The following is a 45,271-nucleotide window of genomic DNA, read 5'->3' as shown; positions in this document are numbered from 1 at the left end:
TGGGTTGGGGGGGGGGGGGGGGGGGGCGGGTGGCCTGCTCACCCCCCCCCCCCCCCCCCCACGGCCGGTGAGCGCTCGACAGACGTCACAGGCTCCGCTTGAAGCCGATGTGCGAGGGCTCGAAGCCGAGGCGCTCGTAGAAGCGATGGGCGTCGGTGCGGCTGACGTCGGAGGTCAGCTGAAGGGTGCCGACGACCCGGCCCGCGCGTTCGGCGACGACCAGATGCTGGTGGGGATCTCCGGCCAGCCGGTCGAACGCGGTCGTGTACGGCGTGAGGTCGTCGGGTGACTCGCGCTGGGCGCCCAGCGGGTCGTCGGCGAGCATGGCGACGATGGCGGGCAGGTCGTCCCGTCGGGCGGGCCGGATCTCAAGATCGCTCATGAGGGCAGGGTAGGGGCTGCCCGCGGGACTCAGGCGGGAACGCTGAGGCCTTCGACGACCCGCACGAACGGGGCCAGCTCCGGGTTCAGGGCGGCGGCGTCCAGGGCCTCGCGCAGTGCGGTGTCGTTGGTGGGGCGGGCCTCGTCGAGGAGCTTCTGGCCGGCCTCGGTGACATCGGTGTAGATCCCGCGCCGGTCGGTGGCACACAGATAGCGGGTCAGCAGACCGCGGTCCTCAAGGCGGGTGACGAGCCGGGTGGTCGCGCTCTGGCTGAGCACCACGGCGTCGGCGACCTGCTTCATCTGGAGGTGTCCGCCGGGGCCGTCGTGCTGGCGGCTGAGGACGTCGAGGAGCGAGTACTCGCGGACGCTCAGACCGTGCCCGGCCTCCAGGGCGCGCTCGATGTGCGACTCGATCCGGCCGTGCAGCAGGGAAAGCGCGCACCAGCCCTGGGAGAGGGCCGTCAGGGCGGGGTCCGTCGCGGTCATGTGCGCTCCTCGCTTCCTCGGTCGGACACGGCCGGGGCCCAGCAGGTCTCCGGCTCCTTACCAGGGTAGACGATGAAACGCAAAAAGCCGCGTGTGCAATCAATCTCGCCCTGCGGGCCCCTGCTCAGCCCGCCGCGACGGTCAGCGGGGCGAAGCGGCGGTTCCAGTCGCCCGGCAGGTCGGGGCGCGAGCGGATCATGATGGCCGTGGTGGTGAGCTGCTCCAGGCCATTGGCCTTCAGCCAGGTCACCAGACCGGTGTGGCCGGTGTCGATGTCCGTGCGCAGCGGGCGGTCGGTGGTGGCGGCCAGGGAGGCGATCAGGGCCTGGGCGGTGGCCGGGTCGCGGGCGATCAGCGGGCCGACGACATGGGTGTCCATGTTGGGCCAGAGCGCGGCGAAGCCGGTGATCTCCCCGTCCTGCTCCGCGATCCGCAGCTGGTCGGCGAAGGCCGGCAGCCGGGTGATGAGGTGGGTGCGGTCGAGGCCGAAGATCTCGTGGTCGAGGCGCAGCACGTGCTGGAGGTCCTCGGCGGTGGCGGGGCGGACGGCGCGCTCGGGTGCGGGCTCGCTCCCGGTGAAGCGGCCCAGGAGCATCTCCGACCGGCCGACCTCGGTGAAGCCCAGCTCCTCGTAGAGCGGCTGTCCGTTGCGCGTGGCGTACAGGCTGAGTGGGGTGTCGCCGGCCTCCGCGAGGACATGGCGCATCAGACGCCGCCCGACGCCCTGGCGGGCGTACCGTTCGGCGACCAGGACCATGCCGATCGCGGCGAGCCCGGGGCCGTACGAGGTGACCACGCAGCCGGCGAGCAGCCCCTCGCCGGACGGGTCGTCGATGCCGTACCCCACCCCGGCCGCGAGCAGCAGTCCCCACTTGTGCTCCTCCCGGGCCCACCCCCGGTTCTCCGAGAGGTCGGCGCACGCGAGGAGGTCGTCGGGGCCGAGGTGGCGGATCGGAAGCTGGTCGAGCGAGGGAAGAGAGAGGGGCATGGTGATCAGGCTGTCCGACCCGGCGACGGCCCGTCCACCGCTTTATGAGAACCCGCCGTACGGGCCGCTGGAGTTGTTTCACGTGAAACACGGTGCCGAACGACGGCGAGGTCCCGTGTCTGCCCGTGGGAGTGAGCCGGCGTACTAGCCTCGGCGTACATGACGACCCCGCGCGGCCGGCGGCTGCATCTCTTCGATCTGGACGGCACGCTGATCCGTGGCTCGGCAGCCGCGGTGGAGATCTCCCGGCAGCTCGGGCTGAGCCGGGAGATCGAGCAGCTGGAGCAGGACTTCCTGCTGCGGGGGATGGCCCCGGACGAGTTCGCCGTCCAGGCCCGGGCGCTCTGGGCGGAGCTCACCCCGGAACAGGTGACCGCGGCCTTCGAACAGGCGCCGTGGCTGACCGGCATCCGGGAGGTCTGGGCCGAGATCCGCGACGAGGGCGGCCACTGCGCGGTCATCTCGCTCTCGCCCGACTTCTTCGTCGAACGCCTCCTCGCGTGGGGCCTCGACGCGGCCCATGGCTCCCGCTGGCCCGCCGTGCCCTTCACCGAGCCGGTCGACCGCCCCGGCATCCTCAACGCCTCGGCGAAGGTGCGGATCGCCGGGGAGCTCTGTGCCCGCTTCGGCGTCGAGCCGGCCGACTGTGTGGCCTACGGCGACTCGATGTCCGACGCCGAGCTGTTCGCGATCGTGCCCGAGACCGTGGCCGTGAACGCCGACCATCACCTCGCCGGGCTGGCCCGGCATCGCTATACGGGTGGCGATCTGCGCGAGGCCTACGCATTGGTGCGAAAGGGTGCAGCCTAGTCCTCCGCGCGGGGCGAATCACCGGGAATCCCACTTTCTGTCCGCCCTCCCCACCGGACTGCCATTCTGCGAACACAGCGGCCGACTGCGGAGAGGCAAGGACATGACGGATGTTCCGGCTGCGGCCACGGGTGCACCGCCCCGCATGGCAGCCGTGCCACCGGCACCTGCTGAAACGTTCAACGAGGTCTCGGCCCGGGCCGAGACCACGGCTGAGATCTCGGCCGGGACCTCGGCCGACGCGGTTGTCGTCCGGCGCACGCTCGCTGAGATCGAGCCGATGGCGGACCGGGTCACCTCGTACTTCTACGCGCTGCTCTTCACCCGGCTCCCCGATCTGCGCGCGATGTTCCCCGCCGCCATGGACGCCCAGCGGGACCGGCTCCTCAAGGCCCTGCTCACGGCGGCCGAGCACCTCGACAACACCCCGGTGCTCACCGAATACCTGCGCGGCCTCGGGCGCGGGCACCGGAAGTACGGCACGCGGGCCGAGCACTACCCGGCCGTCGGCGAGGCCCTGATCGGTGCCCTGGAGCGCTATGCGGGCAGCGGCTGGGACAAGGACACCGAGGCCGCGTGGGTGCGTACGTACACGACGATCTCGCAGATCATGATCGACGCCGCCGCCGAGAACGAGAGCCATGCGCCGCCCTGGTGGCAGGCCGAGGTGGTCACCCACGATCTGCGGACCCCCGACGTCGCCGTGATCACGCTCCGGCCCGACCTGCCCTACCCGTTCCTGGCCGGGCAGTACACGACGCTGGAGACACCCTGGTGGCCCCGGGTCTGGCGGCACTACTCCTTCGCCTCCGCGCCCCGGCCCGACGGGCTGCTCTCTCTGCATGTGAAGGCGGTGCCGGCGGGTTGGGTGTCCAACGCGCTGGTGCACCGGGCCCGCCCCGGGGACGTGCTGCGGCTCGGCCCGCCCGCGGGCTCGATGACCGTCGACCACTCCCGCGACAACGGGCTGCTCTGCCTCGGTGGCGGCACCGGGATCGCGCCGATCAAGGCGCTGGTCGAGGATGTCGCCGAGCACGGGGACCGGCGCCCGGTCGAGGTCTTCTACGGCGCCCGCAGCGGCCACGACCTCTACGACATCGACACGATGATGCGGCTCCAGCGGACCTTCCCCTGGCTCGCCGTCCGTCCGGTCACCGAGGCGGAGGGACGGCTGACGGACGCGGTGCGCCGCTACGGGCCGTGGGCCGAGTACGACGCCTATCTCTCGGGGCCGCTCGGCATGATCCGCAGCGGGGTGGACGCCCTGAAGGGCGCCGGCATCCCCTCCGACCGGATCCGCCACGACTACCTGGGCGAGTTCGCCCACGCGTCCTAGCCGCGTGCTTCCCGGCCGCGGGCTTCCGAGCGCGGACCCGGCGGAGCGGACCCGGCGGAGCGGATCCGGCGGAGGGGCACAGGAGGAGACGAGGAGGAGTCGAGGAGACTCAGCCCAGGTCGGGCGCGTGCATCGCCCGGACACCCTCGATGTTGCCGTCCAGATAGTGGCGCAGCGAGAGCGGGACGAGATGGACGGCGGCGATGCCGACGCGGCTGAAGGGCACGCGGACGATCTCGTACTCGCCCAGCGGTTCGTCGATCTCCGGACCGTGCCGCTGCGAGGTGTCCATGGACTCCAGGCGGCACACGAAGAAGTGCTGGACCTTCACCCCGGAGACCCCGCCGTCCACGATGTGCTCGACGGTGTCGACGAAGCAGGGGACCACATCGGTGATCTTGGCGCCGAGCTCCTCGTGGACCTCTCGGTGCAGGGCCTCGACGACGGTCGAGTCGGTGGGCTCGACCCCGCCACCGGGCGTCACCCAGTACGGGTCCACTCCCGGCTTGGTGCGCTTGATGAGGATCAGGTCGTCCCCGTCGAGCAGGATGGCGCGTGCGGTGCGCTTGACCACGGGTCGTTCGGTCATGGGAAGAAAATGGCCCGTCCCCGCTGTCCTGAAACGCCCGCCCCGAAACTCACCGGTCCCCACTCACCGGTCCTTCCCCGCTCACCAGTCCCCCGCGGCACTCAGCAGCCGCTCATGGGCGCGCGCGAGGTGCGGCAGGGCGAGCGTGCCGGTGCGGATGACGAGGAAATAGGTGCGCAGCGGAGGCACCGGAGGGTCGAGCAGCGCGACCAGCCGCCCGCTCGCCAGCTCCTCCTCGCACAGATAGCGGGGCAGCACCGCCAGGCCCGCGCCCGAGACGGCGGAATCCCGTACGGCCCGCAGATCGGGCGCGATCACGGTGGCGGCGGCGGCCGGCTTGGACTCGAAGACGGCCGCCCAGTAGCGGGCGACGAACGGCAGCGACTCGTGCACCTCGACCACCGGCAGCTGCTCCAGGACGACGGCGCCGCTGCGCGGCAGCACCCCGGGGGAGAGCCGGGCGGCCCAGCGCGGGGCCGCGACGAGCACATGCTCCTCGTCGCAGAGCGGGGTGGCGGTGAAGAGACCGCCCCGGGGCCGGGCGGTGGCGACGGCCAGATCGTGGTGGCCGGCGGCGAGGCCGTCCAGGATCTCCTCCGTGCTGCCCAGGAGGGAGGAGCGGACCGCGAGTCCCCGGACGACCAGCGGAGTCAGGGCGGGCAGCACCCGGGCCGAGACGAACTCGGGCGGACCGGCCACATGCAGGGTGCGGACCCCGGTCCGCTCGTCCAGGCCGGACTCGGTGATCTCGACCAGGGCGTCGAGGTGCGGGGCGGCGCGGTGGGCGAGCTCGTCGCCGACGGTGGTGGGGGTGACCCCACGGGCCTGTCTGAGGAACAGCGGCCGGCCGAGCTGGCGTTCCAGGCTGCGGATCTGGCTGGTGACGGCCGGCTGGGAGAGGCCGAGGAGCGCGGCGGCGCGGGTGAAGGAACCGGCCCGGTGCACCATGACGAACGTGCGCAGCAGGGTCAGATCCATGTCCGCACCCTCCCGGCACCTGTGTCCGTTCGACTGAACCGTCCAACTATAAATAAGTCGATAGCTTCCTGTCGCTACCGTGATTGGACACTGACACAGAGTCAATTAGCCTTGTCCGGGCGGATGTCCGAAAAGGAAACCGCCGGGAACAGGGGCGTTCCGAGCCACGAGGGGGGAGGCTCGGAGCGCCCCTGTGGCGTCAGCCGAGCGTCTTGGCCGTCTCGTCGAGGGCCCGCAGCACGTCCGCGATGAGGTCCTCCGGGTCCTCCGCGCCGACGGAGAAGCGGATGAAGCCCTCCGGCACCGCGTCGCCGCCCCAGCGGCCGCGCCGCTCGGCGGTGGACCGCACGCCGCCGAAGCTGGTCGCCTCCTCGACCAGGCGCAGCGCGCCCAGGAAGTGCTCGGCCCACGCGCGGTCCGGCAGCTCGAAGGAGATGACGGAGCCGAAGCGCCGCATCTGGCGGGCGGCCACCTCGTGCGAGGGGTCGTCGGGCAGCCCCGGGTAGCGCAGTCCGGTCACGTGCCGATGCCCGGAGAGGGCCTCGGCGAGGGTGAGCGCGGTGCCGCACTGCCGGTCGATCCGCAGCTGGAGGGTGGCCAGAGAGCGGTGCGCCAGCCAGGCCTCCATGGGGCCCGGGATGGCGCCGACGATCTTGCGCCAGCGCCGCACCTCGGCGGCCCGCTCGGGGTCGCGGCAGGCGACGTGGCCGAGCAGGAGGTCGCCGTGCCCGGACATGCCCTTGGTGTCGCTGGCCACGGAGAAGTCGGCGCCCAGCTGGAGCGGCCGCTGGCCGAGCGGGGTGGACAGGGTGTTGTCGACGGCGACCAGCGCCCCGGCCTCGTGCGCGGCGGCGACCATGCGCCGCAGGTCGCACACGTCGAGCCCGGGGTTGGACGGCGTCTCGATCCACAGCAGCTTCGCCCCGGCCAGGACGGACAGCTGGGCGTCGCCGCCGGTCGGCGCGGAGCGCACCTCGACGCCGTACGCCCGCAGCTGCTCGTGTGCCAGCGGCAGGGCCTGGTAGCCGTCGGAGGGGACGACGACCACGTCGCCCGCCTTCAGCTGGGAGAACAGGACGGCGGAGATGGCGGCCATGCCGGACGCGAAGACCAGCGTCTCGACGCCGCTCTCCCCGGGTGCCTCCAGCTCGCCGATGGCGCGTTCCAGATGGGTCCAGGTCGGGTTCTCGTCCCGGCCGTAGGTGTACGGGCCGGTCGGCTCGCCGGGCAGGTGGAAGTGGGCCGCGAAGACCGGGCCGGGCAGGGTGGGCTCGTACTTCACGGGCTCGGGCAGCCCCGCCCGTACCGCCCGGGTGCCGTCGCCGATTCCGCCACCGGTCCGGTCATCGGTCAGGCAGTCGATTCCGTCGCCGGTCCGGTCGCCCGCACCGCGGGTCGCGTCGCCGCTCATGCCGTCCGCTCCTTCACTTCCTCGCGCACGGCGGCGAGCAGACCCTCACTCGCCGCCTCCACCATCTCCAGGCACTCCTCGAAGCCGCCCAGATCACCGTAATAGGGGTCCGGTACGTCGAGATCGGCGCCCCCTGCGGAGGCGAGCCCGGGGTCGTAGGAGCGCAGCAGCCGCACCTTGGCGGCGTCCTCGGGCGTGGGCGCGAGCCGTCGCAGCTCCCGCGCGTGCCCCTCGTCGAGGGCTATGACCAGGTCGAGCGCGGGGAACCAGGAGGCGCGGAACTGCCGGGCGGTGTGCTCGGAGCCGTAACCGTTCTCCCGGAGGACGGAGACGGTACGGGGATCGGCGCCGTCGCCCTCGTGCCAGCCCCCGGTGCCGGCGCTGTCCACCTCCACCGCGCCGTCCAGGCCGGCCTCGGCCACCCGGGCGCGGAAGACGTGCTCGGCCATCGGGGAGCGGCAGATGTTGCCCGTGCAGACGAAACACACGCGGTACGTCATGGCGGGCCTCAGTCGCCGTCGGGGAGCACGACGTTGAGCGCCCAGGAGACCACGGAGATGATCAGGCCGCCGAGCACGGCGGTCCAGAAGCCCTCCACATGGAAGCTGAGGTCGAACTGGTCGGCGAGCCAGGAGGTCAGGAGCAGCATGAGCGCGTTGACGACCAGGGTGATCAGACCGAGGGTCAGGATGAAGAGCGGAAACGTGAGCAGCTTCACGATCGGCTTGACCAGGAAGTTCACCAGGCCGAAGACCAGGGCGACCAGGATGAGGGTCCAGGCCTTCTTGGCGGTGCTGTCACCGGTCAGTGTGATGTCTTCCAGCAGCCAGATGGCCACGGCGAGCGCGCCCGCGTTCGCGAGCGTCTTGACGACGAAATTCTTCATGTGTCAGATCGTGGCAGACACGATCCGGCCGACGGCAGGGGCTGACGAGCGATGAAAGCATTCCGACTCGACGAGTTGGAGGCGGAGCGCGCCGCCAACGACGGCGCATATCTCCAGTTCCTGCGCGAACGGAACATGTCGGTGGGCCTGTACGCGCTCGACGCCGGGCAGCTCGACCCGCAGCAGCCGCACGGCCAGGACGAGGTGTACTTCGTGGTGAGCGGCCGGGCGGCGATCACGGTGGGGACGGAGACGACCCAGGTGGCGCGGGGCAGTGTGGTCTATGTGCCGGCGGGGGTGCCGCACAAGTTCCACCACATCACCGAGGACCTGCGGGTCATGGTGGTCTTCTCGCCCCCGGAGGCCTGAGCCCGGAGTCCTGAGGCCGGAGGCTTGAGCCCGGAGTCCCGAGGCGCCGGAACGCCCGCATCCCTTAGGGGGCGGATCAGGGAAGAGCGGGGGCCGGGAGGGCCCCGCGGGCTCGGTGCCCGGCCCTAGCATCGAGGTGTCGGGTGCAGGGAGCGCCCACGGACCCGGTGGCCGAGCCTTCGGGCTCGCACTCTTCGGAGATGAGGTAAGCGCAATGGCGGTGAAGGAGATTCTCGCGGGGATGCCGTGGTGGGTGAAGTGGGTCGCCATACCCGTCATCGCTCTGGTCGTCTTCGGCGGACTGATCACCAGCGTCCTGACCTTCGTGGTCGGCCTGCTGTTCAAGCTGTTGATCTTCGTGGCGCTGGTCGGCGGACTGATCTACCTCGTGCGCAGGTTCACGTCCTCCTCGAACTCGCGCGGTGACTGGTAGAACGAGTTACCCGACGGTATGAAAGCCCGGCCGGGTATTAGCCCGGCCGGGGGAACGCGCAGGTGGAAACCCGGTGGGCCCCCGAAGCCTGCCATTAGAGTGGAATTCCTCTGCCGCCCCGGGAACCACAGGCGCGGGCCTCCGCACCGACCAGCGTGATCGCGTCTGTTCCCGGACGGGTCCGCGACCGGACCCCACCGGTCCCAGGCCGCGGCGGGCGCGCGGGGGCGGCCCCCGCGGGCGGGTGCGACGCACTCGTCGACACGCCTGGGGGTGACCTTTGGCCACTGCTTCGCAGCCCGCTCCGCCCACACTGATCGGTTCGGTACAGCGGGCGCTGAGACTTCTGGAGGCCGTGGGCTCCCACGAGGACGGGGCCCCCGCCAAACAGCTCGCGCGCGAGGCGGGGCTTCCGCTGCCCACCGCGTACCACCTGCTCCGCACCCTGACGCACGAGGGCTATCTGCGCCGCGAGAAGGGTGTGTTCCTCTTCGGAGAGGCCGCCGGCCGGCTGATCGGCGGCGTGGTTCTGCAGAATCGTCGCACCACGATCGAAGACTCTCTCGCCCACTGGCGGGACTCCATCGGGGCCCCCGTCTACTTCGCCATCTACCGCGAGGGCGAGATCGAGCTCGTCTCCGTCGCCGACACCCCCGCCATCCCCGCCGTGGAGGAGTGGGCGGACTTCCGGGAGACCGGTCACGCGCACGCCATCGGGCAGTGCCTGCTCAGTCAACTGGACCTGAGGAGTCGTCAAGACCACCTCGACCGGCACCCGGTGGAAGCCATCACTCCCTATACGGTGCGTAATCGGCATGCCCTTTTGGACCGTTTGGGCGCTATTGGGCGAATGGAGCCCCTGGTGGAGCGTCAGGAATATGCGCTCGGCACAGTCTGTGCGGCTATCCCCATCACCGCGGGGTCCACGGCGGCCGCGATGGCGATTTCCCTCCCGCTTCACCAGGAAGAACGGTTGCTACCTGCTATCGCGCGGCTACAGAATGAGATCGGAAGGCTCTTCAGTTCCCTTGCGTTCTCTATCAGTATCTGAAAAATCACTCCTTGTGATCTGCTAGCGCTTACAGCACGATTGCGTCAAGAGGGCCATGGGGGATCATTCCTGGCCGTTTCGACCACAGCTTTCAGCAGCGCGTTTACACAACTGCTCATCAACTGCGGGGTACATGATGCGAGAGACGGTTCAGGCCGAGGTCTTGATGAGCTTCCTCGTCTCCGAGGAGCTCTCCTTCAGGATCCCGGTGGAACTGCGATACGAGACCCGCGATCCCTACGCGGTGCGGATGACGTTCCACCTTCCCGGAGACGCGCCGGTGACCTGGGCGTTCGGCCGGGAGCTGCTGCTCGACGGGATCAACCGGCCGAGCGGGGACGGCGATGTGCACATCTCCCCGACCGAGCCCGAGGGCCTCTCCGACGTGATGATCCGTCTCCAGGTCGGCGGCGACCGCGCCCTGTTCCGCGCGAGCGCGCCGCCGCTGGTCGCCTTCCTCGACCGTACGGACAAACTCGTCCCGCTCGGTCAGGAACGGACACTGGGCGACTTCGAGGACCACCTCGAGGCCGCGCTCGGCCGGATCCTCGCGGAGGAGAACGCGGGCTGACGGCAGGGCTGTTCAGCCCCCCCGCTCCCCGCCGTCACCTGGCGCGCCGCCGGCGCCCGCCGCGCCCGGCACCACGTCCGCCCCGACGGCCCCCGCCCGCCGGCTCGGCCTCCGTCCCCGGCCGGTCCGCCGAGACGACGAGCGCCGCGAGAGCGGTGGTGATCGGCACCGAGGCGACCAGGCCGATCGAACCGACGAGTGTCCGGACGATCTCCTCCGCCACCAGCTCGCTGTTGGCGACCGTCCCCACGCTGCTCTGCGCGATCGAGAACAGCAGCAGCAGCGGCAGCGCCGCGCCCGCGTAGGCCAGGACCAGGGTGTTCACCACCGAGGCGATGTGGTCGCGACCGATCCGGATCGCCGCGCGGTAGAGCCTGCGCGGCCCCATGTCCGGGTCGGCCTGGTGCAGTTCCCAGACCGCGGAGGTCTGGGTCACCGTCACGTCGTCGAGCACACCGAGCGAGCCGATGATGATCCCGGCGAGCAGCAGACCGGACATGTCGATCTCCGGGTAGAGCCCGTGGATGAGGCCGGTGTTGTCGTCCGTGTTGCCGCTGAGCGCGGCCCAGTCGATGAACACCGAGCCGAGCAACCCGATCAGCAGCAGCGAGACCAGGGTGCCGAGCACGGCGACCGAGGTGCGGGCGGAGAGGCCGTGGCACATGTAGAGCGCGATGAGCATGATCGCGCTCGACCCGACGATGGCGACCAGGAGCGGATTCGAGCCCTGGATGATCGCCGGCAGGATGAAGAGCGTCAGCACCAGGAAGCTGATGGCGAGCGCGATCAGCGCCATCACGCCGCGCATCCGGCCGACGATCACGACGGCGAGCGCGAAGATGCCGGCGAGCACCGCGATGGGCACCTTCCGGTTCACGTCGGTGACGGAGTACTGCAGGTCGCGCGGGGCGTCGGGCGCGTACGCCACCACCACGCCCTGCCCCTCGTGGAGTTGGCGTGGCGCGTCCGGCTGCACGATCTCGGTGAACTTCCGGCCCTTGTCGGGGCCGGTGGTCACCTCGACCGTCGCCTTCGCGCACTGCCCCTGCTGCCCGTTGACCGCCTCGCGGCCCTGCGGGGTGGAGGTGTCGCCGGTCGGCGGGACCTGGGCGGCGTTCACGTCCTTGCAGTCGACGTGCTCGACGGCGACGACCGTGCCCTGCTCGGTCTGCCGGTCGAAGCCGACGCCGGTGCGCTGGTGGCCGGGCGTGCCGCCCGGCCACAGGACGAGGAGCCCGACGGCGACGGCGGTGGCGAAGGGGATGAGGATCGCCGCGATGACCTTGCGCAGATGGCGGGAGACGGGTGCGGCGGGACCGTGGCCGTGGGAGTGGCCGTGGGGATGCCCGTGGGAGTCCCCGTGTCCGTCGTGGCCGTGGGGTTCGGGGGTCTGCTGTGTCGACGTCACCGGCCGATCATCGCAAGAACGTCTCGGGCCCCACTGTTCAGCACGCCAGGAAGGGCGCTAGCGTGGTGGCGACTTTGCACACGCGGGAGCTCGGAGCACCGGGCTGAGAGGGCGCTGAAGATCGCTGCGCCGACCGCCGAACCTGTTACCGGGTAATGCCGGCGTAGGGAGATTCGGTCACATGACCATTCGCGATGCACGCACGCCTGCCTCCGACCAGAACGACGGCCAGAACACCCCGCGAAGCGAGGGACAGGGCCAGAGCCAGGGCGGGCGTACGCCGGGCTGGCACAAGGGCTACGTCGAGGGGTCGCGCCCCGACCTGCGGGTGCCCGTCCGCCAGGTGCACCTCACCAACGGCAAGGACGTGACGCTGTACGACACGTCCGGTCCGTACACCGACCCCACCGTCGACACCGATGTGCGCCGCGGCCTGGCGCCGCTCCGCGAGAACTGGATCATCGCGCGCGGCGACACCGAGGAGTACCCGGGCCGTCCGGTCCGGCCGGAGGACGACGGCATCAAGCACACCTCGCCGCGCGGCGGCGGGCTGAAGAACCTCGACGCGGTCTTCCCCGGCCGCCCGCGGCTGCCCCGCCGCGGGCGTGCCGGCCAGGCGGTGACGCAGCTCGCGTACGCCCGCCGGGGCGAGATCACCCCGGAGATGGAGTACGTCGCGATCCGCGAGAACGTCTCCCCCGAGGTCGTACGGGAGGAGATCGCGGCGGGCCGCGCGGTGCTGCCGGCCAACGTCAACCACCCGGAGATCGAGCCGATGATCATCGGCAAGCGGTTCCTGGTGAAGGTCAACGCCAACATCGGCAACTCCGCGGTGACCTCCTCCATCGAGGAGGAGGTGGAGAAGATGACCTGGGCGACCAAGTGGGGCGCCGACACGGTCATGGACCTCTCCACCGGCCGCAACATCCACACCACCCGCGAGTGGGTGCTGCGCAACTCCCCCGTGCCGATCGGCACCGTGCCGCTCTACCAGGCCCTGGAGAAGGTCGACGGCAAGGCCGAGGAGCTGACCTGGGAGATCTACAAGGACACGGTCGTCGAGCAGGCCGAGCAGGGCGTCGACTACATGACGGTGCACGCGGGCGTGCTGCTGCCGTACGTGCCGCTCACCGCGCGCCGCAAGACCGGCATCGTCTCGCGCGGCGGCTCGATCATGGCCGCCTGGTGTCTCGCGCACCACAAGGAGAACTTCCTCTACACGAACTTCGAGGAGCTCTGCGAGATCCTCGCGGCGTACGACGTCACGTACTCGCTCGGCGACGGCCTGCGCCCCGGCTCGATCGCGGACGCCAACGACGAGGCGCAGTTCGCGGAGCTGCGCACGCTCGGCGAGCTGAACACGATCGCCAAGCGCCACAACGTGCAGACGATGATCGAGGGCCCGGGCCATGTCCCGATGCACAAGATCAAGGAGAACATCGACCTCCAGCAGGAGATCTGCGAGGAGGCGCCGTTCTACACGCTCGGCCCGCTGACCACGGACGTCGCCCCGGCGTACGACCACATCACCTCGGGCATCGGCGCGGCGATGATCGCCTGGTGGGGCACCGCGATGCTCTGCTACGTCACGCCCAAGGAGCACCTCGGCCTGCCGAACAAGGACGACGTTAAGACCGGCGTCATCACCTACAAGATCGCGGCCCACGCGGCGGACCTCGCGAAGGGCCACCCGGGTGCGCAGGAGTGGGACGACGCCCTGTCGGACGCGCGCTTCGAGTTCCGCTGGGAGGACCAGTTCAATCTGGCCATGGACCCGGTCACGGCCCGTGAGTTCCACGACGAGACGCTGCCGGCGGAGCCCGCGAAGACGGCGCACTTCTGCTCGATGTGCGGCCCGAAGTTCTGCTCGATGAAGATCAGCAGAAGCATCACAGAGCAGTTCGGCGGCGACGACCCTCTGACCAGCGACGATGAGGCTCGTGCGGGGATGCTGGCCAAGTCGGCCGAGTTCGCTGCTCAGGGGAACCGGCTCTACCTGCCGATTGCGGACTGATCTTCTGACGTCTCAGTGTCCCCCGGCATACGTCCGGGGGACTCGCGTCTCCATATTCGTCAGGGTGACGTGAATCTCTCCCAACCCGGCCATCGGGAAGACCTGCTCTGCGATGCTAGGGGTTGATCGAGAGGGGCAGCAGCGATGCAGTGGAAGATCCACGGGGAACGTCCGATCTATGAGAACCAGTGGGTCAACCTGTGGTTGACCGATGTGGAACAGCCGGACGGGCGCCGGTGGGAGTACCACGTCGTCAAGCTCCGGCACCTGGCCGTGGCCGCCGTGATCAACGACAAGCAAGAGATCCTGATGATGTGGCGGCACCGCTTCATCACGGACTCGTGGGCGTGGGAACTGCCCATGGGCCTGGTCGAGGACGGGGAGAGCCCTGCCGACGCTGCCGCCCGTGAGGTCCTGGAGGAGACGGGCTGGCGGCCTGGACCGATGAAGCCGCTGATCTACGCGGAGCCGGCCAACGGGATCACGGACTCTCAGCACCACGTGTTCCGTGCTGACGGGGCTGCCTACGACGGTCCGCCCACCGAGAAGAACGAATCCGACCGGATCGAGTGGATCCCGCTGGCTGACATCCGGGGCATGATCGACCGCCGCGAGATCGTCAGCAGTGGCTCGCTCGTCGGCCTCCTGTACGTCCTCATGGACGAGGCGATCCGCTGACCTGAGCGGGGAGGAGATCCCGTAGCCGTGACTCGAAGGCCAGGGCTACGGGCTCCCGCCGATACGGGGCCAACTCGTCATAGAACTCGCGCAGGTGCCCGGCCACGCGCTCTGAGGCGACCGAGGAAGCGGGTTCCAACGCGTCCGTCGCCGTCTGGCACGCCTGGTCCAGCTTGCCCAGGCTGAGTTGTGTACGGGCGAGCCAGAACGCGTGGAATGCGCGTCCTCGCTGATTGGCGCTGTTCTCCCGCCTCAAGGCGTCGGCGATCAGGGGTTCGGCGGTCGCTGCCTCGCCGAGTCGGCCGTGTGCGATGCCGGTGTCGACGATGAGCTTGGTCTCGTCGAAGTAGGTCACCCACGCGGGGTCGGGGTCGCTGTCCTTGATCCGTTCGAACTGGCGGTGCGCCTCGCTGATGGCCGCGTGGGTGGCGGTGTGGCTGCCCAGTGTGGCGTGGGCGAATGCCTCCCGCAGTGACAGCATCGACAGCACGCGTGGGGTGGTGACGGCGGCTGTGCGGGCTTCGTCCTGGGCTGCGTTGACGAACGCCAACGCGTCTCCGGGCCTGTCCTGGTACGTCGCCTGCAAGCTCATGCAGGCCAGCACGTTGGCCATGAACTCCCGGTCGTCGATCTCCCGGGCGAACTGCAACGCCTCGGTGAAGTACGACCGGGCCTGGTTGTACTGGCGCGCGTCGAAATGCGTCCAGCCCGTGAGGCGCGCGAGCTCGGCGGCCACGCCGTACAGGCCGTGCTGGATGGGGGCGGGGCGGTTCGCCTTCAGCAGCTCGACGACGTAGCGGAGCTGCCCGACCACTGCCGGCCGCAGTGCCTCGCCTCCGTGCTGGTCGTCCCGTCGCCAGTAGTCCTCGATGGAGGAACGCAGCGCGTGCAGCGTGGACGGGTTCGGGTTCGCCCGAGAGGTGAGGGCAAGGATGCTGTCCACGTCCGAGCCCGGCAGTGAGATCGGAGTCGACGGTGCTGGTGAGGCAGGGTGAGGCGGTTCCCTGTCCGCGACCCGGAGCCCAATGGGCGTTTCCCACTCCCGCCGCGCGAGTCCGAGCATGTGGCCAGGGATCCGCAATCCGTCGGCGATGCGCTCGATGACGTCCATGTGGAGCAACTGGCGTCGTCCCGCCATGACTTCGCCGACACGGCTCGGCGTCAGGTCGCAACGTCGCGCGATCATCGACGGATAGATGCCCGCACGGGTCTTCACCAGCTTGAAGACCGCCGCGAAGTCGCGGACGCGGCATGCCTTGATCATCTCGGGATGGGTGAGAAGCCCGGCAGGCAACTCCGGCGGGCGGGATGGCTCGGGCATCGGGCAACCTCCCACAGGTGAGGGCCACACAACGTCGCTGAATCTCTACCTACCGCGAGTTTACCCAAGTTGGGTAATCAGTCTGACCTTCTGTCAACAGCCTACGGTTCGCGAACCTGATGCACATGGCGAGCAAACAGCAGGCCGGCCCCGGAATCGGTGAACTGGCCAAGGACCAGAAGACCGGACGCATCGGCATCGTCATGGGTGAGATCGGTGGCCGCGTACAGATGCGGCCGGTCGGCGGTGGCATCGAGTGGGAGGCCATGCCCGGCGACGTGCTGGCACCCGGGGCGCGGGAGGAACTGAGCGCGCGCCTGGCCGTGAAGAACAACAACAGCCGGGTCGGCCTGTGATTCGCGTCATCGGCCGGTACGCCGGCGTCCTCTTCATCATCTGCATCAGCGCTTCGTGCGGATTCGTGATCGGGGTCGCCCTCAGCACCGGCACCTAGACCAGTCCGCCCTGGACGGCTGCCGAATCCGCGGCTCCCCGTCCGTGAATGTCGCGGCAGGGAACCAAGACGTACGCATGGAGGCGCAATGAACGGTTCGACGAGTCAGATCGTCACGACGATCGGTGACGGCGTCCGTCTCGGAGACGTGGTCACGATCGGCGGCAACCTGCACACCGTGACGAACGTGCGGCGGGTCGCGGGAGGGCGAAGGGTCCTGGAGTTCGCCGACGGCAACGTCTACGTCCTGGGCGCCGCGCTGCCCATCCAGGTCATGCGGACGTCGCACACGCGAGTGCGGCTCGTGGCTGGACGAGACGGACTCGCCCGCATGGCCTTGTCCTGACCCCCCTTTCTTGTGCACGGAGGTTCCCCGCGTGGCAGCTACCCCATCCACCTTGACCCGGCGCCTTCACCCTCCTCGCGACGAGAGCTGCGGGGACTGCGGTGGCAGCGGTGCCGACTCGTCCGGCAAGAGCTGCGGCACCTGCAACGGGCTCGGCGAGATCTACTGCCGTGTCGCCGACCGCCAGGGCGTACGCGTGCATTCGCGCTTCTCGATCCGGAAGGAGCACCACTGATGGCCCACGCTCTGATCGCCTCCCCGTTCCTTGACGGGCACCTGCTCCTCAAGCCCGGTGCCAGGGCTGGGGCGCGCATCCCCGCTGACCACTTCGAGGCCCTGCGGCGGGCCGCCACCGACGAAAGCGCGCTTCCCGCCTGGGCGGCGCAGACCGCCGCCGACACGTGGGACATCGACCTGCACGGCCGACCGACGCAGGGGACAGTGCTGGTACGCGAGCCCTCTCCGTATGGCTACTGCCGTGCCTCCTGGGAGATCAACCTTGGCTGCAACTTCGGCTGCAAGCACTGCTATCTCCCGGAACGCCCCTTCTCGGGCCTCGACTGGGAGGACAAGGTGCGGCTGCTGGACATCATGCGTGAGGCGGGCGTCCTCTGGCTCCAGATCACCGGTGGTGAGCCCACCCTGGACGCGGACTTCCACGACGCCTACCTGTACGCCTGGCATGCCGGAATGATGCTCACCATCTCCACCAACGGCTCCCGGCTATGGCACCCGGATCTCCTCGAACTCTTCCGGGACTACCCGCCCTACCGGCTGGTCGTCAGCATGTACGGGGCGAGTGAGGACGCCTTCGACACCCTGACCCAGCGCCGCGGGGCGTGGAACGGTTTCCGGCGCGGTATGGACGCGGCGCGTGAGGCGGGTCTGCCGCTGCGGATCAACGTCGTGGTGACCCAGGACAACGCCGCCGAGGCCGACGCCATGGCCGCCCTCGCCGAGGAGTGGAACGTCGAGCACCACTCGTACACGAACATGACGCCCACGATCTCCGGGGGCGGTGAACCGCTGCTCGCCCAGTCCGCCGCCCACCTGCGGCAGCGCAAGCCGTTCGCCGGCTGCAACGCCGGACACACCTTCTTCCACGCCGACCCGCACGCCAAGGTCTCGATCTGCAAGGTCGGCCGCGACGACCAGATCGACCTGATGGCCGAAGGCATCGACGGCCTCACCCGGCTCGGCGCCATCGCCGACCGCCTGATGCTTCGCACTGGAGGGTGCGGAGGCTGCGCCCTGTCCGGCACCTGCCGGGTCTGCCGCCCCCTGGCCAAGCACTACCAGGAGGCGAAGGCGCCGCTGCACAGCTACTGCCAACACGGAGACAAGGAGAACGGATCATGACCCCGCCCGTACTGGTCGATCTTCTGCCCGGCCCGCCGGCCTCGGCTCGCCGCGCGGCCCCGCCCGTCGCCGCCGCTGCGGTGATCGCCGTCCAGGACCTGGACGTGATCGTGGAGAGCGCTGAGTGCTCCTGCGACGCCGGCGACGACAACCCCCACTGACCGACAGATCAGGTCGGTTCCGTTCAGGCCCTGGCGTGTTCGCGTCGGGGCCTGAACCCTGGCCGACCGACCATTAAGGTGCCGCTCATGTTCTTCCGCTGGGACTGGCTACGGCCCGTGCTGACAGCGCCGATCGTGCCGACTCTCGGCCCCGTCCACCCCCACGTCCTCACCGTGGATCTCTTCGAGGACACGCTGCGAGCAGCCGTCTTTGACCGCTCCTTCCTGCACTACGACAAGGACCGGCGTTGGAGCAGCGAGAAGGACGAGACGATCCTTCGTGGCGACGTGGTCCACCAGTCCGATCACACCCTCATCCCCACCCTGACCCGGCGTGGACGCGGCACCGTCAAGGTCTTCGCCTACGGGCACCGTGACAGCGTCGTGGACGAAGCGGCCGAACTGTCCGCGAAGCTCGCCGTCGTGCATGACGCGGTCAACGCGAGGGTCGTGCGCCCGCTCGGTCCCGAAACCGGCTTCCCGCGTGGCACCCGCATCCAGCTCCAGGACTTCGCTGCCAGACCCTGCCCCGACCCCGGCGGCCCGGTCCGCCCCGTCACTGACTGGCCGGCCGCTGTGCAAGAGACCTTCGCCCCGTTCGCCTCGGCCATGGCCGCCGACGGCCTGGCCTTCCTCCACGGGCAGATGCAGGCCGGCCGGTGCGGCCCCGTCCTCGCTGCCGCCGTGGACGGTCGCATCGTGGGCGCGATCGGTCCGATGGAAGTACGCCCCGACGCGATCGGCAGCCCCCAGCTCATGCCCCAGTACTTCGCCGTCCTGCCCGATGCCCGAGGGCAGGGCCTCGGGCGTGTTCTGTGGCGGGCCGCGATGCGCTGGGGCCAGTCCCATGGCGCCGCTTACCAGCTCCTACAGACCGAGGTCGGCGGCCCCTCGGACAGGCTCTGTCAGGCTGAAGGACTGACCTCTCTCGGCTTCAGCCACACCACACGGGCGTAGTGGGGTCGCGGCCTGACCTACGACAACGAAAAACCGGACCACCCCTTGGCCTGGACAGCATCCGGGGTGGTCCGGTCGCGGAATCCCTGATCAGGACCCCGGTGCCGATGGTACCGGGGTGGTCGTCGTGTCCGGCGACGGGCTGATCCCAACCCCGCTTTCGGCTTGTCGAGTTGGAGAGGAGCACGCGGCGTGCGGTTCGGGCGGTCTGGTTGTCCTGGTGAGGGTGATGGGTGGTGCGCGTGACATCGCGTCCGGCTGGAGCGGCTTTGGCCGGTGGCCTGCCCGGTCTGGGGTCGGGCATGTTCAGGGGGCCGTACGCTGGCCCGGCAACTCGGGCAGGCTTTGCCCCTGCCCGGAATTTGAACGAGTGGCCCCCTGGACTTGCCCGACGCGGGACCCGGACCGGGGAGGTGGGTAAAGCCGCGGAAGCCGGTCACCCCAGCCACAGAGCCTCGGCCACGTACCGCGCCTCTGTGAACGTCGGAGGTATCGGCTCGTCGGGGCTGGCGTGTCGGTGTGCCAGTACGCGGACATCCGCCGGGTGCTTCGTGGGGCGCTGCCTGGCGGTGCGACTGCGGGCGGTTCGGTTGCTTCCTGACTCATCCGGCTCGCTTTCGGGCTCTTGCGGCGCGAGTGGGCCGGCCGTCGGGGCGGTGGCGGAGACAAGGAGCGTCGGCGGCCTGGGGCCGCCGCGCCGCGCGGCCCGCCGTGGCGGGCCGCCTTGATCCAGTAAAGAAACTCTTAACAGCCCTGCTGCCGTGCGGGCTTGGCCGCGTTCTGGCGAAACGATTCGGCGCAATCTCCGCGATCCTGATCAATCTCAACCCTGCATGTCCTGGTGATGGCGATTCGTGCCTGTTTGTTCTTCGGATCGGCGGACTTTATCCACAGGCTCGGGATTACAGGATCGTCTTGGTAAGAGGGCTCGGACTCACCACGGCCTGGTCGTGACCGTCTCGTGCCCTGCGGGAGGCGCTTTCGGCAAGCGCGGTGGTGAGTGGGGGCTGCTGAGGTGGATTCGTTGGCCGCAGGTGTCACACGGGACCCGTTTTTCGCACCTGTAGCAGGTGAAGGGCGCAGTGCCCTACGGGACGAGGTGCGGGGGTTGAGCGCGTGAGGCAGGGGCAACGCCAGGGCTGCCTTCTCGGAGGCAAAACGGCGAAACATAGCCGACGATCGCCGGTTAGCCAAACCGGGGATTCTCCGGAACATGGACGTCCGGAAGCGAAAGGAGGTCGGGAGTCTTGATGCAGCTCGGCGACGCGTGTGACTACTTCCCGGTGGCGTGGCCAGAGTGGAGCCGCGACATCGGCAGGTCCCGCTTGTGCCTGTGTGGTCCGTCGTGCGGTACGGCCTCGGCGGTTGTTTCCCGTCCGATGGCTCGCGCCAGTGGTGCCGGCGAATTGGGGTGGCGAGGGCGGCTAGACCTGGGAATCGGGGCGCTTCCGGCCGCGGGCGGGCTTGTCCGGGGAGGTGTCCGGTCTCGCTGCTGGGATGGGCAAGCCCTCAGAGGTGAACGGGCAAGCCGTGGGCAAGCTTTCGGGCAAGCCCCGGTGAGTTGGATCGGCACGTCAGCAAGGAACGGCACGACATGAACGGGGCGGGAATGAAGAAGCATGAGGCCGCGGAGATCGCGGCTCGCCTGACGACGATGGAACAGAAGGTCGCCCGGCTGGAGGAGCTGGCGCGTCGGGTCGGTGAGCGAAGGGCCGCTATGGCCTCTTCGGCTTCTCGGTGACCCCGGCCAGCTGCTGAAAGATGTTCAAGAGGCTGTCCAATCTGGCGTCGATCGCGTTGAGACGCTCGGACAGTTCGACGTATTCGGGTGTGGGCATGTGTCGGTCCGGCTCTTGGCCGCCCGCGTCGGCCTTCCTGCTGGTGCTGGCCGGCAGTGTGTCGACGACGAAGTTGCCCACACCCGGCTTGGAGTAGATCAGTCCCTCGTCGCGCAGAACGCGGAGTGCCGATCGAGCCGTCATGTTCGCGATCTCGTACTCGGCTTCGAGGTCGCGGGATGACGGGACGCGCTCACCCGGCTTGATGCGGCCGGACCGGATCTGTTTGCGGATCTCGTCGGCAACCAGCTGGTAGGGCGGGGTGTGGGAGTCCCTCGGCAAAGTCATGCGTCGAGGGTAGCCCGCCTAGCACACCAATCGCACTAGGACGCCTGAACGCGGGCTGCTGCAACTGCTGAGCTAGCTATGTCTCTGCACTAGGTGCGCTAAGCGCTTGACGGGGTTGGCGGGCGTAGTGCACTGTAGTGGTCACGCCGCACTGAGCGGCACCGAACGAAAGGAAGTTCATCCATGGCGCGCATCCGCGTTGGCTTCACCAGCACGACCCGTCACATGCTCGGCGTCCTGCCCACTCCGAAGTTCACCGACATGGAGAAGACCCAGCTCGCCACCGACCGTGAGACCGGTGAGCCGCTGTACACGGTCACCGTCTTCGTGATGGAGGACGGCGCTGCTGAGGCGATCAAGGTCACGATCCCGAAGAGCGGTCTGCCGAACGGGCTGAATGTCGGGGCGTTCGTGCGGCCGCTGGACCTGTTCGCCACTCCGTGGGCGCGGGTCTTCAACGGTCAGCTTCAGGACGGCGTCGCCTACCGGGCCTCGGGCCTGGAGGTGGTGGCTATGCCCGCGCCGATGGTCGCGGACGAGCCGTCCGAGATCGCCGCGTGACGGGCGCTGTCGGGTTCCGGTTCGGCGCTGAGCGCAGCTATCCGCTCGCTCACGCCGGACCGGACCCCCGGTTCTCCGAGTCCCTGATCAACTCCGTGGCCGCCGTTCTCGTCGGCTACGGCTACCCGCCCTTCGAGTCCCTGGAGGACTGGGCGGGCCTCGAATCGGCCCTCGCGGGCTACCTCTACGAAAGGAAGGAGACGACGTGACTGTGGGGGAGGTGACGGGCTACGTCCCGATCGTGGTCGGGGCGGGCCTGGTCCTCATCGCCGTGTGGGCGGTCGCCTGGCTCGTCCGCTACGCGATGGCGGACACCGAGATGAGGGCCAGCATTCGGCAGGCGATACGGGTTCGCCGGACCTGGAAGAGGCTGGCCCCGATGATGGGGCTGTCGGTCGTAGACAAGACCCCGCCCGCGCTGGCCTCGCTGACGAACACCGACGGCAAGCAGCCCAAACCGCGGATTCTCATCCCTGCGTTGAAGGTGAAGCCCGACCGGTTCGGCGTCGTCGTCCGGGCGAACTGCCTGCCGAAGGTGGGTCTGGAGGAGTTCCAGAAGGCGGCCCCGTACCTGGCGGACGCCTGGCGGTGCACGCGGGTTTCGGTCGTCCAGGACAAGCCCGGACGGGTGCTGATACGTGGTGTGCGGGTCGATCCGCTCCTGACGCCGACCACGCACGTCCCCTCCGGGGAAGTACCGGAAGAACTGGTGCGGTGGGAACTCGGCCTGGACGAGTACGCCGAGCCCGTCGCCGTGAACCTCGCCGAGGTGCCCGGGGTGACGATGGCCGGCCTGCCTGGCTTCGGCAAGACCTCGACGGTCAACCGGTTCCTGTGTGACTGCGCGCCCTCGCCCGCCGTGCAGATCGCGGTGGCGGATGGCAAGGTGTCCGCCGCGTACGAGGGCGACTACGCCGACGTGATCGGCCGGTTGTTCGCGTTCGTCGGTGACGACTTGGACGACGCGAACGCGCTGTTCAAGCGGCTGGTCAAGCTTCGCCGGGATCGGTCCGCCGCGATCAAGACCGTGCTCGGGCGCAAGGACATGTGGCACGTTGGCCCGTCTGCCGCCTGGCCGTGGACGGTGCTGATCATCGACGAGGCGCACACGTACTTCCGCGACCACAAGGGCTCCGACAAGGAGTCCAAGCGCTTGGCCGCCCTTGCGGCCGAGAACACCCGGCTCGTGGAAGAGCTGGTCAGGAAGGGCCGCAGCGTCGGCATCCTCGTCATCCTCATCACGCAGAAGCCCACGGGCGATGCCATCCCCACGTCCATTCGGGACGTGTGCCCGGTCGGCATGTCCTTCGCGCAGAAGACCGCCGACGCGGCCGTGGCCGCCCTCGGCGAGGACATCCGGGCCTGGCCTGACGCGAACCCGACGACGTTGCAGGACTCCGCCTATGTCGGCGTCGCGGTCATGAACAGCATCGGCAAGGCGGGCTTCACCCGTCTGCGCACCCCGTACGTCGAAGAGGAGGACGCCGCGCGCATCGCGGCCGAGACCGCCCACCTGACCGCCGACCCCGCTGCCCTGCTCGCTGTCCAGCTCCCTGCCGGCATCGACCTGACCAAGTACGACGGCTACGACGAGGGTGAGGAGCCGCTCGCCGCATAGCTCGGATGCTAATTCCCTTATTGCTGCGCTCTGTTGAGAGGAGGTGAACCCCCTATGTCTGAGGACCGGATCACCCAGCGCACCGTGACCGTGGTCATGGGCGTCATCGCGGCCCTGGCCTTCGTCTTCTCCTTCGGCAACGTCTGGGCCCTCGCCCTGCGGCTCGGCATCCCCGAGCCCATCGCGCCGCTGATCGCTCCGATGGTGGACCTGTCCGTGGTCGGACTCCTGGTGGCACTGCGCTACCTCTCGCTGCGCGGTGTCCCGCCGGAGCAGATGAAGGCCGCTAACCGGCTGATGCACTTCTCCGGCCTGCTGACCCTGGCCCTCAATATCGCCGAGCCCCTGGCCGCCGGCCACTACGGCCGCGCTGCCGTGGACGCCGTTGCCCCGCTGCTCCTCCTCGGCTGGGGAGCCGTCGGCCCCCAGCTCCTCCGGGCCTTCCACACCATCGGCACCCCCGCGCCCGTCCCGATCGTCACGGAGCCGAGACCGGAACCCCAGCCCGTTCCCGCACCGGTCGTCCCGACTGAGGAAGACGAACCTGCGGCCGTCCCAGTGCCCGCCACCCCGGCCCCTGCCGATCCGGCCCCCGTGCCCGAGCCCGCACCCGTGACGGCCCCACCCGTACCCGCCCCGGCCCTGGTGCCTGCGGTCAAGGTGCCCGAGCCCCTGCTGAACGAAGCGCGCTCGATCGCGGACGCCCACCGCGTCCAGCACGGCGAGCCCATCACCACCGCTCAGCTCAAGGCGCGGCTCGGCGTCGGTCTGCCCATGGCCACCGCCCTGCACTCTGCCCTGACGGCCTGACTCTCCCGCCGGCCTTCCGGCTCCCTCCCGCACCTGCCCCCAAGGGGCTCGGTCCACCATGCCCCGAGCAGCCCGCGCATCCGTCGGCCTGCTCGGGGCCCCAGCCCAGCACGAAGGGAGAACCCGCCCCATGAAGCGCCCCCTGGACCTCCGCCATGTCGTCAGCCCCGCTCTGCGGGACCTGATCGAGCTGGCCAATCTCGAAGACTTCGACCGCGTGACGGAGCAGGTCCGCAACGTCCACGGCTGCACCCGCCCGGTCAACCTCGTCGGCCACACCGCCACCCTCGACGCCACCACCCGCACCGTGGTCCGCGCCTACTCCACCGCCGACGAACCCACCGGCCGACTCCTCACCACCTGCGGCAACCGCCGCGCCTCCCGCTGCCCGGCCTGCTCCCGCGTCTACGCCGCAGACACCTACCACCTGATCAAGGCGGGACTCTCCGGCGGCAAGACCGTCGCGGAAGACGTCCGCACCCACCCCCGCGTGTTCGCCACGCTCACCGCGCCTTCCTTCGGGCCGGTCCACAACCGCCCCACCACTCCGTCGGGCAAGCCCCTGGACTGCCGCTGCGGCCGGCACCACGCCGAGGACGACCCTGCCCTTGGCACTCCGCTCGCCCCGGCCTCGTACGACTACACCGGCGCCGTGCTCTGGAACGCCCATGCCGGGGCGCTCTGGGCACGCTTCACCATCTACCTCCGGCGCGAGCTCGCTGCCCAACTGGGCATCACGCAGAAGGCGTTGAAGGAAGCTCTGCGCGTTTCCTTCGCCAAGGTCGCCGAGTACCAGAAGCGCGGCCTGGTCCACTTCCACGCCGTGATCCGCCTCGACGGCCCCCACGGACACACCACCCCGCCCCCACCCTGGGCCAACCTCGACGCGCTGGACCACGCCGTACGCGCCGCTGCCCGACGCGCTCAGCTCACCATCGAGTCAGACGCCGTGGGCGAACGCGTCATCGCCTGGGGCGACCGCATCGACGTCCGCGAGATCAAGGCCCTGGGGGACGGCGAACTCACCGACCAGAAGGTGGCGGCCTACGTTGCCAAGTACGCCACCAAGAGCGCCGAGGGCTCCGGCACGGTCGACCGCACCCTTGTCTGCCGCCCCTGCTCCGGACGCGGATACACCAGCGGCCCGGACGGCTTCCGCGACCTGTGCGCCGACTGCGACGGCACCGGACAGGCCGAACCCCTGCATGACCTCCAGGTCCAGCAGCACGTACGGCAGATGATCCGCACCGCCTGGGCGCTCGGTCACCTGCCGGAGTTCACGGACCTCAAGCTCTGGAAGTGGGCCCACATGCTCGGCTTCCGGGGCCACTTCTCCACCAAGTCCCGCGCCTACTCGACCACCCTTGGCGCGCTCCGCGACGTACGCCGCGCCTGGAGCACTGCCCAGGCCGAGACGGACCGCGCCCGCGCCGGCCACCCGGCCCCCGACGAGAACACCACCCTCGTGACCGAATCCTCCTGGGCCTACCTCGCCTCCGGCTACCGCCCCGGCGAGGAACTCCTCGCCAAACAGGTGCGCCACGAGCGTGCCCACGCCGAACGCCGCAAGACAGAAGGGAACCCCTGGCAGTGATCACGGTCGCGGAGAAGTCGGTTCGTTCCCTGTCAGACGAGGCCAGGGAACGTTGGATCCGGAAGTGCGTGGATGAGGCCCCGCCGCTGAGTGACGCCCAGCTCAAGAGCATCGGTACGGTGCTGGGCATCCGCCTCGCTCGGAGGCGGGCCACAGAGGCGTGAGCGGCGTGTGAGGCGACAGCTGGCCATCTCCTGGACGGATTCGCCCTGCTGCCCTCAGTCGCTCTTCCTGACGCGACGCATCTGACACGTTTGCAGCCCTTGCTGTCGGATCAACGTATACAGATGGCTACTTCACGCCTTGCTGCCATCCGCGGGATGCAGGCGAGATGGCCTGAAGCCCACGGGTGTGCGGATAGCATCACTTAGCATGCCTCAAGGCTGGCCCTGATCTAAGGAGGCAGTAGGTGAGCAATTTGGTTCGCTTATTCAGTGCCGCAGCTGTTTCGGTTTCGCTATCCATATCTGCCCAGTTCCTTGCGTACATCCCGCCGGTGGGTCTAGCTCTTGCAGACAAAGAATCGTACCTGGTGGATGTATTCGCATATGGGATGTTTGGCGACGTGAACATTCCATCGGAAATGGTTGGATCGGCAACGGGTTTCGTGGCACTGCTGCTCGTCCTGGCTTGTCGTAGAATTTTCCGTTGGCGCCCGGGAGGTCGTCTCATTGCCTTCTCAGGCATTTCGCTTTCCGGGGCTACCCTAGGGGCCCTTTGGGTGTTGTGTTCAGACGGCGAAGTGGGCTCCATTGTTCCTGCTTCCAACCTGGTCGCCATCTTGATCTCGTTGACTTGGTTTGCAGTACCTGCTCTTGGAGCGGAGATCGTGTTGGTTGTTTTTCCGCTGCTTGCCAAAATGGGTAGAATTGAAGTTGAGGCCACTCCTGTGGGCAGAGGAGTGGCTGGCGAAATCTTCCCGATAGAAGATCCATGTGACCGCACCTGGACTTAGGGGTGAGAATGTCCGAAAAAAGTGTCAGTCCGCTTGTGATGATCGGGATTGGATTCGGCTGGCTCGCTATCACTGGCGTATTTTTGATGATCGCAATTGCGATCTCGGATTTGATTTACAGCCCGGGTCAAGAAACTTGGCTTGGTCCAGTTGGGACAGGGGTAGGGTTCCTGGTGGGCCTTGCTTGGTCTAGGCGGCGCATGCAGAAGGCGCAGAATCGGCATAGAGGGTGAAACGTATGCCGATTCTGCGCCATTCGATGGTTGCGTTCTAATGAGGAATCCTCGACGGATTGACGCCTGTTAGCCGCACGTCAAGCGTTGCTGTGGTCCCATTATGGCGGTGGTTTCATACCAAACGCCATTGCTGTTACGCAGCGACCGCTGAATGACGCGGCTGCGATAGAGCTGGTTCCCTGTCCCTGCCGCGCATTTCCAGGATGCCGTGACCCAGATGTAGGAGATGTTCTCCTTCTGGCCGGCGTTTACTGCTTTCCTGGCCCAGATCCAGAGGCCGCGATACTGCTCGATGGAAGTATCCAGCTTTATGAGCCCGTTTTGATCGCATAGCAGGCGGTTGCTGACTTCCACCCGCCCGTATTGTGTGTACGGTCGTTGGAGCGTGAGGTAGCACGAGGGGCGCGCTGCCGCTACCGCCTGAATTCCTATGGATTCGGACTGGCTGGAAGTGGCTGCCGTGTGAACTTCAACTGCTTCAGGCTGCCTGGAGTCCACTGCAGTCGCCCACCGAGTGATCCTGGTCAGATCATCTTCGGTTGTCGCGTGCGGGTCATTCCAAACCGTGAGCTGACCATTCCGGGACAGCGTGGAGACCATGGCTCCCGTTTCCGGGGAGAGTGACGACATCAGTTGCGATCCGTTGGGCAGTACGGATAGCGACTTCTGTGCTCCATCGTCCGAGAGTGTGCTTTGTGGGATGTCCGTCTTCGCCGCGACCCGGGTCACCGAAACCTGGGCGCCTAGTTCGGAAGTCAGGTCAACGACTAGGGCTTGACCGAGCTCCCCGTAGTTCTCGGCAGTCGGGGCGCTGCTTACCGTCAGCCCGGAAACTTCGCCCAGCAGAGCAGCGAACGCATCAACTTCAGTTCCAGCCGCTTGCGAGACTTCGATGACTGGGTCAATCGTCTTCGGGTCCACATTTCCGTCGGCGAGATACTGCTCGTCGGATACGATTTCCGGCATCACCTCCGCACCGGACTCGCCGGCGAATGCATTGGACGTCGGAAATAGTGCCAGACAGATGGCTAGAGCCATTACTGAAGGTGCAATTCTTCTTTTCAACTTCCCCCCTGATCTCTTGGTGTGATCTCGGGGGAGATAGTTACACACGAGGCAACGCCACGGGGGTCTGACTCGGCAAAATGGCCGGAAGGTTGCTCTTCGCGAAGGCGATCCGGAGCGGTTCCTGGTGAATGAGGAACGAAACATTCCTGAAGGCTGCACGGGGCATCGCCGGTCGAGGAAGTCGACTAGCGGAATTTGCTGCAACGATGCATACCGGTCACGCAGGCCGGGCTGCCGAGGCCGTCGGTAGCCCGTATCCGCATCTGCCTTAGTTGGAGGTGCGCCACACAGGCTTGAGCAGCTCGTAGTCGAATGCCTTGTTCCCCTTACCGCCGGGGACGGCCACAACTGCTACAAGCACATCCTTTATGGCCTTGCGCTTCTGCGTCAGCGTCTTGCCCTTGAACGACGCGGCGATGTCGGCTTCTGCGGCCTCGGCCTCCGCCTTCAACGCCTCGTTCTTCGCCTGGTCGGCACGCAGCTCCTTGATGCGCCGCTCGATCACCGGAAGGTTCCGGAAGAACGCCTCGTCGTCAATGTCGGTGTCTTCGTCGTCGTGCCACCGGCGCTCCAGTTCCTTGCGGCTGCGGATGGCCCGTTCGAGGGCTTCGGCCTTGTCCCAGTCGGGCACGTCGCGCGACCTGCTGGCGGCGTCCTTCTCCAGCTTGGCGATGACCACGTCCACCACGAATCTGTCGGTCTCGTCGCCCCGCTTGTACGTCTTGTTGCAGCCTCCATCGACGGTCTTCTTGCACATGTAGGCGTGCTTGTACTTCAGCCAGTCGTTCGCCTTGATGCCGATCATCTTGTTGTTGCAGACGGTCCCGTCCTCCAGGACGTTGCCGCACCTGAGGATGCCCGTCAGCAGGTACTTGTGGACCAGACCGCCCGTCGGCACGCCGGACCCTCGTCCCCGCTCGCGGATCGTGTTGGTCACGGCGTACCAGTCCTTGGGAGTGACGATCGCCCCCCACTCGCCGACCACGGGCTTGTCGTCGCCGTCGCGGACGAGCTCGCCCTTGATCTCCCGGTAGCCGCAGAGTCGCGGGTTCATCAGTACCTGCTTGACGGTCTGGTACTGGAAGGGGTTGCCCCGGCTCGTGATGAACTCGGCCTCCTTCCACTGCCGGGTGATCTCGGAGATGGATGCCCCCGCGATCACGTCCTTGACGGCCTGGCGGATCGCGTCCGCCTCCTTCGGGCGGAGTGTGACCTTGTCGTCCTCCCACCCGAACGGCCGCCACGCCGAGACGGCCAGGCCGCGAATCGCGCGGTTGCGGTGGCTGTTGCGTGAGCGGCGCTGCTTCTTCCTCGTCTCGCTGAGCGACATGGCCACGCCTACGAGGCCCTTGATCTCGAACCCCTCGGCGTAGAGGTCCTGGATGCCGTTCGAGTCGTGGTAGACGCGGCCTTCGTGCGCCGTGAACGCCTTCAGGTACCGCTCCCAGTCGCTCGGCCGGCGGTAGAGGCGGTCGTCGTTCACGGCCATCACGCCATGGATGGGGTAGCCCTCGGGTGTGTGGCCGGCCTTCAGGTCGGTGATGAGCTGCTCGAAGTCGTCGCGAACGACGCTCTCCTTGCTCGCGCTCTTGTCGTTGTCGGTGTACCGGTAGACCACCAGCCAGTTGAACGCGCGGGCGTGGTCGCCCATCTCGCGGTGCTGGTCCTCGATGCCGTGGGCGTCCTTGACCCGTCCGTCGAACGAGATGCGCGCGTAGCAGACGACGCATTTGAGCGTCGGGTCCGCGGCGAGCATCGCTCGGACGTCGTCCACGGTCGGCGTGCCTTCGGGCACCCCGCGCAACCTGCTGACGAGCTCTTCGCGCTTCTCCATCGGCGGCCCCCCTCGGGTCTCGTGTGGCTGTCTGTCCACGACCCTAGACCATATGGGTACTCTGCTAATGCTCTGTTCGATGAAGATCTCCCAGGACATCCGCCGCGAGCACGGCGGGGACCTGAAGAAGGAGGAGATCGAGGCGGGCATGGCCGAGAAGTCGGCCGAGTTCGCCGCCGCCGGAAACCGGGTTTACCTGCCGCTGGCGGACTGACCCGGAGCCGCCCCACAGGTACCGGTCCGCGCGTTCCGGGGGAGTCGCGGGCCGGTGCTTTTTGTTCGCACGCATGTACGCGCGCATGCACGGGCCGGGCGTCTGGCGGTTCCGGCCGTCACTCGGGCTGTCGCTCCGGTGTGCCGAAGCCCGGGCTCGTGAAGTCGGGGCTGGAGTAGCTGGGCCGGACGTCCGACGCGCCCTCGTTGGGGCTGCTGAAGTCCGGGCCGCTGTAGCCGATCTTGGGGATCCGGCCGGCCGGGGGCGGGGGCTTCCGTACGACGGGGGCCGGGGCCGGGGGCGAGGCCGGCGGTGTCGCGGCCAGGGCGTCGCGGAGGAACGGGAGCACCCCGCGCTCCAGGACGGCCCGGCGCCAGGCCTCCCTGGCGCGGGACAGCTCGTCGTCGGGGGCCGGGGCGGAGACCTCCGTGGCGCCGTTGCGCAGTGCCGTGACGAGGAGTCCGGCCCCCGCCCACAGCAGGCCGGCGGCCGCGACGGCGCCGAAGAAGAGGCCCGCGGTGAGCAGCGCGTCGGCGAAGGCCGGGGCCGGGTCGAGCATCTTCAGGACGGCGCCGACCAGCAGGAAGATGACCGCCGCGGTGCCCGCGAGGAGCGGGGCGAGCACGGTCACGACGGCGACGACGCCCGCGCCGCCCGGGCCGTCGGCCGGTGTCCCGGCGGTGTTCGGCGCTGCGGTCGCCCGCAGCTGCTCGCGTATCTGCTCGCGGACCTTCACGAAGTGGTCGTACTCGGTCGCGGCGGCGGTCGTGATGAGCGCGGTCGCGTTCAGCGCCATCGCGCGCAGCTGGGCGGTGCTGAGCCGGGTCCCGGCCTCGGCGAGGTCCGGGTGGTCGTGCGCGTTGCGCAGTGCGTCGTCGAGGACCCGCTCGAACTCGGCGCGGTCCTCGGTCAGCAGGTGCGGAGCCACGTTCATGTGCATCCCCCGATGCTCCGTAGGGCCGGAACCGGCCGCTGCGGACGGCGGGTCAGGCGGAAACGGAGGAGAGCCTGCTACGGATGAGCCGATGGTAGGGCGGTCACGGCCCGTGGTGACAGGGTGTTTCGGGAAATCGACTTCCCCGGATGCGGAGGGTTATGCGTCAGGCGGGCAGCGGGAGTTGCACGACCAGCAGCTTTCCGGCCATGGTCACTCCGCCGTCCATCGCGATGGCGAGACCGTCCGCGTAGACGTGCGGGCCGTCCACGACCGGGCGCTCGCCCTCCTCGCCGTCCTCCGTGCCGACCTGGCCGAGGAGGTACGGGATGGGGCTGTGGCCGTGCACGATCCGGCGCCCGCCGTAGGTGCCGAGCAGCTCCTGCACCGCCTGCGGACCCGACGCCTCGTCACGGAACGCGAAGCGCTTGGTGAACTTCCGGAACAGGTCCCAGACTTCGTCCGCGTCGTTGCGGGTGAGGATCTCGTGGACCTTGTCGTTGACGTCCTCGATGGTCTGGCCGTACTCCAGGTACGCGGTGGTGTCCGAGTGCAGGAGCAGGTGCCCGTCCTGCTCCACGACGGCGTCGAGCCGGGACATCCACTGCAGGTGCATGTCCGTGAGGCGGTCCATGTCGTGCTTCTGGCCGCCGTTGAGCAGCCAGGCGGCCTGGAAGGTGGCGGTGCCGGCGCCGGAGTTGACCGGCGTGTCGCCGAACCGCTTGGCGCCGATGAGCAGCAGCTCGTGATTGCCCATCAGGGCCTTGCAGTAGCCGCCGGCGGCGGCGGCCTCGGCGGACAGGCGCATCACGAGGTCGATGACGCCGATGCCGTCGGGGCCGCGGTCGGTGAAGTCGCCGAGGAACCACAGGCGGGCGTTGCCCGCGGCCCAGCCGCCGTTCTCGTCGATGAGGCCCTGGGCGCGCAGCGCGGCCAGGAGCTCGTCCAGGTAGCCGTGCACGTCGCCCACGACGTAGAGCGGGCCGCGGCCGTCGGACGCCGCGGGGGCGGGCTCGGGCGCCCGGGTGACCTGGACCTGGACGGTGTCGCCCCGGTTGATGATCGGCAGGTCGCGCTCGGTCGGCGTGTAGCCCTCGGGCGGCTCGTCGTCGGGGTAGGCGTTGCCGGGGTGGCCGGAGCCGGCGGCGGGGCCGTACGCCTGCTCGTAGACGTGCTCGTAGCCCTGGGCCGACTCGGCCGGGCGGCTCACGGGCGGCTCCTCGGCGCCCATGGAGCCCACGAGGGAGCCGAGGTGCAGCGTGGCCTCGGCCGGTGCCGGTGCCGGTGCCGGTGCCGGCACGGGTACGGGTGTGGGTGCCGGTGCGGACGCCGGTGCGGGTCCGGACGCCGGTGCCGGTGCGGACGCGGGCGGGGGCGCGGGGACGTCGGCCGGGAACGGCTCGCCGGTATGGCCCTGGACGGGCACCCGCGCGTACGGAGGTACACGGAAGTCACGCAACGTCGCCGTGCGCACCACGGGTTCCTGACCGGCCCCCTGTGTCATCGACCCCTCCACCACCGTCGCGATGCCCTGCACATCGCGGACCGGTCCTGGTCGTGGTGGTCCGCGGTGTCGTCCGCCCATCATAGGAATGAGGGTCGTCCTGTGTGACGCACCAGGGGTGGTGAATCCGGGTCCACTCCGGGTTCACCGGCTGTTTCGCCCGAATTGGGAAGGTCCAGGCCAGGGGAGGGACCGGGCCGCCCCGAGGTTTGGCTCCGGCCCGCTCCAGAGATGCGGCCCCCGCCCCGCACCTCCGGCGTCCCTCTCCGGCCCTCCCCGTCCCCGTCACCCCGCCCCTGCCATCCCGCCGGGCGCCCCCGCGCGCGGCAGGTCCCCCGCGCCCCCCGTCGCCCCTCCCCCTCGGGATCAGTCCTTCGAGGGAGAGCGGGGCGGGCTCACCGTCGTCCGCGGCGCGCGGCGCTGCGACGAGGTGCGGACGATCAGCTCCGTCGGTATCACCTGCTCGACCGGGCCGTCCGTGTCGATCCCCTCGATGGCGTCGATGAGGAGCTGGACGACCGCGGTGCCGATCCGGCGCGGTTTGAGCGAGAGCGTCGTGATGGGCGGCTCGGTGTTCGCGTAGACCGTGGACTCGCTGCAGCACACGAGCAGCAGGTCGTCCGGGACCCGCAGCCCGTAGCGGCGGGCCGCCGCGAGCAGGTCGGTGCCGTTGGGGTCGAAGAGACCGTAGACGGCGTCCGGGCGGTCCGGCCGGGCGAGCAGCCGGTCGGCGGCGACGGCCCCCGCGCAGGGGTCGTGCGCCGGATAGGCCTCGTAGACCGGGTCCTGGCCGACCCGTTCGCACCAGTTGAGGTACGCGGTGGTGGAGAGATGGGTGTAGGTGTCGGTGGTGGTGCCGGTGAGCAGGCCGATCCGGCGGGCGCCGGCCGCGGCCAGGTGGTCGAGCAGGTCGAGGACGGCGGCCTCGTGGTCGTTGTCGACCCAGGCCGTCACCGGCAGGGTGCCGGCGGGACGTCCGTCGGAGACGACGGGCAGTCCCTGGCGGACCAGTTCGGTGACCACCGGGTCGTGGTCGGAGGGGTCGATGACGACGGTGCCGTCGAGCGCGACGTTCGACCAGACGTCGTGCCGGGAGGTGGCGGGCAGGATCACCAGGGCGTAGCCGCGGGCGAGCGCGGCGGACGTGGCGGCTCTCGCCATCTCCGCGAAATAGGCGAATTCGGTGAAGGTGAAAGGTTCATCCCCGTACGTGGTCACGGTCAGGCCGATGAGTCCCGACTTGCCGGTACGGAGGGTGCGGGCCGCCGCGGACGGGCGGTAGCCCAGCCGGTCCGCGACCTCGCGGACATGGCGGCGGGTGGCGTCCGGGAGCCGGCCCTTTCCGTTGAGCGCGTCGGAGACAGTCGTGATGGAGACCCCGGCGGCGGCGGCCACGTCCCGGATGCCCGCCCGGCCCTGCCGGCTCCCCCGGGTCTGTGCCCGGCTCACCTGGTGCTTCCCTGCTGCTGTCATGGCGAGCCGATAGTAGGGCGATGGGGGTGGGTCGGGCCGGTCGCATATGCGGGCGTTGACAGACACGTTTCTGCATGATCGACAGGCGTCAATGGCCTTGGAAACAAAGAAAGTTCAGGTCAGAGCCATGGGACCTACGGTCCCTGGTGCCTGTGTGCCTGGTGAGGGTACGAGGTCTCGAAGAGGTCTCAACTCACCTCTACGGGGGATGCGCGCCACGGCGCTCGCCACCGGCGCACGCCACCCCCTCGCGCGCCCCCTCTGCCGTGCGGCAGCCCCTCGGCGGCCCCTCGGCGGCCCTTCGGCGGCTTCCCGGCGGTCTCCTCGCTGCCTCCCGGCCGCCGTCCCGGCCTCTGCGGCCCATTTGTCCACAGCCCATTCGCAGCGGGGCCGAATCCTCATAAGGTGAGAAGCATTGGTGGTACGGAAGGTCGAGGAGGACCACAGAGTGAGCGAGACCAGCGAGACCGGCGGGACGAGCACGGCGGGCCCCAAGCTGCGCGCGGCGCTGGACAGCGTCCCCACCTACAAGCCGGGCAAGCCGGCCGCCGCGGGCGGGCCGGTCGCCTTCAAGCTGTCCTCCAACGAGAACCCGTACCCGCCGCTGCCCGGCGTGATGGAGAGCACGCTGGCCGCGGCCGCGAACTTCAACCGCTACCCGGACATGGCGTGCACGGGCCTGATGGCGGAGCTCGCCGACCGCTTCGGCGTGCCCGTCTCGCACCTGGCCACCGGCACCGGCTCGGTCGGGGTGGCGCAGTCGCTGCTCCAGGCCACCTCGGGCCCGGGTGACGAGGTGATCTACGCCTGGCGCTCCTTCGAGGCGTACCCGATCATCACCCAGATCAGCGGGGCCACCTCGGTGCAGGTGCCGCTGACCGAGGGCGAGGTGCACGACCTCGACGCGATGGCGGAGGCGATCACCGACCGGACCCGGCTGATCTTCGTCTGCAACCCGAACAACCCCACGGGCACCGCGGTGCGCCGCGCCGAGCTGGAGCGCTTCCTGGACCGGGTGCCCTCCGACGTCCTGGTGGTGCTCGACGAGGCGTACAAGGAGTTCGTCCGCGACGCCGACATCCCGGACGGCATCGAGATCTACCGCGACCGGCCGAACGTGGCGGTGCTGCGGACCTTCTCGAAGGCGTACGGCCTGGCCGGCCTGCGGGTGGGCTTCGCGGTCGCCCACGAGCCGGTGGCGGCGGCGCTGCGCAAGACGGCGGTGCCGTTCGGCGTGAGCCAGCTCGCGCAGGACGCTGCGGTGGCCTCGCTGCGGGCGGAGGACGAGCTGCTCGGGCGGGTCGGCTCCCTGGTGGCCGAGCGCGAGCGGGTCCACGCGGGTCTGGTGGCCCAGGGCTGGAACGTGCCGGACACCCAGGCGAACTTCGTCTGGCTGCGGCTCGGCGAGCGGACCATGGACTTCGCGGCCGAGTGCGAGCGGCACGGCGTCGTGGTGCGGCCGTTCGCGGGGGAGGGCGTGCGCGTCACCATCGGTGAGGGCGAGGCGAACGACCTGTTCCTGAAGACGGCGGAGGGCTTCCTCCAGGCCTGATCCGGCACATCTCACGAGCTTCCACGAGCCATCACGGGCTTTCCCGAGCTCCCACGAAGCCCCCCGCGAGCGTCCTGCTCGTGGGGGGCTTCGTCGTGTCCGGGCGGCGTGACCTAAAGCACTCACCCCCCGGCTGTCAATGCCGAATTCGGATGGGCCATAATGCTTGTGAATGTGAACGCGTTCACAAGCGTGTCCCTGTTCCTCCCGGAATGGGAGGGATCAGGGGCGCAAACTGCCGATGTGACCACGGCGAAGTAAGGAGAAACGACGTGGACCTCGCTTTGGCGCCAGAGACCTTGGCGCGCTGGCAGTTCGGAATCACCACCGTCTACCACTTCCTCTTCGTCCCGCTGACGATCTCCCTCGCCGCCCTCACCGCCGGCCTCCAGACGGCCTGGGTGCGCACCGGGAAGGAGAAGTACCTCAAGGCGACGAAGTTCTGGGGCAAGCTCTTCCTGATCAACATCGCCATGGGTGTGGTCACGGGCATCGTGCAGGAGTTCCAGTTCGGCATGAACTGGTCCGACTACTCGCGGTTCGTCGGCGACATCTTCGGCGCCCCGCTGGCCTTCGAGGCCCTGATCGCCTTCTTCTTCGAGTCCACCTTCATCGGGCTGTGGATCTTCGGCTGGGACAAGCTGCCCAAGAAGATCCACCTCGCCTGCATCTGGATGGTCTCCATCGGCACCATCCTGTCCGCGTACTTCATCCTGGCCGCCAACTCCTGGATGCAGCACCCGGTCGGCTACAAGATCAACGAGGCGCGGGGGCGGGCCGAGCTCACCGACTTCTGGCTGGTGCTCACCCAGAACACCACCCTCAACCAGGTCTTCCACACCCTGTCCGCGGCCTTCCTCACCGGCGGCGCCTTCATGGTCGGCATCGCCGCCTTCCACCTGGCGCGCAAGCGGCACATCCCGGTGATGAAGACCTCGCTCCGGCTCGGCCTGGTCACCGTCGTCATCTCCGGTCTGCTCACCGCGGTCAGCGGTGACCTCCTCGGCAAGGTCATGTTCGAGCAGCAGCCCATGAAGATGGCCGCGGCCGAGGCCCTGTGGGACGGCCAGCAGCCGGCACCCTTCTCCGTCTTCGCCGTCGGCGACGTCGATAAGGGCCACAACGAGGTCGCCATAGAGGTTCCCGGCCTGCTGTCCTTCCTGGCCAACGACGACTTCGACTCGTACGTCCCCGGCATCAACGACGTCAACAAGGCCGAGCAGCTGAAGTACGGGCCCGGCGACTACCGGCCCAACATCCCCGTCGCGTACTGGGGCTTCCGCTGGATGATCGGCTTCGGCATGGCGTCCTTCGCCATCGGCCTGCTCGGACTCTGGCTGACCCGCAAGAAGTTCCTGCTGGCCCCCGGTCTGAGGGTCGGTGAGGACGAGGCGCCGCATCTGGTGCTCTTCAAGAACAAGGCGCTCAACCCGAAGTTCACCAAGGCCTTCTGGATCCTGGCCCTCTGGACGCTGGCCTTCCCGCTGATCGCCAACTCCTGGGGCTGGATCTTCACCGAGATGGGCCGTCAGCCCTGGGCCGTCTTCGGCGTGCTGCCCACCCGGGCCGCCGTCTCCCCCGGGGTCTCCCAGGGTGAGGTGCTCACCTCGATGATCGTCCTCACCCTGCTCTACGCCGTCCTCGCCGTGATCGAGATCAAGCTGCTCGCGAAGTACATCAAGATCGGCCCGCCCGAGCTCACCGAGGACGACCTCAACCCGCCCACCAGGATCGGCGGGGACGACCGCGACCCCGACCGGCCCATGGCCTTCTCGTACTGAGGGCAGGAGATCGAGGCATGGAACTCCACGACGTCTGGTTCGTACTCATCGCCGTCCTCTGGATCGGCTACTTCTTCCTGGAGGGCTTCGACTTCGGAGTCGGTGTCCTGACCAAGCTGCTCGCGCGCGACCGCACCGAGAAGCGGGTCCTCATCAACACCATCGGCCCGGTCTGGGACGGCAACGAGGTGTGGCTGCTCACGGCGGGCGGCGCGACCTTCGCCGCCTTCCCCGAGTGGTACGCGACGCTGTTCTCCGGCTTCTACCTGCCGCTGCTGATCATCCTGGTCTGCCTCATCGTGCGCGGTGTGGCCTTCGAGTACCGGGCGAAGCGGCCCGACGAGAAGTGGCAGCGCAACTGGGAGGAGGCCATCTTCTGGACCTCCCTCGTCCCCGCGCTCCTCTGGGGCGTGGCCTTCGGAAACATCGTGCGCGGTGTGAAGATCGACAGGAACATGGAGTACGTCGGCAACTTCTGGGACCTGCTCAACCCGTACGCGCTGCTCGGCGGACTGGTCACGCTGACCCTCTTCACCTTCCACGGCACCGTGTTCACGGCGCTCAAGACGGTGGGGGACATCCGGGACCGGGCCCGTGCGCTCGCGCTGAAGCTGGGTCTGGTCACGGCGGTGCTCGCGCTCGCCTTCCTCGTCTGGACCCAGATCGACAAGGGCGACGGCTGGAGCCTGGCCGCGATGCTGGTCGCCGTCGTGACCCTGGTCGGTGCGCTCGGCGCCAACCAGATGGGGCGCGAGGGCTGGTCGTTCGCGCTCTCCGGCGTCACGATCGCGGCGGCGGTGGCGATGCTCTTCCTGACGCTCTTCCCGAACGTCATGCCGTCCTCGCTGGACCCGGCGTGGAGCCTGACGGTCACCAACGCCTCGTCGAGCCCGTACACGCTCAAGATCATGACGTGGTGTGCGGCCATCGCGACCCCGCTGGTGCTGCTCTACCAGAGCTGGACCTACTGGGTGTTCCGTAAGCGCATCGGCACCCAGCACATCGCCGAAGCGCACTAGGGATCGGACGCGGCGGGTGCGAGCCCGCCGCGTCCGGCCCGCTGTCAGGGGAGCATGTTTCACGTGAAACCGATCGATCCGCGTCTGATGCGCTACGCGCAGGCCACCCGGTTCTTCCTCCTGGCGGTGGTCGGCCTCGGCCTCGTCGGGGCGGCACTGATCATCGCCCAGGCGATGCTCATCGCCGAGGTCGTGGTGGGGGCCTTCCAGAAGGGTCTGTCGGTCTCCGGGCTCACCACCCCGCTGCTGCTGCTCGCCGCGGTGGCGGCGGGGCGGGCCCTGGTCTCCTGGCTCACCGAGCTCGCCGCCCACCGGGCGAGCGCGGCGGTCAAGTCCGAACTGCGCGGCCGGCTCCTGGAGCGGGCCGCGCGGCTCGGACCGGGCTGGCTCAGCGGGCAGAAGGCCGGTTCGCTGGCCGCGCTCGCGACCCGGGGCGTGGACGCCCTGGACGACTACTTCGCCCGCTATCTGCCCCAGCTGGGGCTCGCGGTCGTGGTGCCGGTGGCGGTGCTCGCCCGGATCGTCACCGAGGACTGGATCTCGGCGGCGATCATCGTGGTGACGCTGCCGCTGATCCCGGTCTTCATGATCCTCATCGGCTGGTACACCCAGGCGCGGACGGACCGGCAGTGGAAGCTGTTGTCCCGGCTCTCCGGGCACTTCCTCGACGTGGTGGCCGGTCTGCCCACCCTCAAGGTCTTCGGCCGGGCCAAGGCCCAGGCCGAGAACATCCGGGCGATCACCGCCGACTACCGGCGGGCGACCATGCGGACGCTGCGGATCGCGTTCCTCTCCTCCTTCGCCCTGGAACTGCTGTCGACCCTGTCGGTCGCGCTGGTCGCGGTCGCCATCGGCATGCGCCTGGTCCACGGCAGCCTCGACCTCTACACCGGTCTCGTCATCCTGGTCCTGGCGCCCGAGGCGTATCTGCCGCTGCGGCAGGTGGGCACGCAGTACCACGCGGCCGCCGAGGGGCTCGCCGCCGCGGAGGAGATCTTCGAGGTCCTGGAGAGCCCGCTGCCGGCCGGCGGTACGGGCACGGTGCCCGCGTCCGTACAGCTGGAGCTCGACCGGGTCACGGTCCGGCACCCGGGGCGCGCCGCACCCTCCCTGGACGCCGCCTCGCTCACCGTGGAGCCCGGCGAGACCGTGGCCCTGGTCGGGCCGAGCGGAGTCGGCAAGTCCACCCTGCTCGACGTGGTGCTCGGCTTCACCGCCCCCGCGGAGGGCACCGTCCGGGCCGGCGGCCAGGACCTGGCCTCGCTCGACCTGGACGAGTGGCGCTCCCGGATCGCCTGGGTGCCGCAGCGGCCGTATCTCTTCGCCGGGACGATCGCCGAGAACGTACGCCTGGCCCGGCCCGACGCCTCCGACGAGGCGGTACGGCGGGCGCTGGGCGACGCGGGCGCCGACGCGTTCGTCGCCGAGCTGCCGGACGGCGTGGACACCCCGCTCGGCGAGGACGGCGCCGGACTCTCGGCCGGGCAGCGCCAGCGCCTCGCCCTGGCCCGGGCGTTCCTGGCCGACCGGCCCGTGCTGCTGCTCGACGAGCCGACGGCCGCGCTCGACGGCGCGACCGAGGCCGCCGTCGTGGACGCCGTCCGCCGGCTCTCCACCGGCCGCACCGTCCTCCTCGTCGTCCACCGCCCGGCGCTGCTCGCCGTCGCCGACCGAGTGGTCCGGCTGGCCCCGGCGGCGCATCCGGACGCGCCCGCCGGTGCTCCGGTGGCGGTGGGCGGTCCCCATGTGGCCGGGCTGCTGACCGACGGAACGCCGCTGCCGGCGTCGGCCGGCCGGGGTGTTGACGGCGGTGGCCGGGGCCCGGGGGCGGCGGGGGCCGCCGGGCCGGGCGCCGAGGCTGCGGCCGGTGCCGGTGTGCCCCTGGTGGCGGGTCGGCTGCCGGACGGCGCTGCCGCGTCCGGCGCGGGCGCCGAAGGCCTCGCCGGGACGGCGGCCGACGCGGTCGTTCAGGACGTAGCTGGGCTCTTGGCGGACGGCGCTCCGGCGCCGGGCGCGAGTGCCGAAGGGCTCGCGGTGTCGGGCGCCGAGGCGGCGAGCGGTGCCGGTGTGCCTCGGGTGGCGGGTCGGCTGCCGGACGGCGCTTCCGCGCCTGTCGGTGTCTTGCCGGGCCCGGACGGCGCTCCCTCGCGCGCTGCGAGCGTCGAAGGCCTCGCCGGGACGGTGGCCGGAGCCACCGGCCCGGACGGCGGCACCGTGCGGGGATCGCGGTCCGTGTTCGGGCGGGTGCGGGGGATGGCCGGGCGGCTCAGGGGGCGGATGGGGCTCGCGCTGCTGCTCGGGAGCCTGGCGCTCGGGTCGGCCGTCGGGCTCATGGCCGTGTCCGGGTGGCTGATCTCGCGGGCTTCCGAGCACCCGCCCGTGCTCTATCTGATGGTCGCCGTCACCGCCACCCGCGCCTTCGGCATCGGGCGGGCCGTGTTCCGTTACGCGGAGCGGCTGGTCTCGCACGACGCCGTGCTGCGGATGCTCGCCGACCTCCGGGTCGCCGTCTACCGGCGCCTGGAGCGGATCGCCCCGGCCGGACTGCGCCGCACCCGGCGCGGCGACCTGCTCGCCCGGCTGGTGCAGGACGTGGACGCCCTCCAGGACTACTGGCTGCGCTGGCTGCTCCCCGCGGGCGCGGCCCTCGTCGTCGGCGCGGGGTCGGTCGGGTTCACCGCCTGGCTGCTGCCCGAGGCCGGAGCCGTACTCGCGGCGGGCCTGCTGATCGCCGGAGTCCTCGTGCCGGCCGCCGGCGGCGCGCTCGCCCGGCGGGCCGAGCGGCAGCTGGCGCCCGCGCGCGGTGTGCTCGCCACCGCCGTCGTCGACCTGCTGCGCGGCTGCGCCGAGCTCACCGTGGCCGGCGCCCTGCCGGACCGGGTGGCCCGCGCCGAGCGTGCCGACCGCACGCTCACCGGGATCGCCTCCCGGCAGTCCGCCGCCACCGCCCTCGGCGCCGGGCTCTCGGCCCTGGTCTGCGGCCTGACCGTCGCCGCCGCCGCGTTCGTCGGCGTGCAGGGGGTCCGTGACGGGCGTCTGGACGGCGTCGCGCTCGCGGTCGTCGTGCTCACCCCCCTCGCCGCCTTCGAGGCCGTCAACGGACTGCCGCTCGCCGTGCAGTACCGCCAGCGGGTGCGGCGCAGCGCCGAGCGGGTCCTCGACGTGCTCGACGCGCCCGTGCCCGTACAGGAGCCGGCGAGGCCCGGGACTCCCCCGGCGAGCCCGTTCCCGCTGGAACTGGCCCGTCTCACCGCGCGGCACGCCGGGCAGGACCGGCCGGCGCTGGCCGACTTCTCGCTCACCCTGGAGGCCGGGCGCCGGGTCGCCGTGGTCGGCGCGTCCGGCTCCGGCAAGACGACACTCGCCCAGGTGCTGCTGCGCTTCCTGGACGCCGAGTCCGGCACGTACGAGATCGGAGGGACGGGCGCGGCGGGGCTCGACGGCGACGACGTGCGCCGCTTCGTCGGCCTGTGCGCGCAGGACGCGCACCTCTTCGACAGCACCCTGCGCGAGAACCTGCGGCTCGCCAGGACCGGCGCGAGCGACGAGGAGCTGCGCGAGGCGCTCCGCCGGGCCCGGCTCCTGGACTGGGTCGACGCGCTGCCCGACGGGCTCGACACCCTCGTCGGCGAGCACGGCTCCCGGCTCTCCGGCGGTCAGCGGCAGCGCCTCGCGCTCGCCCGGGCGCTGCTCGCCGACTTCCCGGTGCTCGTCCTCGACGAGCCGGCCGAGCACCTGGACCTGGAGACCGCCGACGCGCTCACCGACGATCTGCTGCGGATCACCGAGGGCCGTACCACCGTCCTCATCACCCACCGGCTGCGCGGTCTGGACGCCGTCGACGAGGTCGTGGTCCTGGAACGGGGCCGCACCGTGCAGCGCGGGAACTACGCTGACCTGGCGGCGGCCGAGGGGCCGCTGCGGCGGATGCTGGAGCAGGAGCGGGAGAGCGATCTGCTGCTCACGCCGGCGGCAGCCGGCTCCCACACTTCCGCCGATCGCCTTTTCTCGCCAAATAAGACAAATTAGGCTCACGACCATGACAGACGCCGTGCCGGACGCCCCGGACCCGCTCGACGCCGCGACCCAGGCCACGCGCAGCCTGCACGGCCTCTCGACCGAGCTCACCGCCCGAGTGCCCCAGCTCCTGGAGGCGATGCGCTCCGTCGGCACCGGTCTCGAACTGCACGTCACGCTCGACCGGATCTGCGAGACCGCCGCCGAGCTCGCCGACGCCCGCTACGCCGCCATCGGCGTGGTCGACAAGGAGGGCTCGGGCCTCTCCGACTTCGTCACCTTCGGCATCGGGGAGGAGATCGCCCGCAAGGTCGGGCGCCGCCCCGACGGGCACGCGGGACTGCTCGGCGCGCTGATCCGCGAACCGCAGACCATCCGGCTCGCCGATGTGTCGGCCGACCCGCGCTCGGCCGGCTTCCCGCCCGGGCACCCGCCGATGAAGACCTTCCTGGGCGTCCCCATCCGGGTCCAGGGCGAGATCTTCGGCAACCTCTACCTCGCCGAGAAGAAGGACGGCGGCGAGTTCAACGACTACGACGTCCACATGGTCCGGGTGCTCGCGACCGAGGCCGGCATCGCCATCGGCAACGCCCGGCTCTACGAGGCCGCCCGGCAGCGCGAGCGCTGGATCGACGGCTCGGTCGCCGTCACCACCGCGCTGCTCTCCGGCGGCGACGCGGACGACGCGCTCTCGGTCGTCGCCGAGCAGGCCCGCCGGCTCGCCGACTCGGCGGCGGGCATCGTGATGCTTCCGGCCGCGGAGGGCGGTCTGGAGATCGTCGCCGTCTCCTCGACCCGTGCGAGCAAGTCGCTCGGCGTGGTGATCCCGCCCGAGAGCCCGGTGGTGGAACTGCTGACGAACGGCGAGGCGGTGTTCGTGGACGACGCCTCCACGGACCCGCGGATGTTCAGCAGCCTCTCCGCCCAGTACGGGCCCGCGATGATGCTGCCGCTGCAGAGCGGCGGTCGGGTGCTCGGCGCGCTCGCCACCCCGCGGGGGCGCGGGGAGCGCCCGTTCACGGAGGCCGAGCGGACCCTGGCCACGCAGTTCGCCTCGCAGGCCGCCCTGGCCCTGATGATGGCCGAGGCACAGCGGGACCGGGAGCGGCTCGCGGTCTACGAGGACCGTGACCGGATCGCCCGGGACCTGCACGACCTGGTCATCCAGCGCCTGTTCGCCACCGGGATGATGCTGGAGAGCGCCCAGCGGAAGGCGCTCGTGCCGGCCGTGCGGGAGGGTGTCGGCAAGGCCGTGGACGAACTGGACGTGACCATCCAGGAGATCCGTACGGCGATCTTCGCGCTCCAGCAGGGGCCGGCCGAGGTCCCGTCGGGGCTGCGCACCCGGGTGCTGCGGGAGATCAACATGGCGGCGGTGCCGCTCGGCTTCAAGCCCGCGCACCGCTTCCTCGGCGCGATCGACGCGACGGTGGGCGACCTCACCGCCAAGAACCTCATCGCCGCGCTGCGCGAGGCGCTGTCCAACGCCTTCCGGCACGCGCGGGCCGGCCGGATCGAGGTGGTCGTGGACGCCACGGTGACCCTGTCCGACGGCACCCCGGGCGTGCGGTTGTCGGTCGCGGACGACGGTGTCGGCATCCCCGAGGGCGGCCGGCGCAGCGGACTGCGCAACCTGGCCCGCCGCGCCGAGTCGCTGGGCGGTGCGAGCTGGTGCGACCCGGGCATCGGTGAGGACGGCGGCGGTACGACGGTGGTGTGGGAGGCCCCGCTGTAGGGGCCCGGCGCAGGACCGGCGGAGGACCGGCGCAGGAGGCGTCGGCGCGCGGGTACGGCGTCAGCCGCCGCGTACCGACCTGGACTCGGCCCCGGCGCCTGCCCCCGCTCCCGCCTCGGCGATCAGGCGCTCGATGACGACCGCCACACCGTCCTCGTTGTTGCCCTCGGTGCGGCCGGTCGCGGCGGCGATGACGTCGGGGTGGGCGTTGCCCATCGCGTACGAGCGGCCGGCCCAGGCGAGCATCTCGATGTCGTTCGGCATGTCGCCGAAGGCCGCGACCTCCTCGGGCGCGATGCCGCGCTCGGTGCAGCAGTGCGCCAGGGTGGAGGCCTTGGAGACCCCGAGGCCGCTGATCTCGATGAGCGCGGTGGGGCTGGAGCGGGTGAAGGAGGCCAGACCGCCGGCCGCCTCGCGGGCGGTGGCGAGGAAGACGTCCGGGTCGAGCTCGGGGTGCTGGGCGAGCAGCTTCAGGACCGGGGCGGCGGCGCCCGGGGCCTCCTCGAAGAGCAGCTTCTCGGCGGTGGCCACGGTGGCGCCCGGGTCGAGGAAGAACGGCGGGTACTGCGGCTCGTAGTGGATCCCGGTGGTCAGCTCCACGGCGAAGCTGGTGCCGGGGGCGGCGGCTCGCAGCACCCGTACGACCTCCAGGGCGATGGGGCGCTCCAGGGGGCGTACCTCCAGAAACGTTCCGCCGGCGTGCAGGTCGACCACCGCGGCGCCGTTCGCGCAGATGGCGAGGCCGTGTCCGTGGACGTGCTCGCTGACCACGTCCATCCAGCGGGCCGGCCGGCCGGTGACGAAGAAGACCTCGATGCCCGCCCGTTCCGCGGCGGCGAGCGCGGCGACGGTCCGTTCGGAGACGGACTTGTCGTCCCGCAGCAGGGTGCCGTCGAGGTCGGTGGCGATCAGTCGGACGGCAGGGGCTTCCGGGCGCGCGGAGTGGGATGAGGTCACCGCACCATTCTTCCGTACAAAGTGCACGGGCGTGCGAGGGGGCGCACATTTGAGTAGTCGATCTGTCACGACGCGCTGCGGATGCTCCACGTGCGCCCCCCGGCGCCGGTCTACTTCCCGAGCTGGGCGGGCGCCTCGGTCGCGATGCGCTCGAAGACCGTCTGATCGGCGGCGAAGTCGGAGTCGGGGACCGGCCAGTGGATCACGAGCTCGGTGAAGCCGAGCTCCTGGTGGCGGCCGGCGAAGTCGACGAAGGCGTCCAGGGACTCCAGCGGCCCGTTCCGGTCCGGGGT

Annotated in this window: 44 protein-coding genes and 1 riboswitch (1 of these 45 running past the window's edge); of the genes, 26 read left to right on the top strand and 18 right to left on the bottom strand. The window is 69.8% G+C overall.

The features are described 5' to 3' along the window. Positions 1-85: 85 nt before the first annotated feature. The 3 genes from AB0C73_RS25730 to AB0C73_RS25720 form a co-directional block, all read right to left on the bottom strand. Complete coding sequence (locus AB0C73_RS25730; RefSeq protein ID WP_362534383.1) at positions 86-382, bottom strand: hypothetical protein; 297 nt, start codon at positions 380-382, stop codon at positions 86-88. Between the two features lie 29 nt (positions 383-411). Beyond that, on the bottom strand, positions 412-870 hold the full coding sequence (locus AB0C73_RS25725; RefSeq protein ID WP_362534380.1) for a MarR family transcriptional regulator: 459 nt from the start codon (positions 868-870) through the stop codon (positions 412-414). 124 nt (positions 871-994) lie between these two features. Beyond that, entirely contained in the window at positions 995-1,858 is an 864-nt protein-coding gene (locus AB0C73_RS25720; protein WP_362534378.1) for a GNAT family N-acetyltransferase, read from the bottom strand. 159 nt (positions 1,859-2,017) lie between these two features. Here AB0C73_RS25720 and AB0C73_RS25715 point away from each other — a divergent pair, with 159 nt between their 5' ends. Together AB0C73_RS25715 and AB0C73_RS25710 are read left to right on the top strand one after the other, a co-directional pair. Beyond that, complete coding sequence (locus AB0C73_RS25715; RefSeq protein WP_362534376.1) at positions 2,018-2,668, top strand: HAD-IB family phosphatase; 651 nt, start codon at positions 2,018-2,020, stop codon at positions 2,666-2,668. Between the two features lie 103 nt (positions 2,669-2,771). Further along, on the top strand, positions 2,772-4,004 hold the full coding sequence (locus tag AB0C73_RS25710; protein WP_362534373.1) for a globin domain-containing protein: 1,233 nt from the start codon (positions 2,772-2,774) through the stop codon (positions 4,002-4,004). Between the two features lie 109 nt (positions 4,005-4,113). On the opposite strand, the gene AB0C73_RS25705 is transcribed toward AB0C73_RS25710, so the two are convergent. The 5 genes from AB0C73_RS25705 to AB0C73_RS25685 form a co-directional block, all read right to left on the bottom strand. After that, complete coding sequence (locus AB0C73_RS25705; protein WP_362534370.1) at positions 4,114-4,593, bottom strand: NUDIX hydrolase; 480 nt, start codon at positions 4,591-4,593, stop codon at positions 4,114-4,116. An 81-nt stretch (positions 4,594-4,674) separates the two neighbouring features. Continuing rightward, positions 4,675-5,571 (bottom strand): LysR family transcriptional regulator, encoded by an 897-nt coding sequence (locus AB0C73_RS25700; protein WP_362534367.1) that lies wholly within the window; start codon positions 5,569-5,571, stop codon positions 4,675-4,677. A gap of 199 nt (positions 5,572-5,770) precedes the next feature. Next, entirely contained in the window at positions 5,771-6,982 is a 1,212-nt protein-coding gene (locus AB0C73_RS25695; protein ID WP_362534364.1) for a cystathionine gamma-lyase, read from the bottom strand. Then, entirely contained in the window at positions 6,979-7,482 is a 504-nt protein-coding gene (locus AB0C73_RS25690; RefSeq protein ID WP_362534361.1) for a low molecular weight protein-tyrosine-phosphatase, read from the bottom strand. The genes AB0C73_RS25695 and AB0C73_RS25690 overlap by 4 nt, the downstream gene beginning before the upstream one ends. An 8-nt stretch (positions 7,483-7,490) precedes the next feature. Then, positions 7,491-7,868, bottom strand: a complete 378-nt coding sequence (locus AB0C73_RS25685) for a phage holin family protein (protein ID WP_362534359.1) — start codon at positions 7,866-7,868, stop codon at positions 7,491-7,493. Between the two features lie 51 nt (positions 7,869-7,919). On the opposite strand from AB0C73_RS25685, the gene AB0C73_RS25680 reads away from it, so the two are divergent. The 4 genes from AB0C73_RS25680 to AB0C73_RS25665 all read left to right on the top strand — a co-directional run bounded on the left by AB0C73_RS25680 (position 7,920) and on the right by AB0C73_RS25665 (position 10,292). After that, a complete protein-coding gene (locus tag AB0C73_RS25680) occupies positions 7,920-8,237 on the top strand; it encodes a cupin domain-containing protein (protein WP_362534356.1) in 318 nt (105 codons plus the stop codon). 214 nt (positions 8,238-8,451) lie between these two features. After that, the gene (locus AB0C73_RS25675) at positions 8,452-8,670 is read left to right on the top strand and encodes a DUF5326 family protein (protein WP_362534354.1); all 219 of its coding nucleotides are present in this window, start codon (positions 8,452-8,454) and stop codon (positions 8,668-8,670) included. 280 nt (positions 8,671-8,950) lie between these two features. Next, complete coding sequence (locus AB0C73_RS25670; RefSeq protein WP_362534351.1) at positions 8,951-9,721, top strand: helix-turn-helix domain-containing protein; 771 nt, start codon at positions 8,951-8,953, stop codon at positions 9,719-9,721. Positions 9,722-9,857: 136 nt separating this feature from the next. Further along, positions 9,858-10,292: an SsgA family sporulation/cell division regulator gene (locus AB0C73_RS25665; RefSeq protein WP_362534349.1), complete on the top strand. Its 435-nt coding sequence runs from the start codon at positions 9,858-9,860 to the stop codon at positions 10,290-10,292. A 34-nt stretch (positions 10,293-10,326) separates the two neighbouring features. Here AB0C73_RS25665 and AB0C73_RS25660 read toward each other — a convergent pair whose 3' ends face one another. After that, positions 10,327-11,700 carry a YibE/F family protein gene (locus tag AB0C73_RS25660; protein WP_362534348.1) on the bottom strand — a complete coding sequence of 458 codons (1,374 nt, stop codon included), beginning with the start codon at positions 11,698-11,700 and terminating at the stop codon, positions 10,327-10,329. A 72-nt stretch (positions 11,701-11,772) separates the two neighbouring features. Beyond that, positions 11,773-11,887, top strand: a riboswitch (TPP riboswitch). On the opposite strand from AB0C73_RS25660, the gene thiC reads away from it, so the two are divergent. Both thiC and AB0C73_RS25650 read left to right on the top strand, forming a co-directional pair. Then, the gene (gene thiC, locus AB0C73_RS25655; protein WP_362534346.1) at positions 11,882-13,714 is read left to right on the top strand and encodes a phosphomethylpyrimidine synthase ThiC; all 1,833 of its coding nucleotides are present in this window, start codon (positions 11,882-11,884) and stop codon (positions 13,712-13,714) included. (Overlaps the previous riboswitch by 6 nt.) Before the next feature lie 144 nt (positions 13,715-13,858). Beyond that, positions 13,859-14,392, top strand: a complete 534-nt coding sequence (locus AB0C73_RS25650; RefSeq protein WP_362534343.1) for an NUDIX hydrolase — start codon at positions 13,859-13,861, stop codon at positions 14,390-14,392. On the opposite strand, the gene AB0C73_RS25645 is transcribed toward AB0C73_RS25650, so the two are convergent. After that, positions 14,370-15,713 (bottom strand): helix-turn-helix transcriptional regulator, encoded by a 1,344-nt coding sequence (locus tag AB0C73_RS25645; protein WP_362534341.1) that lies wholly within the window; start codon positions 15,711-15,713, stop codon positions 14,370-14,372. The genes AB0C73_RS25650 and AB0C73_RS25645 overlap by 23 nt on opposite strands. A 125-nt stretch (positions 15,714-15,838) precedes the next feature. On the opposite strand from AB0C73_RS25645, the gene AB0C73_RS25640 reads away from it, so the two are divergent. The 6 genes from AB0C73_RS25640 to AB0C73_RS25615 all read left to right on the top strand — a co-directional run bounded on the left by AB0C73_RS25640 (position 15,839) and on the right by AB0C73_RS25615 (position 18,990). Next, on the top strand, positions 15,839-16,069 hold the full coding sequence (locus tag AB0C73_RS25640) for a hypothetical protein (RefSeq protein WP_362534338.1): 231 nt from the start codon (positions 15,839-15,841) through the stop codon (positions 16,067-16,069). Between the two features lie 186 nt (positions 16,070-16,255). Continuing rightward, on the top strand, positions 16,256-16,513 hold the full coding sequence (locus AB0C73_RS25635) for a hypothetical protein (RefSeq protein ID WP_362534335.1): 258 nt from the start codon (positions 16,256-16,258) through the stop codon (positions 16,511-16,513). Between the two features lie 52 nt (positions 16,514-16,565). Then, positions 16,566-16,748, top strand: coding sequence for a hypothetical protein (locus AB0C73_RS25630; RefSeq protein WP_362534332.1), 183 nt, complete (start codon positions 16,566-16,568; stop codon positions 16,746-16,748). Then, positions 16,748-17,872, top strand: a complete 1,125-nt coding sequence (locus AB0C73_RS25625) for a radical SAM protein (protein WP_362534329.1) — start codon at positions 16,748-16,750, stop codon at positions 17,870-17,872. The genes AB0C73_RS25630 and AB0C73_RS25625 overlap by 1 nt, the downstream gene beginning before the upstream one ends. Beyond that, positions 17,869-18,033, top strand: a complete 165-nt coding sequence (locus tag AB0C73_RS25620; protein WP_362534327.1) for a hypothetical protein — start codon at positions 17,869-17,871, stop codon at positions 18,031-18,033. The genes AB0C73_RS25625 and AB0C73_RS25620 overlap by 4 nt, the downstream gene beginning before the upstream one ends. An 87-nt stretch (positions 18,034-18,120) precedes the next feature. Further along, positions 18,121-18,990, top strand: coding sequence for a GNAT family N-acetyltransferase (locus AB0C73_RS25615; RefSeq protein WP_362534326.1), 870 nt, complete (start codon positions 18,121-18,123; stop codon positions 18,988-18,990). 1,715 nt (positions 18,991-20,705) lie between these two features. On the opposite strand, the gene AB0C73_RS25610 is transcribed toward AB0C73_RS25615, so the two are convergent. Next, positions 20,706-21,116, bottom strand: coding sequence for a winged helix-turn-helix domain-containing protein (locus tag AB0C73_RS25610; protein WP_362534325.1), 411 nt, complete (start codon positions 21,114-21,116; stop codon positions 20,706-20,708). 183 nt (positions 21,117-21,299) lie between these two features. On the opposite strand from AB0C73_RS25610, the gene AB0C73_RS25605 reads away from it, so the two are divergent. The 6 genes from AB0C73_RS25605 to AB0C73_RS25580 all read left to right on the top strand — a co-directional run bounded on the left by AB0C73_RS25605 (position 21,300) and on the right by AB0C73_RS25580 (position 26,654). Beyond that, positions 21,300-21,677: a hypothetical protein gene (locus AB0C73_RS25605; RefSeq protein WP_362534322.1), complete on the top strand. Its 378-nt coding sequence runs from the start codon at positions 21,300-21,302 to the stop codon at positions 21,675-21,677. After that, entirely contained in the window at positions 21,674-21,886 is a 213-nt protein-coding gene (locus AB0C73_RS25600; RefSeq protein WP_361956983.1) for a hypothetical protein, read from the top strand. The genes AB0C73_RS25605 and AB0C73_RS25600 overlap by 4 nt, the downstream gene beginning before the upstream one ends. Beyond that, positions 21,883-23,295: a cell division protein FtsK gene (locus tag AB0C73_RS25595; protein ID WP_362534319.1), complete on the top strand. Its 1,413-nt coding sequence runs from the start codon at positions 21,883-21,885 to the stop codon at positions 23,293-23,295. Before AB0C73_RS25600 ends, AB0C73_RS25595 begins: the two co-directional genes overlap by 4 nt. A 54-nt stretch (positions 23,296-23,349) precedes the next feature. After that, positions 23,350-24,105, top strand: a complete 756-nt coding sequence (locus AB0C73_RS25590; RefSeq protein ID WP_362534317.1) for a DUF2637 domain-containing protein — start codon at positions 23,350-23,352, stop codon at positions 24,103-24,105. 130 nt (positions 24,106-24,235) lie between these two features. Beyond that, a complete protein-coding gene (locus tag AB0C73_RS25585) occupies positions 24,236-25,699 on the top strand; it encodes a replication initiator (protein ID WP_362534315.1) in 1,464 nt (487 codons plus the stop codon). 409 nt (positions 25,700-26,108) lie between these two features. Further along, the gene (locus AB0C73_RS25580; protein WP_362534312.1) at positions 26,109-26,654 is read left to right on the top strand and encodes a hypothetical protein; all 546 of its coding nucleotides are present in this window, start codon (positions 26,109-26,111) and stop codon (positions 26,652-26,654) included. A 302-nt stretch (positions 26,655-26,956) separates the two neighbouring features. On the opposite strand, the gene AB0C73_RS25575 is transcribed toward AB0C73_RS25580, so the two are convergent. Then, on the bottom strand, positions 26,957-27,928 hold the full coding sequence (locus tag AB0C73_RS25575; protein WP_362534310.1) for a hypothetical protein: 972 nt from the start codon (positions 27,926-27,928) through the stop codon (positions 26,957-26,959). 298 nt (positions 27,929-28,226) lie between these two features. After that, entirely contained in the window at positions 28,227-29,792 is a 1,566-nt protein-coding gene (locus AB0C73_RS25570) for a recombinase family protein (RefSeq protein ID WP_362534307.1), read from the bottom strand. Positions 29,793-29,871: 79 nt separating this feature from the next. On the opposite strand from AB0C73_RS25570, the gene AB0C73_RS25565 reads away from it, so the two are divergent. Next, entirely contained in the window at positions 29,872-30,006 is a 135-nt protein-coding gene (locus AB0C73_RS25565) for a hypothetical protein (RefSeq protein WP_362534304.1), read from the top strand. Between the two features lie 118 nt (positions 30,007-30,124). On the opposite strand, the gene AB0C73_RS25560 is transcribed toward AB0C73_RS25565, so the two are convergent. From AB0C73_RS25560 to AB0C73_RS25550, 3 genes are all read right to left on the bottom strand, one after another. Next, positions 30,125-30,946: a hypothetical protein gene (locus AB0C73_RS25560; protein ID WP_362534302.1), complete on the bottom strand. Its 822-nt coding sequence runs from the start codon at positions 30,944-30,946 to the stop codon at positions 30,125-30,127. A 160-nt stretch (positions 30,947-31,106) separates the two neighbouring features. After that, a complete protein-coding gene (locus tag AB0C73_RS25555; RefSeq protein ID WP_362534416.1) occupies positions 31,107-32,459 on the bottom strand; it encodes a metallophosphoesterase in 1,353 nt (450 codons plus the stop codon). A 351-nt stretch (positions 32,460-32,810) separates the two neighbouring features. Next, positions 32,811-33,917: a LacI family DNA-binding transcriptional regulator gene (locus AB0C73_RS25550; protein ID WP_362534300.1), complete on the bottom strand. Its 1,107-nt coding sequence runs from the start codon at positions 33,915-33,917 to the stop codon at positions 32,811-32,813. A gap of 448 nt (positions 33,918-34,365) precedes the next feature. Between AB0C73_RS25550 and hisC the strand changes: the two genes are divergently transcribed. The 5 genes from hisC to AB0C73_RS25525 all read left to right on the top strand — a co-directional run bounded on the left by hisC (position 34,366) and on the right by AB0C73_RS25525 (position 44,021). Continuing rightward, positions 34,366-35,469, top strand: coding sequence for a histidinol-phosphate transaminase (gene hisC, locus AB0C73_RS25545; protein WP_362534298.1), 1,104 nt, complete (start codon positions 34,366-34,368; stop codon positions 35,467-35,469). Positions 35,470-35,741: 272 nt separating this feature from the next. Continuing rightward, positions 35,742-37,250: a cytochrome ubiquinol oxidase subunit I gene (locus tag AB0C73_RS25540; RefSeq protein WP_362534296.1), complete on the top strand. Its 1,509-nt coding sequence runs from the start codon at positions 35,742-35,744 to the stop codon at positions 37,248-37,250. A gap of 17 nt (positions 37,251-37,267) precedes the next feature. Then, a complete protein-coding gene (cydB, locus tag AB0C73_RS25535; RefSeq protein WP_362534293.1) occupies positions 37,268-38,269 on the top strand; it encodes a cytochrome d ubiquinol oxidase subunit II in 1,002 nt (333 codons plus the stop codon). Positions 38,270-38,332: 63 nt separating this feature from the next. Then, positions 38,333-42,298 carry a thiol reductant ABC exporter subunit CydD gene (cydD, locus tag AB0C73_RS25530; RefSeq protein ID WP_362534291.1) on the top strand — a complete coding sequence of 1,322 codons (3,966 nt, stop codon included), beginning with the start codon at positions 38,333-38,335 and terminating at the stop codon, positions 42,296-42,298. A 10-nt stretch (positions 42,299-42,308) separates the two neighbouring features. Next, positions 42,309-44,021: a GAF domain-containing protein gene (locus tag AB0C73_RS25525; RefSeq protein ID WP_362534288.1), complete on the top strand. Its 1,713-nt coding sequence runs from the start codon at positions 42,309-42,311 to the stop codon at positions 44,019-44,021. 60 nt (positions 44,022-44,081) lie between these two features. Here the strand turns inward: AB0C73_RS25525 and AB0C73_RS25520 are convergent, their stop codons facing one another. Together AB0C73_RS25520 and AB0C73_RS25515 are read right to left on the bottom strand one after the other, a co-directional pair. Then, positions 44,082-44,978 carry a Cof-type HAD-IIB family hydrolase gene (locus AB0C73_RS25520; protein ID WP_362534285.1) on the bottom strand — a complete coding sequence of 299 codons (897 nt, stop codon included), beginning with the start codon at positions 44,976-44,978 and terminating at the stop codon, positions 44,082-44,084. Positions 44,979-45,088: 110 nt separating this feature from the next. After that, on the bottom strand, positions 45,089-45,271 hold the end of the coding sequence (locus tag AB0C73_RS25515; protein ID WP_362534282.1) for an LLM class flavin-dependent oxidoreductase. Its footprint extends 714 nt past the window's final position; 183 of the gene's 897 nt are visible here — the last part of the coding sequence; its start codon lies beyond the right edge, outside the window; its stop codon occupies positions 45,089-45,091.

Source organism: Streptomyces sp. NPDC048623, from assembly GCF_040650755.1.
Lineage (GTDB): Bacteria > Actinomycetota > Actinomycetes > Streptomycetales > Streptomycetaceae > Streptomyces.
Note: the sequence above shows the minus strand (reverse complement) of the source record. Positions and strands in the feature narration are given on the sequence as shown.

Bases quoted from the DNA above. Each gene is read 5' to 3' on its own strand.
- AB0C73_RS25685 (WP_362534359.1), bottom strand. From the start codon at position 7,868: ATGAAGAATTTCGTCGTCAAGACGCTCGCGAACGCGGGCGCGCTCGCC.
- AB0C73_RS25680 (WP_362534356.1), top strand. From the start codon at position 7,920: ATGAAAGCATTCCGACTCGACGAGTTGGAGGCGGAGCGCGCCGCCAAC.
- AB0C73_RS25700 (WP_362534367.1), bottom strand. From the start codon at position 5,571: ATGGATCTGACCCTGCTGCGCACGTTCGTCATGGTGCACCGGGCCGGT.
- AB0C73_RS25720 (WP_362534378.1), bottom strand. From the start codon at position 1,858: ATGCCCCTCTCTCTTCCCTCGCTCGACCAGCTTCCGATCCGCCACCTC.
- AB0C73_RS25560 (WP_362534302.1), bottom strand. From the start codon at position 30,946: ATGCACATGAACGTGGCTCCGCACCTGCTGACCGAGGACCGCGCCGAG.
- AB0C73_RS25635 (WP_362534335.1), top strand. From the start codon at position 16,256: ATGAACGGTTCGACGAGTCAGATCGTCACGACGATCGGTGACGGCGTC.
- AB0C73_RS25715 (WP_362534376.1), top strand. From the start codon at position 2,018: ATGACGACCCCGCGCGGCCGGCGGCTGCATCTCTTCGATCTGGACGGC.
- AB0C73_RS25620 (WP_362534327.1), top strand. From the start codon at position 17,869: ATGACCCCGCCCGTACTGGTCGATCTTCTGCCCGGCCCGCCGGCCTCG.
- AB0C73_RS25675 (WP_362534354.1), top strand. From the start codon at position 8,452: ATGGCGGTGAAGGAGATTCTCGCGGGGATGCCGTGGTGGGTGAAGTGG.
- AB0C73_RS25615 (WP_362534326.1), top strand. From the start codon at position 18,121: ATGTTCTTCCGCTGGGACTGGCTACGGCCCGTGCTGACAGCGCCGATC.
- AB0C73_RS25650 (WP_362534343.1), top strand. From the start codon at position 13,859: ATGCAGTGGAAGATCCACGGGGAACGTCCGATCTATGAGAACCAGTGG.
- AB0C73_RS25605 (WP_362534322.1), top strand. From the start codon at position 21,300: ATGGCGCGCATCCGCGTTGGCTTCACCAGCACGACCCGTCACATGCTC.
- AB0C73_RS25645 (WP_362534341.1), bottom strand. From the start codon at position 15,713: ATGCCCGAGCCATCCCGCCCGCCGGAGTTGCCTGCCGGGCTTCTCACC.
- thiC (WP_362534346.1), top strand. From the start codon at position 11,882: ATGACCATTCGCGATGCACGCACGCCTGCCTCCGACCAGAACGACGGC.
- AB0C73_RS25730 (WP_362534383.1), bottom strand. From the start codon at position 382: ATGAGCGATCTTGAGATCCGGCCCGCCCGACGGGACGACCTGCCCGCC.
- AB0C73_RS25565 (WP_362534304.1), top strand. From the start codon at position 29,872: ATGAAGATCTCCCAGGACATCCGCCGCGAGCACGGCGGGGACCTGAAG.
- AB0C73_RS25625 (WP_362534329.1), top strand. From the start codon at position 16,748: ATGGCCCACGCTCTGATCGCCTCCCCGTTCCTTGACGGGCACCTGCTC.
- cydB (WP_362534293.1), top strand. From the start codon at position 37,268: ATGGAACTCCACGACGTCTGGTTCGTACTCATCGCCGTCCTCTGGATC.
- AB0C73_RS25690 (WP_362534361.1), bottom strand. From the start codon at position 7,482: ATGACGTACCGCGTGTGTTTCGTCTGCACGGGCAACATCTGCCGCTCC.
- AB0C73_RS25610 (WP_362534325.1), bottom strand. From the start codon at position 21,116: ATGACTTTGCCGAGGGACTCCCACACCCCGCCCTACCAGCTGGTTGCC.
- AB0C73_RS25590 (WP_362534317.1), top strand. From the start codon at position 23,350: ATGTCTGAGGACCGGATCACCCAGCGCACCGTGACCGTGGTCATGGGC.
- AB0C73_RS25575 (WP_362534310.1), bottom strand. From the start codon at position 27,928: ATGGCTCTAGCCATCTGTCTGGCACTATTTCCGACGTCCAATGCATTC.
- AB0C73_RS25640 (WP_362534338.1), top strand. From the start codon at position 15,839: ATGGCGAGCAAACAGCAGGCCGGCCCCGGAATCGGTGAACTGGCCAAG.
- AB0C73_RS25705 (WP_362534370.1), bottom strand. From the start codon at position 4,593: ATGACCGAACGACCCGTGGTCAAGCGCACCGCACGCGCCATCCTGCTC.
- AB0C73_RS25665 (WP_362534349.1), top strand. From the start codon at position 9,858: ATGCGAGAGACGGTTCAGGCCGAGGTCTTGATGAGCTTCCTCGTCTCC.
- AB0C73_RS25550 (WP_362534300.1), bottom strand. From the start codon at position 33,917: ATGACAGCAGCAGGGAAGCACCAGGTGAGCCGGGCACAGACCCGGGGG.
- AB0C73_RS25585 (WP_362534315.1), top strand. From the start codon at position 24,236: ATGAAGCGCCCCCTGGACCTCCGCCATGTCGTCAGCCCCGCTCTGCGG.
- AB0C73_RS25695 (WP_362534364.1), bottom strand. From the start codon at position 6,982: ATGAGCGGCGACGCGACCCGCGGTGCGGGCGACCGGACCGGCGACGGA.
- AB0C73_RS25525 (WP_362534288.1), top strand. From the start codon at position 42,309: ATGACAGACGCCGTGCCGGACGCCCCGGACCCGCTCGACGCCGCGACC.
- AB0C73_RS25570 (WP_362534307.1), bottom strand. From the start codon at position 29,792: ATGGAGAAGCGCGAAGAGCTCGTCAGCAGGTTGCGCGGGGTGCCCGAA.
- AB0C73_RS25725 (WP_362534380.1), bottom strand. From the start codon at position 870: ATGACCGCGACGGACCCCGCCCTGACGGCCCTCTCCCAGGGCTGGTGC.
- AB0C73_RS25710 (WP_362534373.1), top strand. From the start codon at position 2,772: ATGACGGATGTTCCGGCTGCGGCCACGGGTGCACCGCCCCGCATGGCA.